General features: G+C 39.5%; 40 protein-coding genes. 37 read left to right on the forward strand and 3 right to left on the reverse strand.

The genetic code is table 11. From position 1 onward, the window contains the following. Positions 1–168 precede the first annotated feature (168 nt). A complete protein-coding gene (locus AB5123_RS08425; RefSeq protein WP_286961654.1) occupies positions 169–1,122 on the reverse strand; it encodes a GTP-binding protein in 954 nt (317 codons plus the stop codon). Positions 1,123–1,563: 441 nt separating this feature from the next. Here AB5123_RS08425 and AB5123_RS08430 point away from each other — a divergent pair, with 441 nt between their 5' ends. The 11 genes from AB5123_RS08430 (at position 1,564) to AB5123_RS08480 (ending at position 9,953) form a co-directional block, all read left to right on the forward strand. Next, positions 1,564–2,379 (forward strand): ParA family protein, encoded by an 816-nt coding sequence (locus AB5123_RS08430; RefSeq protein WP_195249568.1) that lies wholly within the window; start codon positions 1,564–1,566, stop codon positions 2,377–2,379. A gap of 12 nt (positions 2,380–2,391) precedes the next feature. Continuing rightward, positions 2,392–3,318, forward strand: a complete 927-nt coding sequence (locus AB5123_RS08435) for a ParB/RepB/Spo0J family partition protein (RefSeq protein WP_278946415.1) — start codon at positions 2,392–2,394, stop codon at positions 3,316–3,318. Between the two features lie 32 nt (positions 3,319–3,350). Beyond that, a complete protein-coding gene (locus AB5123_RS08440; protein WP_117865781.1) occupies positions 3,351–3,584 on the forward strand; it encodes a hypothetical protein in 234 nt (77 codons plus the stop codon). Continuing rightward, on the forward strand, positions 3,577–3,924 hold the full coding sequence (locus tag AB5123_RS08445) for a hypothetical protein (protein WP_278649629.1): 348 nt from the start codon (positions 3,577–3,579) through the stop codon (positions 3,922–3,924). Before AB5123_RS08440 ends, AB5123_RS08445 begins: the two co-directional genes overlap by 8 nt. A gap of 19 nt (positions 3,925–3,943) precedes the next feature. Then, positions 3,944–4,378, forward strand: coding sequence for a TnpV protein (locus tag AB5123_RS08450; protein WP_038672325.1), 435 nt, complete (start codon positions 3,944–3,946; stop codon positions 4,376–4,378). 102 nt (positions 4,379–4,480) lie between these two features. Beyond that, a complete protein-coding gene (locus AB5123_RS08455) occupies positions 4,481–5,326 on the forward strand; it encodes a PD-(D/E)XK nuclease family transposase (RefSeq protein ID WP_278339919.1) in 846 nt (281 codons plus the stop codon). A gap of 520 nt (positions 5,327–5,846) precedes the next feature. Next, positions 5,847–6,881 (forward strand): DUF4062 domain-containing protein, encoded by a 1,035-nt coding sequence (locus AB5123_RS08460; protein ID WP_329963625.1) that lies wholly within the window; start codon positions 5,847–5,849, stop codon positions 6,879–6,881. Positions 6,882–6,962: 81 nt separating this feature from the next. Beyond that, positions 6,963–7,085, forward strand: coding sequence for a hypothetical protein (locus tag AB5123_RS08465; RefSeq protein ID WP_278634926.1), 123 nt, complete (start codon positions 6,963–6,965; stop codon positions 7,083–7,085). Continuing rightward, complete coding sequence (locus AB5123_RS08470) at positions 7,082–7,483, forward strand: DUF6075 family protein (protein ID WP_368364696.1); 402 nt, start codon at positions 7,082–7,084, stop codon at positions 7,481–7,483. Before AB5123_RS08465 ends, AB5123_RS08470 begins: the two co-directional genes overlap by 4 nt. A gap of 17 nt (positions 7,484–7,500) precedes the next feature. Then, positions 7,501–8,421, forward strand: coding sequence for an exonuclease domain-containing protein (locus AB5123_RS08475; protein WP_368364697.1), 921 nt, complete (start codon positions 7,501–7,503; stop codon positions 8,419–8,421). A 647-nt stretch (positions 8,422–9,068) separates the two neighbouring features. Then, entirely contained in the window at positions 9,069–9,953 is an 885-nt protein-coding gene (locus AB5123_RS08480) for a hypothetical protein (protein WP_368364699.1), read from the forward strand. A gap of 461 nt (positions 9,954–10,414) precedes the next feature. Here the strand turns inward: AB5123_RS08480 and AB5123_RS08485 are convergent, their stop codons facing one another. Beyond that, entirely contained in the window at positions 10,415–10,474 is a 60-nt protein-coding gene (locus AB5123_RS08485; RefSeq protein WP_117865854.1) for a SipW-dependent-type signal peptide-containing protein, read from the reverse strand. Between the two features lie 682 nt (positions 10,475–11,156). On the opposite strand from AB5123_RS08485, the gene AB5123_RS08490 reads away from it, so the two are divergent. The 8 genes from AB5123_RS08490 (at position 11,157) to AB5123_RS08525 (ending at position 17,116) form a co-directional block, all read left to right on the forward strand. Beyond that, entirely contained in the window at positions 11,157–13,283 is a 2,127-nt protein-coding gene (locus tag AB5123_RS08490; protein ID WP_368364707.1) for a SpaA isopeptide-forming pilin-related protein, read from the forward strand. Between the two features lie 93 nt (positions 13,284–13,376). Next, positions 13,377–13,682, forward strand: a complete 306-nt coding sequence (locus AB5123_RS08495) for a hypothetical protein (protein ID WP_117924619.1) — start codon at positions 13,377–13,379, stop codon at positions 13,680–13,682. 43 nt (positions 13,683–13,725) lie between these two features. Then, complete coding sequence (locus tag AB5123_RS08500; protein ID WP_368364700.1) at positions 13,726–14,094, forward strand: hypothetical protein; 369 nt, start codon at positions 13,726–13,728, stop codon at positions 14,092–14,094. Between the two features lie 1,235 nt (positions 14,095–15,329). Then, positions 15,330–15,515 carry a hypothetical protein gene (locus AB5123_RS08505; RefSeq protein ID WP_038672345.1) on the forward strand — a complete coding sequence of 62 codons (186 nt, stop codon included), beginning with the start codon at positions 15,330–15,332 and terminating at the stop codon, positions 15,513–15,515. Then, positions 15,508–15,888 (forward strand): hypothetical protein, encoded by a 381-nt coding sequence (locus AB5123_RS08510; protein WP_256320658.1) that lies wholly within the window; start codon positions 15,508–15,510, stop codon positions 15,886–15,888. Before AB5123_RS08505 ends, AB5123_RS08510 begins: the two co-directional genes overlap by 8 nt. A gap of 5 nt (positions 15,889–15,893) precedes the next feature. Beyond that, positions 15,894–16,622, forward strand: coding sequence for a hypothetical protein (locus AB5123_RS08515; protein WP_329963924.1), 729 nt, complete (start codon positions 15,894–15,896; stop codon positions 16,620–16,622). A 5-nt stretch (positions 16,623–16,627) separates the two neighbouring features. Next, on the forward strand, positions 16,628–16,846 hold the full coding sequence (locus tag AB5123_RS08520; RefSeq protein ID WP_368364701.1) for a hypothetical protein: 219 nt from the start codon (positions 16,628–16,630) through the stop codon (positions 16,844–16,846). 72 nt (positions 16,847–16,918) lie between these two features. Beyond that, complete coding sequence (locus AB5123_RS08525; RefSeq protein WP_118124563.1) at positions 16,919–17,116, forward strand: hypothetical protein; 198 nt, start codon at positions 16,919–16,921, stop codon at positions 17,114–17,116. Between the two features lie 146 nt (positions 17,117–17,262). On the opposite strand, the gene AB5123_RS08530 is transcribed toward AB5123_RS08525, so the two are convergent. Continuing rightward, a complete protein-coding gene (locus tag AB5123_RS08530) occupies positions 17,263–17,787 on the reverse strand; it encodes a hypothetical protein (RefSeq protein WP_329963926.1) in 525 nt (174 codons plus the stop codon). 393 nt (positions 17,788–18,180) lie between these two features. On the opposite strand from AB5123_RS08530, the gene AB5123_RS08535 reads away from it, so the two are divergent. The 18 genes from AB5123_RS08535 to AB5123_RS08620 all read left to right on the forward strand — a co-directional run bounded on the left by AB5123_RS08535 (position 18,181) and on the right by AB5123_RS08620 (position 44,916). After that, positions 18,181–18,351 (forward strand): hypothetical protein, encoded by a 171-nt coding sequence (locus AB5123_RS08535; RefSeq protein WP_195550926.1) that lies wholly within the window; start codon positions 18,181–18,183, stop codon positions 18,349–18,351. After that, complete coding sequence (locus AB5123_RS08540; RefSeq protein WP_278649821.1) at positions 18,332–18,517, forward strand: hypothetical protein; 186 nt, start codon at positions 18,332–18,334, stop codon at positions 18,515–18,517. Before AB5123_RS08535 ends, AB5123_RS08540 begins: the two co-directional genes overlap by 20 nt. Beyond that, positions 18,510–18,893 (forward strand): hypothetical protein, encoded by a 384-nt coding sequence (locus AB5123_RS08545; protein ID WP_368364703.1) that lies wholly within the window; start codon positions 18,510–18,512, stop codon positions 18,891–18,893. Before AB5123_RS08540 ends, AB5123_RS08545 begins: the two co-directional genes overlap by 8 nt. 811 nt (positions 18,894–19,704) lie before the next feature. After that, positions 19,705–20,007: a hypothetical protein gene (locus tag AB5123_RS08550; protein ID WP_287209008.1), complete on the forward strand. Its 303-nt coding sequence runs from the start codon at positions 19,705–19,707 to the stop codon at positions 20,005–20,007. Between the two features lie 16 nt (positions 20,008–20,023). After that, a complete protein-coding gene (locus AB5123_RS08555) occupies positions 20,024–28,609 on the forward strand; it encodes an LPD25 domain-containing protein (protein ID WP_368364704.1) in 8,586 nt (2,861 codons plus the stop codon). Between the two features lie 24 nt (positions 28,610–28,633). Further along, complete coding sequence (locus tag AB5123_RS08560; RefSeq protein ID WP_302414106.1) at positions 28,634–28,945, forward strand: hypothetical protein; 312 nt, start codon at positions 28,634–28,636, stop codon at positions 28,943–28,945. Continuing rightward, a complete protein-coding gene (locus AB5123_RS08565) occupies positions 28,942–30,003 on the forward strand; it encodes a toprim domain-containing protein (RefSeq protein WP_302414107.1) in 1,062 nt (353 codons plus the stop codon). Before AB5123_RS08560 ends, AB5123_RS08565 begins: the two co-directional genes overlap by 4 nt. 3 nt (positions 30,004–30,006) lie before the next feature. Beyond that, a complete protein-coding gene (locus tag AB5123_RS08570) occupies positions 30,007–30,357 on the forward strand; it encodes a hypothetical protein (protein WP_038672360.1) in 351 nt (116 codons plus the stop codon). Between the two features lie 91 nt (positions 30,358–30,448). Continuing rightward, positions 30,449–33,013: a hypothetical protein gene (locus AB5123_RS08575; RefSeq protein WP_329963928.1), complete on the forward strand. Its 2,565-nt coding sequence runs from the start codon at positions 30,449–30,451 to the stop codon at positions 33,011–33,013. A 3-nt stretch (positions 33,014–33,016) separates the two neighbouring features. Then, the gene (locus AB5123_RS08580) at positions 33,017–33,343 is read left to right on the forward strand and encodes a hypothetical protein (RefSeq protein WP_118124570.1); all 327 of its coding nucleotides are present in this window, start codon (positions 33,017–33,019) and stop codon (positions 33,341–33,343) included. Beyond that, on the forward strand, positions 33,312–35,987 hold the full coding sequence (locus tag AB5123_RS08585; RefSeq protein WP_329963929.1) for a hypothetical protein: 2,676 nt from the start codon (positions 33,312–33,314) through the stop codon (positions 35,985–35,987). The genes AB5123_RS08580 and AB5123_RS08585 overlap by 32 nt, the downstream gene beginning before the upstream one ends. Continuing rightward, on the forward strand, positions 35,984–37,156 hold the full coding sequence (locus AB5123_RS08590) for an Ig-like domain-containing protein (RefSeq protein WP_329963930.1): 1,173 nt from the start codon (positions 35,984–35,986) through the stop codon (positions 37,154–37,156). Before AB5123_RS08585 ends, AB5123_RS08590 begins: the two co-directional genes overlap by 4 nt. A 16-nt stretch (positions 37,157–37,172) precedes the next feature. Continuing rightward, a complete protein-coding gene (locus AB5123_RS08595) occupies positions 37,173–37,475 on the forward strand; it encodes a DUF3217 domain-containing protein (protein ID WP_117934552.1) in 303 nt (100 codons plus the stop codon). A 10-nt stretch (positions 37,476–37,485) separates the two neighbouring features. Next, positions 37,486–38,052: a hypothetical protein gene (locus tag AB5123_RS08600; RefSeq protein ID WP_329963931.1), complete on the forward strand. Its 567-nt coding sequence runs from the start codon at positions 37,486–37,488 to the stop codon at positions 38,050–38,052. Positions 38,053–38,054: 2 nt separating this feature from the next. Continuing rightward, positions 38,055–38,426: a hypothetical protein gene (locus tag AB5123_RS08605; protein WP_329963932.1), complete on the forward strand. Its 372-nt coding sequence runs from the start codon at positions 38,055–38,057 to the stop codon at positions 38,424–38,426. Positions 38,427–38,773: 347 nt separating this feature from the next. Continuing rightward, entirely contained in the window at positions 38,774–39,208 is a 435-nt protein-coding gene (locus AB5123_RS08610) for a hypothetical protein (protein ID WP_038672374.1), read from the forward strand. Then, a complete protein-coding gene (gene mobL, locus AB5123_RS08615) occupies positions 39,205–42,396 on the forward strand; it encodes a relaxase MobL (protein ID WP_368364705.1) in 3,192 nt (1,063 codons plus the stop codon). The genes AB5123_RS08610 and mobL overlap by 4 nt, the downstream gene beginning before the upstream one ends. Positions 42,397–42,408: 12 nt before the next feature. Further along, positions 42,409–44,916 carry a VirD4-like conjugal transfer protein, CD1115 family gene (locus AB5123_RS08620; RefSeq protein ID WP_368364706.1) on the forward strand — a complete coding sequence of 836 codons (2,508 nt, stop codon included), beginning with the start codon at positions 42,409–42,411 and terminating at the stop codon, positions 44,914–44,916. Positions 44,917–45,077: the final 161 nt, after the last annotated feature.

Consider the following 45,077-nt stretch of genomic DNA (forward strand, 5'->3'; position numbering starts at 1 on the left):
TATACCACAAAAAAGACTGCTTTCCTACCCTTTTAAGGGTGGTTGCAGTCTTTTTTTATTGCGCGTTTTTTTACAGCGCCTTTTTTGCACAATTTTCAATATCCGCACAACATTATTGTAGGGGCTGGCGCCCTTGACAGCCTGCATTTATTTTACAATATTTTGACACTATACAGGCACAAAATAGCCGTCAATATGCTCTTTGTCAAGCCCCTCGCCAATGACGATAAACACCGCCTGACCTCGCTCTATAGGCTTAACAGTGATGTTCTTGTGGGTGGCGTTAAGCTCAAGCCACTTGCCCTCAGCGTTTTGCATAAAGCCTTTTACACGGAATATCCTTCCGCACTTGCTGTCGCTCATAAGCCTGCTCACAGCATCTTCCATAGCATTGTCAGGAAGCTTCATATTCATAAAATACAAAGAGGTATAAGCTTTATCTTGGTCGAACCACAGCTTTTCGTGGGAATCCGGCTCATAGCCACTGTTGGCTATCCTTTCCATATCCTCGTCTGTAAGCTCCGACCAATCTTTCATTATTATCTCAGGCTTAGTCATTCTGTGGCAATGGAACTTTTTCTGCACGGCTTCAAGGTGTTTTAGAGTATCCTCAAGCTCCTGCTTTGTGGCTTCCTGACATTTGCTCATGAGAACTATGCCTGCTTCCGAAAGCTGAGAAGCAAGAAGATAATCAGAAGCTTCCGACAAGTTGGTATCAAGGCAGGCATCTGCAATAGTTATAACGCTTCCTATCTCATACCAATTATCAAGAGGTTCTTCTCTGAGCACGTCAAAGAACTCGTCAGCTTCATAGATACCTGACGGCTCCACAATGACCCTGTCAAGACCACGCATACCCATAGCGATAAGCTTAGTCTTAAAACGCCGTCTGTGGCAATCCTTATCAGCCGCCGAGACCATTTCAAGGTCGCAATTCTCGTCCAAAAGCTCCTGCAAAAGAAGCATATCCACATTCACTGCACCGAAATCATTCTCCAACACGCCAATTTTACAGCCCTTACCCAAAAGATAACGGGCATATTTTTTTATAAAAGTGGTCTTCCCTGCTCCGAGAAACCCCGTCACAAGGTCTACCTTGGTTTTCTTTTTCTCTGTGTTCATAGTTAATGCCTCCTAATGGTCATATTATACCACATTGACAGTGCTTTGGCAATGACAGAAATAAAAAAACACGCCTTACACTAAGTAAAGCGTGTTTTGTACAGGGACTCGCCCTACATTGTAAAGTTGGCAACAAAAAAACGCACCCTGCAAGCTCGCAAAGTGCGTAAATACGCTGGTGCGCCAGAAGGGACTCGAACCCCCGACCTACTGGTTCGTAGCCAGTCACTCTATCCAAAAATAAAATCACAAATTTTCTTTCAGTTAAATAAAATATCATGAAAATTGCTGCTAAGACTTCTCTGGCAGCTTTTTTGATGATATTTATACATATCATCAAGCATAGACAGGGTAGCTCCCTGTGCGGCAGGACGTTCTCCCCTGCCGCTTTTTCTGTGCTTAATACGGAGAACTTAAACATTTTCAGAAAGGGTGTTTTTAATGGAGAACACAAAAACAAAGATCGTATCCGTGGCAAATCAGAAAGGCGGAGTTGCCAAAACAACATCGGCATTCAATATTGCCGCTATTCTTGCACAGCGAGAGAAAAGAGTCCTTATGATAGACCTTGACCCTCAGAGCAGTTTGTCGGTATCGTGCATGAAGTACGAATATGACCCTGACGATATCACTATCACTGAGCTTATGTCATCTATCATAAATAAGAAAACCGTTGATTTCAAGACGGCTGTACACCACAACGAGCCGAACAACATTGACTATATTCCTGCGACTATAACACTTTCAGGAATTGAAGTTGACCTGTGTAGAACACGCTGCTGTGAAATGGTGCTGAAGCGTGTCATTAGTAATTACATCGGCTGCTATGACTACATCATCATAGATTGCCCTCCGTCACTGAGCAACTTGCTCTACAATGCGCTTTCCGCCGCAGATATGGTCTTGATACCTGTGCTTGCTCAGGAAATGGCATTGAGCGGAATACCGCTTCTTCTTGACAGCATTGACGATATCCATGAGTATGCTAACCCTGACCTTGAAATACTCGGAGTATTCGCAACATGGACAGAGAAAAACAACACAATGTCAGCTGAAGTAATTGAGTCAATAAAAGCCGCATTCAATGATAAATACCTTGGCAGCATAAGCAAGTCAAAAGCAGCTCAGGACAGCAGCCGTGAGGGCATCGCCCTTTGCAACTATAAAATCAGCAGCACAAATAAATACAAGAATATGCTCGCAGACGAGTATCGTGTAATAGCTGACAAAATAGAGTGTGTCACGGTGACACACTAAGGAGGTTTCAATATGATAGATATAAAACGCTCCGCTAATCGTCCAAGAGCTAACTTCTCGAATAACTTTGAGGAGCTTCTCATGGATAAGCAAAAGGTGGTTTCACTGCCTATGTCAAAAATTGAGCCTTTCAGCTTTAATGGTGATCCACAGCCCTTTGCAATAGATGAAAATGAGATATCTGCACTTGCTGACTCTATTTCAAAGTGTGGACTTATCACACCGATAATAGTTCGCAGCATTAGCAGCAACAGCTATCAGATACTCAGCGGTCATAAAAGATACGCCGCCTGCAAAAAGCTTATGTACCTTGACATTGACGCCGTTGTTATCGAAGTCACTGATGATAACGTGGCTTTCGATATAGTCTGCCAGGCAAACATTCAGCGAAAAGAGCCACGTCCAAGCGAGCTTTCAAAAATGTTCAATACATACTTAAGTCTGAGGAAAAATGTTTCAGCAGACCTGACAGTAAATGAGATAAGCAATATGTTCGGTATATCCAGAAAAACCATTTACCGCTATGCAAATATCTCAAATCTTGATAATGGGTTAGCAGAGCTTATAGACAGCAAATCTATTCAGATAAAGTTCATTGAGCCGCTTGCAAAGCTCAGTTCTGAGCAACAGAAAGCCATAGCAGACTATTACAATTATGACGAACGGCTCAGTTCAAAAGAGCTGACATTGGTTATAGAGCAAATGACAGACAACGGAAGCAGTGATATCTATGATATCATAAAAGCTATAAGAAATCTGTCTGAAAAGAAAAAAGAGCCATACAAGAACAGCTTATACAATGAGATGTATATCAAAAAGCCGTTATGTATGCAGAACATGACCGAGAGTGAGCTTGACAAGATAATGTATGAGCTGCTTGATAAATATCTTGAAAACAATTTCAAGAGTACAAAAAAAGTTACCACAAACGAAAAATAATATGATATAATCATAGCACAGGAGGAAAAGTAATGAACATGACGTTCAAAATAGACATAGACCGCAGAAAAGTTGAAGCTATCCGCTGCTATATGCCAGACGGAAACATCGAAGAGTTGCTCAATGAGGAGATAACCAAAGCCGCAGAAAATGTTGTGAACAGGCTTTACAGCAAGACCGTGCCGAAAAAGGTTCAGGAATATCTCAGAAAATCAGCGGAGATTAAAACTGATAGCAAGAAAAAGACGGAGCAAGTCAATGAGTAGCGGTGTCATAAAAACATTTGGCAGCAATCATCAAACCGCTTTATATATGGCTAAAGACAAACGGCTGTATGAGATAGTATCAATAGACAATGATTGTGCTGTGATGGCGGCATTTAATGATACGTTTGCGGTGGCTGCGAAGCCGTTTCTTGATGAAGTAAACAATGTAATAGACTATTCGAGCATTGAATACTTTGACCGCATATCACAGGCAAAAAGCTACAGTGATAGACTTCACAAGTGCTTTGACAGCTGCTCCAAAGCAGAAGAAAACATCAAAGAACAATGTGTCACGGTGACACACTCAGATAACATCACTCAAAAACATAAAAGTTTGTAATTGAAAGAGGAGGACCATTATGAACGAAAACAGGAATTTTAACGAAGATTTTGAAATCGAGCAGGCAGGACCAGAAGATGTTGGCTGCGATCTTTTTGAGTATGAGCTTACTCCAGAGGGTACATACGTCCCGAAGATAGCATACACAAGTGACCCCGAAGAAGAAAAGCTTCTCAAAAAGCCTATCCGCAGATGGGGACGTGCATGGATGAAATGGATGGAAGCAGAATACCCAGCAGACGTTGACATTCTCGTGTGCGAATGCCGTTGGCAGATCATTCCGAGAGAAATAGATATCGAAGCTGAGGAGAGGTTTAACGAGCTTGACGAGATCTACAGAAAAGATCACCCACGTCCTACAGAGTTCAATGCTATACGCAAGTGGGAAAAGGAAAGGCTTATGACGCTCGAACATCAGGTCATGGAGGAGATCGTTTATAAGCGCAGAGAATGAAAAATTTCTCCAGTGTGTCACCGTGACACAAAAGTATATAAAAAAGATATCCACTTTATTGACATTGGCTCAAAAATCTGATAAAATAAAGGTGAAAAGAGAATGATAATAACTGATGAAAAGCTAAAAGGGTCCATTGAGGATAAAATGGCTATCGCTGACAGCTTTAACCTTATGGACGATGACTTCTTTGCCGTGGTAATGCGTGACAAAGCTGCATGTTCATATACACTAAGCAGACTTCTTGACAAAAAGCTCAATGTCATTAAAGTTGATACGCAATATGCCATAAGAAATTACAACGGACATTCGGTAGTGCTTGACGCACTTGCCGAGGACGAGGAGCATAAGCTATATAACATAGAAGTTCAGGTCAAAAACAAAGATTATCACCCCAAAAGGGTAAGATACTATCAGGCAAGTCTTGATACTCTGTTTCTTGAGAAAAATCAGAATTACAAAGAGCTGCCTGAGTTGTATCTGATATTTATTTCGGCTACTGACTGGCTGAAAGGCGGCAAATGCAAATACACGGTTCGCCGAATGGTCGATGAAACACATCAGAAAATTGACAACGGCGTACACGAATATTACTTTAATGCAGCAGTTGATGACGGCAGCTCTCTTGCCAAGCTACTGCAATATCTAAAGAACAGCAGTGCTGACAACAGCTCTTTCGGAGAGCTGTCAAAGGCAGTATACAACCACAAAAGAACAGCGAAAGGAGCGGATAGTATGTGTGAGGCTGTTGAAAACTATGGATATAGGAAAGAGGCTGAGGGCAGAGCTGAAGGCAGAGCCTACGAAATAATCGCTCTTATGTTGGAAACTGGAGCAGACGATGAAGCGATAATTGCAAGGTTGATGTCACGGCTTGAGATTTCCAAAGAAAGAGCTATAGAATACTATAACGCTTACAAGAAGCAAGAGGGTAAAGCTGAAAAGTAATTTTGTCCGTGGACAAAGCAGAACAGAATATGATTATAAGGACACTTGAATTTCAGGTGTCCTTTTTTGTTGACAAATGTCACTTTAAATGATAAAATGGGAGAATGAGGAATGATTTGGTATACTATATTTATAATCATATTTCTGTTTGGAATATTGTACATTTCAAATAACAAGAAGAACAGCAGCGAATTAGTAACATCTATTATTGATAAGTTTTGCTTACTAGCATTATATGTTATATCAACAAAACTTACTAAGCGGCTTATTCCCCAACTGACGGTTACCTTATTAATGGATATATATATTGTTCTGAGGGAAAAATACTGCAGTCCTTTATCTAAGACACAGAAAATAATTTTATTGAGTATAACCAATTTTCTTTTAATTTTTCTATGTTGGAAGTGGATTTATGAACTTACTTAAAACTACATTCGAATACAAACGTAAGGACACTTGAGTTTCAGGTGTCCTTTTTTGTTGACAAAAGTCACTTTAAATGATAAAATGGGAGGAAACAATGAATGATAAGGTGAAGAAGAAAATGAAACCAAGGATATTTATTAGTTCAACATTTTATGATCTAAAATACATAAGAGAAGAACTTATGAGATTTATAGTTAGTAAAAATTATGAGCCAATATTATTTGAAAATGGAAATATTGGCTATACACCCAATAGAGCGTTGGATATTTCCTGCTATGAAGCAATGAAAAATTCAGACATGGCTATTTTGATAATAGGTGGCAAATATGGATCTCCATCGACAACTGATAACAACGAATTTGAAGAATATGTTTCTGTCACAAGGAAAGAATTCAGATCAGCAAATGAGAGCAAAATTCCTATATACACCTTTGTTGACAGCAAAGTATTTACCGAATATGAACTATATGAGCGAAATATAAATGAGTCTGAAGCGATATTAAACATTAAGTTCAATAATGCTGATAACATTAATATCTTTAAGTTTATAAATGAAATAAAAATTTTAGGATTACCAATGTTTCAGTTTTTGACAATAAATGATATAGAACACATACTGAACGAGCAATGGGCTGATCTCATGAAAAAATATCTCACCCAGCTTCGTGAACAGAAAACGGCAGAAACGCTGCAAGATATATTGGAAAAGCTGGAGAACACTATTGGCGGAATTGATAATAAGGTCACTTTAGTAAGCAATAAATTGTATGATGGCAAACACGATGATTTCGACAATGAGCTTACAGTATTAACATTAAGCAACAGGATAAAAGCAAACATTAGAATATTTGAAAATAAAAGTTATAGCAAAGAAGAAAACATTAAAATGTTATTCGATGCATTGATATATGCTTTTTCTTTCATTTCAAAAGTCAAAGACATTTCAAGCAAAGAGTTTTCTGATATAATAGACAATTCTCTAAAACATAAGAATATACAATTCTGCAACCTGAATCATGATTTGCGTCGAAATGCCGACCTCTTTAATGCTGTTGCTAATAATACTAAGCTATATAATGATGTGTTATCTAAGTTAATGGAGAATTATGACGTTCTCGTCCGACAGTAAACCAAAAGTTAAACTTAATACAAACGTAAGGACACTTGAAATCTCAGGTGTCCTTTTTTTATAAAAAGGAGTAATTAGACCATGGAAAGAATATTTTACATTTCACTGGGTGCAAGTCTTTGTATAACAGGAATTTGGGCAATAATCAGAGAATTTATTCCTGAGAAATACAGACTTTTCAAGAAAGGCAGGAAAGAAAAATGATTTTTCAAGATGGAGAACACGAGGAACTGTTTAATAAGTTGTGCAAGAAAATGCCCTATCTTGACGGCTATCACTTGTCACTTGCTTATCTCCTCACGATGGACGCTGTTTTGCGTAATCATATTGGCGCACTATATGACGTAAAAAAAGATGTTATTATTTTCGAGGGTTTGAACAAGCCTTTTCAGACAAGCACAAGCAGAAAAACAACACGCTTGGCATTCAACCTTTGGGACGGCTCAGTGTATGACTCAGATCCTCCTGAAACATATATCAACGAGGACGGCGAGAAAGTATATATTCCGAGCGAGTATTATGCGCCTGACAATATCTTTAACTGCACCTATGCGCCATACTATATGGAAGCGCTCAAGATGAGATTCGAGATTTTTATGTAAGTAATGAAGGTAATGATATGAAAGCTAAGAACTATTGTCCTGAATTTGAAGAATACAAAACCATACGTCAGTGGGCGCTCTTAGGACAGCTACCGAAAAAGGACGCTAAAGGCGTTGAGCTTTGGGCAAATAGGAATTGTCAAGCCTCATATGTGTACTATAGCCCTGATGAGGTAGATCCTGCAACAGAAAAAGAGTTGCAGGATTTTTTTCAGCCTGAGAGGGACAGAAAAAATAAGCTGGCAAGACTTAACCGCAAGTGGCGTAAAGAAGCCGAGGAAAAGAAACGCCAAGAGGAGCAGAAAAAGATTTTTGACGAAGCGGTTGAAGCTGCCTTATTGCCTTATAGAAAATTGATATGGAGATTAACCGAGAAAACGAAAGAGCTTTATCCGAAAAAAGAGTATCCACAGGCAATTGTTATAGACACCGAAACCACAGGACTTGACCCTTTTCATGATGAGCTATTGCAGGTATCTATCATTGATGAGGAAGGAAACGTTCTTTTTGACAGCTACTTCAAGCCACTCAAGCACAAAGAATGGTCAAAAGCAGAAAGTGTTAATCATATCTCGCCTAAAATGGTAGCGGATGCACCATATATAAACGAGAAAGCCGCTGAACTATATGCGATATTATCGCAGGCACATTGGATAATCGGCTATAACGTTGATTTTGATTTGAGATTTCTCATGGGAAGCGATATCATAACAGATGAGGAGTACAATGCATTTCGTACTGAAGATGTGATGATACAATTTGCTGAAATTTACGGTGAATACAGTGTGTATCATGAGGATTATAAATGGCAGAAACTCACAACAGCGGCAGCGTACTATGATTATGATTGGAACGTGAAAGGAATTGAAGCACATAATAGCCTTGCGGATTGTTTTGCAACATTGTTTGTTTATCATAAAATACTTAGTGAAGAATAGCAGATAATTGACACATGATGAATAATATGGTAGAATGGAGTGTGTGCGATGTTACTCAATACATCTCAGTTAAAAGAGCTGTATAACAGATATGACAAGAAAAATAGTTCACTCATATCGATACCATTCTCAGCAATATCTGATGAGCCGTTAAAATTTTATAAATGGTATGCAGCTCTATTTCAAATCGAACTAAACGTCAAAGCGTTTGCTGATGTTGACAGCAAACAGATCATAATATATAAAGGATATCATCAATGCGATAAATGCTCAAAATTAAACAGCAATATTTGACATCACAAATCAATTGTGATATAATCTAGTTTGGAAAAGGTAAACTTAAACGGTAGGCGGTGTCCTCCCACACGGAATGGTCTGAATATTGTCAGCCGAAAGGCTCAGGCAAAATAGGATATTCGGGAGGTGATAGAATGGACTTAGCTTTCTTTGTCTTGACTATCGTGCTGATTGTCGCTCTCAACGAGCTGATAAAAAGCATAAAAAAATAACCGCCCTCGACCAAAAGTTGCGGTTATTTTTTACATAATCAAAAACTGAGGACAACCGTCTATACGGTTTACCTTTTCTATATATAAGTATACATCACTTTAAGATATATGTCAAGTCTAAAAAAGGAGGAAAACCATATGAAGAACACAATGAAAGCCATAGCCGCCTTGATAATCAGTGCGACAATGATAAGCATAACCGCCTGCGGCAACACAGACAACACATCATCAGCCCCTCCAAAGGCAACCACAACGGCTTCAAGCACAGAAGCTTCGGCAACTACCACAACGGAAGCCACACTGACCTCTCAGAGTGAGGAAACAGCTTCCCTTTCGGCTACCACAACGGGAACGTCTGCAAGCACAAAAAGCACAAGCAGTTCTAAATCTTCGACTGCTCCAAAGAACACCGCAAAGGCGAACAGCTCTAAGGCAAGCAACGGCGGAACAGTAAATAACGGCGGTCAGAGCTATAGCCACAGCACCGCAAACAACGGCTCAGGCAACAACAGCTACAGCAATAACAATAACAACAGCTATCAGCCTCAGCAGACGGAACGTCAGACAGAAAGACAGACAGAACGTCAGACAACGACTACAAGACAGACAACAACGGCAAAGAAAACGCAAGCTCCGAAGCCAAAGCCGACTACAACTACAACTGCTAAACCAAAGTTTAAGCTGACACAGAATGATATAGACAGAGTGGTTAAGGAACTTCAACAATATAGTAATGAAACTTGTGACTTTGACGCTATCTTCTATACAGAGCAGGAAATGTGGGATAACATAGCCACAAGAAATCTTGACAATTCATCGTGGGGTACTCCTTACACAGTATTGCCTGACACATATTCATCATGTGACGAACTATATGGTGTTGTAAAAGGCGGTATTAAAGATTTGTATGGGCGAATAGGTAATGACCAAGCTCACATAGTTGTGTATCAGCAATGGCACGGCGATGGCTCAGCAATAAACTCAGGTGGAAAGCCTGCATGGGAAATATACCTCCTTTACTGATATAAAATAAACTGAATAGAGTTTAAAAGCAATTCGATTTTCTTTCGGATTGCTTTTTTTATTGCGGAAATTCAAGTCCTATGGGCTTTTTAGATAGATAAAAAATTTTTAGGAGGAAAACAAATGAAAAAGAAAAGTCTTTTCAAACGTCTGAGCAGTGCTGCAATGGCTCTCCTGCTCAGCTTGTCGGCATTAACGCAGGGCATAACAGCCTCAGCGTTCTCCGATACCAACAAGGCAAGTCAGCAGTGGCTTAACGAATGGAGCTATGACTTCAGAGGTTCGGGTCTGCCTAACGGCTATGACATTGAAACAGGCAAGTCAAATGACACCCACTTCACAGGCTATTGGGCAAGCTCAGTGCCGTATTTCTCAACATCAGACGGCAGCTATGCTTATTGTATCAACTTTGACAAGCAGCATACAAGCGGAACAACATCTAAGCAGGAAAAACTTGAGGACTATGTGAAAAAAGCATATGTGCCTGACGCAATGAGAAGGCAAATAAAAGAGTTTACCATTTACAGCTACAAGGGCAAAACTCAGTACGGCTACTCAAAAGACACAGAGATATGTGCTTCAAGCATAATGGCTCAGGCTGTTTCGGCAAGATATTATGATGAGTCTACAACCGGACTTTCAAGCAACGAAACAAAGTTGCTAAACGCCTACAGCTATAACGGAAGTAATGCAAGCAGTCATCATAAGGAATTGGTTGACTGCTACAAAAAGATGAAAGCTGAAATGCTTTCGCACTATGATGTACCAAGCGGAACATCAAAGGCGTCTTACGGCAAGCCGCTCGACAAAGCTTCATATCCTGCAAAATATGATGTCAAGACAGGCAAGTGGACAGCAAAGCTCAAGCTTGACAGCCTTTCACAGTTCTCAGTTTCAAAGCCGAACTCAGTGACTGTTACACGTTCAGGCTCAGATATGACTATCACAGCAGACAATGAGAAAGATCTGAAAAACGTTGTTTTCACGCTCACAAAGACAAAGGGCAAGTATGTTGAACACATAGACGAGTGTTCACCTCTTATCCTTTCGGGCGGCTCAGACGTTCAGGAAATGGTGGTTTCCTGCTATGAGGACAAAGACCCTGTAAAGGCTTATCTGAAAATAACAACACCAATAGGTTCAGCTCACCTTGACAAGAGCTTCACAGACTATTTCGACAACAAGCAGACAGGCACAGCGGATATGTACAAAGCCGTTAAGTTCCAACTTGTCTGCAAAATCGGTGACAGCTACAAGTTTGTAAAGGCAACTGGAAAGGACGGAAGCTACAGCTTCACTGACCTCGCTTCACAGGCTACAGACCTTACGCCAAACAATAAGGGTGATATTGATGTAACAGGTCTGCCAGAGGGCGATTATGAGTGGAGAGAAATATCCACGGCAGACGGATATATGATTTCATCAAAGAAAGCTATCACTGTTACCGCTGACAAGACGGCTAAAACGGAGTTCGTCAACAAGGCTTCTGCTCCTGACAAGGGCAAGATAACAATTCACAAGCGTGACGCTGAAACAAGAGCTGACCTCGAAGGCGCAAAGTTTGAAGTGGCAGCAGCCGAGGATATCTACGTTGGCAATGGCTATTGTATCTATCCGAAAGGAACAGTTATCGACACCATAACCACAGGCACAGACGGCATAGCTGAAACAACAAAGGCTATCTACAAGGGCTACAGCTACACTGTAACTGAGATACAGCCACCAAAGGGCTATTCAATTTCTGACGAGCCTACACAGACTATCAAGCTTGTTGAACAGCAGGCGGAGTTCGTTGTAGATTTTGAAAACGAGCAAAACACTATTCCTTTTGAGATAACAAAGACTGACATTTCAACAGGTGAGCTTATCCCTGATTGCACCTTTGAAATTCTTAATGAAAATAAAGAACAGGTCATCACAGGAACAACGGACGAGAACGGCATTGCACATTTTCAACTCGCCATAGGCAAATATTTCTATCGTGAGATTTCAGCACCTGATATCTATGAAATTGACGATACTCCTTATCCGTTCGAAATAACAGAAAACGATGATATCGTCAAGGCTGAAATGACAAACAAGAAGAAAAGTGGCTCTATCAAGGTCACAAAGACAACAACAGGAAATCTCAATATCGAGGGCATTAAGTTCTTTGCAACAGGCATTTCAGACACTAACAAGGACTTGAAGTTTGAAGCGACAACAAATGAAAATGGCGTAGCAATGTTTGATAAGCTTGTTATCGGCAAGTATGTCATCACAGAGGACGGCTCTACAGTGCCTGCGGCTTACCTCACTGCTGATGAGCAGGAAGTAACAGTTGAATACAACGAAACAGCAGAGGTTTCTTTCGAAAACGAGGAAAAGACAGGCTCTATCAAGGTTCAGAAAAGGACTGAGGGTCAGAAGAATGTTGAGGGTATCACATTCTATCTGAAGGGTACATCAGACAGCGGCAGAGAGATAAACATTCCTGCGACTACCGATAAAGACGGCGTAGCAGTTTTTGAGAACGTACCGATAGGTACATACAGTATCATCGAGGACGAAGAAACAGTGCCATACGGCTATCTCGTTGCCGATGAAAAAGAGGTCACTGTTATCTACTCAGAAACTGTTGACGCAGAAATAATCAACAACGAGCAGACAGGTACTATCAAGGTACACAAGAGAACAGAGGGTGATCTGAATATTTCAGGTATAACCTTCTATCTGAAGGGAACATCAGACAGCGGACGTGAGATAAACATTCCTGCAACTACCGATAAAGACGGCGTAGCTGTCTTTGAAAACGTACCGGTAGGCACATACATGGTTATCGAAGACGAAAAAACAGTTCCATACGGCTATCTTGTTGCTGCCGAAAAAGAGGTCACAATAACATATGCTGAAACTGTTGATACTGATATACTCAACGAGGAGCAGACAGGAACAATACAGATTCATAAGAAAACCGCCGATATGTCTAACGTTGAGGGTATCAGATTTATTCTTTCGGGCATTTCCGATACAGGTCGAGAGATAAACATTCCTGCGATCACCGACAAGGACGGACTTGCGAAGTTTGAGGGCGTTCCAGTTGGTACATACACTATCACAGAGGACGGCTCTACAGTGCCATACGGCTATTTGGTGGCTGACTCCAAACAGGTGACAGTGGCATATGCACAGACTGTTGACACAGATATGGTAAATGAGAAAGCTCCTGATACGCCGAACACAGGCGTAACGGACAATGACACAGACGGTAGAACAGCACTGTGCAGCGTGGCTATCATTCTCGCAGGAGCTGCGGTCCTGATGTTCAGCCGAAAGAAAAAGGAAAGATAATTGATGCTGTCTGAAAAAGATAGCTAAAGGGGATCAATTTATCTATACATGAAGAAAGCCCCTGCAACTGGGCAGGGGCTGGGAGGTAGTAATATGAATAATGAAAATGAACTCCATGATGTAACTTTTAAAATCAGGTATCCTAGCAAAAAGGAAAAAATTTTATATGCGGTAAAGTCCATTTTAATAGATGAGTTGAATATTCTTGTTCAAAGTATTATCACAGCTGCAACATTATGCTTTCTTGCTGAAAACGGATGGTCTATATCTCAAAAAAACAATGTATTAATAGTACTTCTATTCGTTGTATTTTTCATTTCACAAATATTGATGTGTTTAAGAGTTTTAACAGGAAAATACACCTTAAAAGAAATTATAATTAGAGAAGTAAAAGAATGAGCATATTTAAAAGATTGGAAAATCACTATAAAGTAAGAGCTACTTGACATATCATGCGGCTAATGAGCATGAACAGCTGCTGTTATTTTATCCAAATTATAAAAGCACAAAGATATACATCATACATAAAAGTGATGATTCTAAGTGTTTTGAACTTGGTTGCCTTGAAAAAGGTGATGATGAAAAGTTAGGTGTTCCGTTCTATGACGTTTGTGATAACAACTTTGATAAAATGATAGCAAAAATGAAAGGTGTAGATAAGGTAGCTGAGGACTACAGGTTTACAATCTTTTATGACCCTGACTCAGATACTTATTGGATAGACAATTCATTGCAGTTGTTTTTTGAAAATCAAGAAGCTGTCATCGCCACATATTTGAAAGATAATGGGTATGAATTAATTGAAGTATAGCATATTTATTTACAAATTGCAAGCAGTTAAAATAGAAAAAAGCCCCTGCAACTGGGCAGGGGCTGGGGAGGTAAAGACTATGAGTATTTCTGATTTAGTTCTCGACTATACAATGTCATTTGCGTCATGGTGGGTGATTTGGGAATTATGGACTGGTGATCCTCTATATGCTTGGCGAAGGCAAATTAAATTCATGAAAAATATAAAGAGTAATATCCAAAATAGGATAAAACATTTTAGATAAAAAGGATGACACTACAGGTAATACTGCAGATATACAAAGATGTTTTATGTCACTTTTATGCACAAACTTCAAAAAATATATTGAACTAATGTATATTAGCAAGAGAGAAATTATGTAGTATGCATAAATAAATACAATTAATAAATTTTGTTTAAGAAAACCATACAATGATCTATCGGTAGTCATAGTGCTTAATGCATTTACAAATCTTGCATTTATGTATTCAAAGCTTTCACAGTTTATTATTAGATCTGCATCTTTAAATGGATTATAGCAACAGGCTACACCTACAACATTGGCTACTATAGTCAAAAGAGCATATATCAATATCTTATACCATTTTTCGACATATAACCTATGTCCGTTTTCGTAAATAATGTTATAATCAACGCAGCAGCAACTCAGAGCAATAATAATTTGAAATACTATTGCGGCTACTCTGATATAATAATTGTAATTATAAAATAGGACGAGTATTGGTCTAATAAATGTGAAAATAAGAACTATCAATATTAGATACGCAAGTGAACGATATTGCTTTTTGTTCCTAATTAAATCTATAAAACACACACTACTTGTAACAAAACTTATGATAAACATAACATTTTTTATCATAAAATACACCTCGAGGTAAATGAAATGAAAATATTATACTATCTTTGGGCTGCATTTAATATATATAATTTTATCCATTTGATAATTTACAAACACAAGCATAAAAAATAGCTACATTAGAATTATATCACAAAATATGCTAAGTTGCAATAATAGGCACATACACCTAACACAGGTGTAACAGACAGCGACACAGACGGCAGAACAGCACTTGGCAGCATTGCGATAATTCTCGCAGGCACTGCATTTTTTATGTTCAGCAGAAAAAAAGAAAGATAATTGATGCTGTCTGAAAAAAGACAGCTAAAGGGGATCAATTTATCTATACATGAAAAAAGCCCCTGCAACAGGGCAGGGGCTGGGGAGGTAATGCTTGATGAAGATCAGGATCAATAGGTCTTGCAGAAAACGCCGTCAAGATCGCTACAACGGTATGGGACGCTGCCTTTGTATTGAGCCAAAGCGTTTATGCAATGAAAGCAAAAAGCTGATAGTTGTTGACCCTATGTCTAATGTCATAGTCGTGACAAAGGAAAAAGATTATGGAGCTAAAAATGAATGAGTATAGATACTTTATAGCAGACGATAACAAAACAGGAACTCTGATTTGCAGTAATGAAATAAAGGGCGAAGATATGCTGCTTCTTGTCGGATACGTTATCTACTTTTATAATGCAGCGTCCGTTGATGATATCGTAGACAAACTTGTAACCATGTATGGCTTTAGTGTCAGGAAAGAACATATTACAGCTTTTGACCTCAACACTAATCCTGATACACCTTATACATACTATGACCTTATCGATGAGGGCGGCTATTGTGAAAGTGATGGATATATGTACTCCGATATTGACAGAATAAAGAAACATTTTTCAGGAGAAAAATCGCAGAAGATGTTACGCACTATCGGTCGATTTAATGCTAAGAAAGGATGAGATTCTTGTCAAATTATAAGCAATTAAGGTTTACCATTTCAAGAAATGGTGACAAGGCAAAAACTGTTCTCAAAACTTCATACGATATTGTAAGTTTACCATACTTGCTAACATATGTTATGGGACTCTTTTTTGAGGAATATGCGAACGAAGGCGTTGGCTTTAGCACAAGTGAGCTTACTAATATGCTTTTGACTATGTACCCAAAAGATTTTGCGGTATCAGCGGAACAGGCGGAACTTGTTCTTGATGATTTAGAAATATGGGAAAGAAACTGCAGTTCATATGATATCATAAGAACAATAGGCGTTTTTAAGCCAAGAAAATTAAATTACTTTGAACAGCTATTTTGTGAATTAAAGAAACACTTCAAGCAGAATGGGTTTCATGCCGTGTATGCCGAAACAAATGAAGAAAGCCTGATTATTTTTTACAGACCCCAAAGTAATCAAAGAGTATTCGGAATACGAAGAAACTGTTATTCAAAAAATGGCAATAGCATAGAAATTGGTCTTTTAATAAATGAAAACACATTTTTGTGGTTTAAGACAGCAGCTATCGTTTCCTATAAAAAAAATTTAAAATCGATATTCAATGATGTGATACAGGAAATAAATAAAATCACTATTGATGAAAAAGCATTGCCACAAGATATTTTTCTTAATCCTTATGTGGCGTGTTTGGAGTATCTAAGCAAATATGGGTATTCAATAAAAACTATAGAATGGGAGTAAAAGCAATGAAAAAACTCAAAAAACATTTCTTCTCAAAGCTTGCAAAACTACGTAAAAGGAATAGTGATAGACCACAGATGTATAACTTGAAGGGAATATCTTCTGACGGAAAAGTTGTGGAGTTCCCGTATATTTCTGCTGATAAATGTGGAGTAATCAATATAAAAGGACTTCCTGTTGGAACATATAAGTTCACCGAAGTTATAAATGACACACAGCAATAATAATCGCAAACACGAGCGTGTGAAGAAATTCATACGCTCTTTTATTATATAAAAATTATGGAGAATATTCAAATGAAAAAGCTAATCAAGCGTAATTTCTACAACATCACTTTTATTATCGCAAATGCAGTCAACTCGATAATTGTTGTCAATAACAAAGCAGATTGGTCAATTCCGTCAGAGTATATTAAGGCAAGAATACTACCGATTATGATACTTCCTGCACTTATGGGATTGATCTTTATATTAGCTGAAAAGAGAAAAGAATAAGGAGCTTTTGGAACGGCTGCTGTGATGTTCAGCCGAAAGCGAAAAGAAAGGTAATTGATACTGTCTGAAAAGGCAGTAAAAAAGGGATCAATTTATCATACATAAAGAAAGCGCCTGCAACGGGGCAGGCGCTGGGAGGTAGAGTGCTAGCAATCCTTGTATATATAATATTCGTAAACTTTCTCTACAATAAAAGGTGTATATGAAATCAAAAAGAAAATCAGTTGATACCACAAAATTTGAGCAATCACATACTCCAAAGCATAGTCAATACTTGTGTGGATTGACATAATAACAGTTAATAAATAAAGAACTGCAACATAAGGTAATATCATATTTTCTATATCATATGTGTTCTTTATAAGACTTTTATGTTTGTACAGCAAATTTTTGTCTGTAACATTTGATTGATGTATATCTATTGTGAAAAGCAGAGAATACAAGCTTTCAAGAAAAATGCCAAGACAAATCAAAACAACAATTATGGCATAGTTATATTGTATACAGATTTTTATAATGTCATACGAATTGTCATTACTAAACAAAAATTTATCAAGGTTCAGCTTGAAATCTCTATCAATTAAGCAAAGCTGCAACGCTAAAGATATGACAATAATATATATACCATTCTTTTTAGGAACACCGAAAATACTTTTTATTAAATCAATCATCTTTATCACCACCTTTCACTTATAAAGTATAAATGTTATAGACAAATCGGTCAAGAGGTATTTATGAAACACAACTATGAATTTGTAAATTTCAAGCTATTAATGCTTTCGCTGTTTGTATTTGCAGGCATTATCACTGGTATCAGGGTAGTGTTTGAAACAAACTTGGAAATGCAAATTAAAATATTCATTTCTTGGTTCTTTGTTAAAGCACTGATAATACTTGCAAATATAAAGTACATAAAAAAATGCTTTCATAAGCTGTCCGTAAATGGTGATAGCTGTTTCAGCCAAATTGAGATGTTACGCAATACATATATAATAGGGTGTGCTGTTACTGCTATAGTGTTATTAGTCTTTTGCAAAATATAAGAAAACGAGGAGGTATAAAATATGATAAAACTAAGAATACAGGGTTTACCCGATGAGGTCGAGAAGTTTTCCGAACAGCTGAAAAAGGACGGCTATCACTTTTTGATGGAGAGTGATGACTATCCTAACAGAAATTCGGAGTATGTAAGAAGATATGTGGAGGTAATGCTTGATGAAGATCAGGATCAATAGGGCTTGCAGAAAACGCCGTCAAGACCGCCGCAGTGGTATGGGACGCTGCCTTTGTATTGAGCCAAAGCGTTTATGCAATGAAAGCAAAAAGCTGATAGTTGTTGACCCTATGTCTAATGTCATAGTCGTGACAAAGGAAAAAGATTATGGAGCTAAAAATGAATGAATATAGATACTTTATAGCAGACGATAATAAAACAGGAACTCTGATTTGCAGTAATGAAATAAAAGGCGAAGATATGCTGCTTCTTGTAGGATACGTTATCTACTTTTACAATGCAGCGTCCGTTGATGATATCGTAGACAAGCTTGTAACCATGTATGGCTTTAGTGTCAGGAAGGAACATATTACAGCTTTTGACCTCAACACTAATCCTGATACACCTTATACATACTATGACCTTATTGATGAGGGCTGCTATTGTGAAAGTGATGGATATATGTACACCGATATTGACAGAATAAAGAAACATTTTTCAGGAGAAAAATCACAGAAGATGTTACGCACTATCAGTCGATTTTCCAAAAGAACATTTTCCTAGAATCTGTTAGTATACAGTTGTAATATATTTTATCGTCAGAAACAAGTTTGTTTGACACACTATGATTAGTTGAATAGTAATAAATGTTTAAGAAAAACACAATCAAATTTTATTCTTTATGAATTTCTTAAACACAAACAAATAGATCACTAAAACAGATGGAAATATTAAAAATAATAGCTGATATTCCCAAAAATGCGAAAGCAGGTAATGAACTATATATTGGTAATTCTTATGAAATGACACAATCATCACGAGAAAACATAACATTTTAATTGCATTAACTAGACGGTATCTAGTAACCTTTTTGTACGGTTTTAAATCAAAACACACAATGGATTTGTCATATATAGTCATATCAATATTATGTTTACGTGATATTGAAATAATTATATCACTAACGTGCAAGAAAAACCACCAGCAGAATAATAGCCATGTAATCAAGTATACAAGAACTGTCAAGCCCATAAGAATTGGATATACCCTTGCGTCCTTAAAAATTACCGGATCAAGCATTGATTTTAAATCATTGTCAAATGAACACATTAATAATGCTAACAATACAAAAATCGATAATTTATAATTGTTGTAAATATTATTTATGATATCTTTTATAACGTCCATTATAAATACGCCTCCTTTCATCTATAAAGTATAAATATTATAAATTGAAAGGTCAATACAATATTTTTTACAAAGTTATAAACTTACACATACATAAGTGTGTCACAGTGACACACAACTTAAAATTGCAAACACGAGCGTGTGAAGAAATTCATACGCTCTTTTTATATACGAAAGGAGAAACACCATGAATACTGAAACGCCAAAGAAAAGCAAATTTGATATTTTGGAAGAGATAATGATAAACTTTCAAAATGATTACGAAGCAGATAATGCTCAGACCCATTGGGTGAAAACCTACAAAGAGCAGAAAGAGCGATTAATTCAGCTTCAAGAGGAAGAATATGAACTGCAAGCGAATGTAATTGATGACGCTCACGATCTGGGTTTTGTTGAAGGAGTAAGATATGCTCTCAACATCATGGATATGACAGACGCAGGAAAGAATAAGGAGCTTTTGGAACGGCTCTTAAATATTCTTGAAAAATAAAAGAGGGGGAACTTAAATGGATAAGCACGATAAGTATGAAGTTGTAAAACAAGCCTGGTTTGAAATCAATGAGCATCTCAGAAACAATAAGCAGGATTACATTGAGTATCTCAAATTTTCCTCAAAAATGTATAAGCAGCCGTATTCAGACGCTGTGTTAGTATTCCAGCAGGATAGGAATGCAACAAAGATCGCTGAGTATAAGAAATGGGGACGACTGGGGCGATATGTAAGACGTGGTTCTCACGGCGTTGCTGTTTTTGGCAAAAATCACACTTGCAGATATTTATATGACGTCACTCAGACAGGCGGCAAAGAGTTGCCTGAGATGTGGACACTTACTGACCGCAATACAACTGAGCTACTCAATACGCTTAATAACCGATACAATATAAACGCAGGATCGGTCAAAGAATGTATCGAAGCAATGACAGCAAACAGTATTAATTCTGCGCCTATTGCTGAGTCAGTACAAAATGCAATATCTCAAATGGGACTTGACACAAAACAGGCTGAGGTATACCGCCATTCACTGGATTCTGTGGTGCAGTTCGTTGTTTCTCAAAGATGTAATCTTTCAGGTAAAATAAATCTGCACGCCGATGTTGATGTAAGCGCTCTTGACCTTATCAAAAATGCAAGAGATATGATTCTTTTCAGCAGAGCTGTTCAGCACGCTGCCAAAGACACGCTGTTTGAAATTGAAAAAGAAGTTATCGCAATTGACCACAAAAACGAAGCTCTTGACAATGCCAAAACCGCAAAGCAAGAAAGCACATCGGATAGGGTTGATGATATACTCCAAGACCTTATAAAGCTTAAGTTTTCGCAAGAACAGATACTTGCATTAAAACAGGCTGTGGTGGCAGCTGCACAAAATGGTGAACATAACATACGGCATTGGGTAAGCGTCCGATATTCGCCCGACGAACTGCGGCATATATCATCTTTATTGTCTGATTATTATGCTCAGAGTGTCATTGAGCAAACACTCGATCCAAAGGGCATACTCAATGATTACTATACATATGTAAATGAGCTCAATGGTCGGCTGAAGCTGTCAGATATGTTCTCTCACCATGATTATAGTGATGAACAAAAAGCCATGCTGCAGCAGGGTTTTTCTGAGGGAATTTCTATTACTGTTCTTAACGAGGTCGATGAACGGCTAACTGTAGACGAGATAAAAACATTCTTTGAGATGTTTCATCAGGCAGTTGACGGACAGATAGATCCACATGATGTTCAGATATATCTTGATAAGGCTGTAATAGAGCATTCAAAGAAGAACGTTCAAGCGGTTGAAGCTCAGGATAACTCTGTTGACACAAATTCAATTGGAATTGTCAAGGGTGAAAAATCATTTGCTGAACAGGTCGATGATGTACTTGCAGGAAACGCGAACCGATACAATGACTTGAAAGTATGTGATACACCTCAAATATTGCTTGACGTTGGCTGTGAGCAACTTCCAATGTTTTATACGAAACGGCATTTGCATGACGCTCTCAAGCCGAAAGGAAATACAGGTGAAAGCATACATTACCACGGATTGAACGCAGAACAAATCAAAAAAATGCCCATGTTACTTGAAAATCCCGTGATTATATATGATTCCCTTTCGAGAAATGATAGCATAATAATCGTAACATCTGAACTTGACAACGAAAAAATGCCTATCATTGCTGCTATAAAGCCAAATGGCAAAGCTAAATATGATTTAGAATTGGTCGAATCCAACTTTGTAATGAGTTTTCATGGCAGAAACAATTTTGAAAATCAAATTAATCGTGCCGTAGAACAAAACAAAGTTCTTTATTACAACAAAGAAAAAAGCCAAGAACTGTTCAGTGTGCTTGGGCTACAATTGTCCAAGGGCTTAAACATTCTTGACTCTAATATTATTATACACCAAAGTCGCAATATTGTCAAGGGTACGCAGCAGGAAAATATTGAATACAAGAATAATTCTGTTACTCAACAGGACAAAAAAATAGAACCATCAAGAATTATAGGTTTGGCTGAAAACCAGCTACGCCCTGCTGTTCCTAATAGCTCTACAAGCAGTATAACAGACTCCTCTGGAGTTGTCAAGAGTGAAAAAACATTTGCTGAACAGATAAATGATGTTTTAAATGGCGTATTCCCAAAATACTCAAATCTAAAGGTTTGTGATACACCACAAATTCTTGTGGATATCGGCTGTGATCGGCTTCCTATGTTGTATACGCAAAGGCATTTAAAAGACGCTCTACATGAAAAATCCCCGAACAATGCACATTGGCACGGCTTAACACTGGAACAGATATGTAATATCCCACATCTTTTAGAAAGCCCTGCCATAATAATGGACTCACTTTCTCCAAACAAAAGTGCTGATAAAAGTATAGTAATTTGTTTAAATAACGTTGATAATGATAATGCACCGATAATCGTAAGTGTTAAACCAAATGGGCAAGGCATTTATGAAATGGAAAATGTATCATCAAACTTTATCACAAGTATTTATGGAAAAGAAAATGGGTTTGCAAACTATGTTGAACGTGCTGCAAAATCAAATAATATTCTGTTTTGGGACAAAGAAAAAAGCCAAGCACTGTTCTCGTGTCAAAGGCTCCAATTGCCTGAGGCGATAAACAATCTTGACTCTAATATTATTATACACCAAAGTCGCAATATTGTCAAGAGTAAGCAACAAGAAAATAGTGCCGATATAAGTTCAAATGATGTTAAATCATTCACTACTTTATCCGAGCCTACGATAACCTGTGAATGGAGCGAAAGCAACTACTTTGAGGACGGCAAGACCTACAGTGTTGCAGAATTTGACTCGCTCATGGAACAGGCTGACAGTGAAATGGTGGCAGGAGCAAAGGCTGCAATAGAGAAGTACGGTTCAGCAAAAGCATGGTATGAAGCAGACGCTGATGACGAATTCTCACAGTTTATGGGCTATGATAAGGTCAAGTTTACTATCAATATGCCTGACGGACAAACGATCACTGAACGCCAGGACGCAGGTGACGGATACGGCGGCGTTATTGATTTTCTGAAAAGATACTCAATTTACAGCTCGATCATACCTGAGCTTGAAGCTGCAAAAGCCGCACATATGGCAGACCTGGTCAATGAAGTGCCTACACCTACAAATGAAACACAGCCTGAAATAGACAAGCTTTTGGGCAGGCTTAAGCTTGATTGTGATTACTATCTGAAAACAGGTGCAGAAAAGCACTTGTGGGCAGAAACAGTTGAAAAACAGATAGCTAAGATCAATGAGCTGTATGAGAAAATGCCTGAAAACGCCTACTTCACCAGAGAACAGATTGATGATTATGAAAAGAAAATGCTGGCAATCAAAAATGGCGAGGTCGAAAAACCTATACCATATGAAACGCCTACAATTGCTAATAATGTTCTGTCTGAAGAAAAAAAGACAACACCGCCTGTTTCTGAAAGCGTTCCTATATCTGTTACATCTGATGAACAGATTTCACTCTTTGAAACACCCCCTGCTTCTGAAACCGTCACTATACCTGATAAAGATGTCAAAACCGAAAAGGTAGAAAAGCCAAAGAAAAATGTCAAGGCAAGCACATACCACTTTGACCCTGACAATGTTGTTGTGGGCGGAGCTGCTGCTCGATGTGACGCAAATATAGCTGCTATTGAAACATTGCTGAAAATAGAGAGTGAAAAGCGGCTTGCGACACCTGAAGAACAGAAGATAATGGCTAGATACTCAGGTTGGGGCGGAACTGCTCAAGCTTTTGTTGCAGATAATGAGAATGTTTCTGCTGACAGTTGGGGAGCAAGGCAGACTCGCTTAAGAGAGCTTCTGACCGCTGATGAGTATGGTGCTGCAAGATCATCAACACTGACAAGCTTCTATACGCCGCCAGAAGTCATAGACAGCGTATATCTTGCTTTGGAAAGATTTCAATTTGAGGGTGGAAACATCCTAGAGCCTAGCATGGGCGTTGGAAACTTTTTTGCAAAAATGCCTGATGAAATGAGGGCAGATTCAAAACTTTACGGAGTTGAGCTTGACAGCATTTCAGGACGAATAGCCAAGCAGCTCTACCCTGAGGATAATATCCAGATAAAAGGTTTTGAAAAAACAACATTCAAGAATAACAGCTTTGATGTGGTCATAGGTAATATACCTTTTGGAGATTATGGCATTGCAGACAAATCCTATGACAAATACCACTTCAAAATTCATGACTATTTCGCCGCAAAAGCAGTAGATAAGGTAAAACCTGGAGGAATTGTTGCCATTGTGACTTCAAAATTCACAATGGACAAGAAAAATGATAAAGCAAGAAAGTATCTTGCCGAACGCTGTGACCTTTTAGGCGCAGTAAGACTTCCCTCTGGAACGTTTAAAGACGCAGACAGTGTTACAACAGATATTATCTTTCTGAAAAAAAGAACAACAATGACATCTGTTATACCAGACTGGGTACACGTTTCAGAAACAGCCAACGGCATTCCTTGCAATCAATATTTTGTGGATAACCCTGATATGGTACTTGGTACTATGGCGTGGGACGAGCGTATGCGAGGAAAATATGGTGCAGACAGCAAGGTAACGACCTGCTATGCAAACAGTGACACTCCCCTTGCACAGCAGCTCATAAATGCCATTTCAAAAATAGACGGCGTTATTGATACTGTGGAAACTGAGCTTGACAATGGGACAGCTGAGATACTCCCTGCTGATCCAACTGTCAGGAACTTCACTCATACCATTGTTGACGGAGATCTTTATTTCCGTGAAAATGAAGTAATGGTCAAGGTCACAGAAACAGGCAAATCGCTTGAACGCATGAAAGGGCTTCATACTCTAAGGCAAGCAACTATGGAGCTTATCAATGCCCAGGCTGACGGCTGCACTGATGAACAGCTTGCAGAGCTTCAGAAGAAGCTCAACAGCACATATGACAATTTCAGAACAAAGTTCGGAAACATTACGGACAGCGCCAATTCACGCTGCTTTTCTAATGATGATGACTACAATACTTTAGCAGCACTTGAAGTTGTCAACGTGGAAAATAAGACAGTTGAAAAGGCTGCAATATTCACAAAGAGAACGATACTTCCAGATATTCCAGTTTCAAAAGTTGATACAGCACTAGAAGCACTTCAAGTGTCAATGGACAGATTGGGCAAGGTCGATATTATCTATATGTCACAGCTCACAGACACTACGCCTGAAAAGGTTATTGCTGACCTTGGTAATGAAATATTCAGAGATCCTGCCAAAGTTAAAGACAATGACCCATATTCAGGCTATACGGAGTCATCTGAATATCTGTCAGGCAATATTCGTGATAAGCTGAGAATAGCCAGAGATCATGCGGAACATATCGACAGCAGCTACAACAAAAACGTAGAAGCACTGATGAAAGTTGTGCCAAAAGACCTTGAAGCCAGCGAGATATCCGTAAGGATCGGCGCTAACTGGATCGATGTTGCAGATTATAATAAGTTTCTAAATGAGTATGCACACGCAAACACCTATTACTACCCTGTCACAAGAACAAAGCTTGGAGAATACAAAATAGAGGGTAAAACATCTGATCGCTCAGTTGCTGCCACTGAAACATTCGGAACATCAAGAATGAACAGCTATCAGATATTTGAAAATCTTCTTAATCAGCGTGATATTTTAGTTCGTGACAGACGAGAGGAGGGCGATAAGGTATGGTACGAGATAAACACTAAAGAAACACAGATTGCAAAAGAGAAAGCTCGACTAATGAAAGAAGCGTTCAGAACTTGGCTGTGGGAAGATATGGGCAGGCGTGAAAAATACGTTGCAAAGTACAACTATCTGTTCAATTCCATAAGGGGCAGAGAGTATGACGGCTCACATCAAACCTTTCCAGGCATGAACACATCAATAACGCTGCGGAAGCACCAATCAAACGCCATAATGCGTGCAAAGCTTGGTGGAAACACGCTATTTGCACATGAAGTTGGTGCAGGAAAAAGCTTTGAAATGGTTGCAACTGTAATGGAGAAGAAACGTCTTGGTCTTATAAACAAAGCCTGCGTAGTTGTACCAAAGCACCTTACGCTGCAAATGGCGAGTGAGTGGCTGCGGCTATATCCAAATGCAAAACTGCTTGTGGCAAAACCTGAAGACTTTACCAAAGCCAATAGAAAGCGTTTTATTGCAAGATGTGTTACAGGTGACTATGACGCCGTGATAATGTCATTTACTCAGTTTGAAAGAATACCTATGTCGGACGAATATAAAGAGCAGTTCATGCAAAAAGAACTTCACGATATCATGAGTGCGATATCCGAAGCAGGGAGAAAGGATAAATCATCAGTAAAAGCCCTTGAACGTCAGAAGAAAAACATAGAGGAAAGGCTTGAAAAGCTGCTTTCTTCTCCAAAAGACTCATCATTGTGTTTTGAAAAGCTCGGCTTTGACTATCTAGTGTGCGATGAAGCACATAACTATAAGAACTGCTTTGTTTCTACAAAAATGTCAAATGTGGCAGGCGTACAAACAACAGCAGCACAAAAATCAGAGGATATGCTGATGAAAACTCAGTATCTCAACAACAAGTACGGCTGCAACAATATACTTTTTGCCACAGGTACACCTATAAGCAATTCCATGGTGGAATTTTACGTTATGCAGCGTTATCTCAGACCAGATCTTCTCGAAAAAGCAGGATTGCAGAACTTTGACGATTGGGCAAGCACATTTGGTGAAGTTGTATCGCAATTAGAGATAAAGCCTGCAGGAAACGGCTTTCAAATGAAAAATCGTTTCAGCAAATTCGTAAACATACCTGAGCTTATGCAGATGTATAAGGAATTCGCTGATATTCAAACAGCGGATATGCTGAAACTTCCTGTGCCAAAGCTTGAAACAGGCAAGCCGATAGTAGTGACCTCAAAGCCAGACGAACGTCAAAAAGCATACATGAAAGAGCTTGCCACACGTTCTGAAACGATACACAGCGGTACTGTCGACCCACGGCAGGACAATATGCTGAAAATAACTCATGAAGCACGCTTGCTCGGTCTTGACACTAGATGTATTTTCAAAGACGCTCAGCCTGCACCAGACAGCAAAGTGATGAAGCTTATCGATAACCTCGAAAAGAACTACAAAAACACTATGACAGAAAAAGGCGTTCAAATAGTATTCTGTGATATCGCTATCAACGAGGACGAAACACACTTCTCTGTGTATAAAGCTATAAAACAGGCACTTATGGAGCGTGGAATACCAGAGAAAGAGATCTGCTTTGCAGGCGACGCAAAGACAGACAAGGCTAGGGACGAAATGTTCAAAAGCCTGCGCAAAGGCGAAAAACGTTTTATCATCGCAAGCACTTCAAAGCTTGGAACTGGCGCAAATATTCAGGATAGGATCTGCGCAATTCATCACCTTGATATACCGTGGAAACCATCAGACCTTACCCAGCAGGACGGACGTGGAATACGTCAAGGCAATATGTTTGCTGAGGTAGCAATATATCATTACCTCACTGAAGAAACATTTGACGCATACATGATGGGCATTATAACAAACAAGGCGAAATTCATAAATCAGATCTTGACCTCAAAAAGCCCTGCAAGAGTTTCAGAAGATGTTGACGAAATGGTACTTACATACTCCGAAATGCAGGCTATAGCAAGCGGTAATCCTATGATAAAAGAGAAAATACAGCTTGACAATGATGTTGCAATGCTGAAAACCCTTGAAGCAGAACACAAAAAATCAATTTACAAAATGCAGGAGTTGGCAGAGAAAACTTTGCCGAAGCAGATAACACATTACTCTGAACTTCTCGCAAAATCCAAGAGTGATATGTCTAAATATCAGGAACAGCAGGCGCTGAACAAGGAGTTTGAAATGACAATAGGCGGCGTCAGATACGATAAGAGAGAAAATGCAGGAGAACAAATTGCCGTGGCAATGGCAAAATGTACTGCCACAGGTGAGCCTATAGAGCTTGGAACGTATCGTGGCTTTAAAGTCACAATAGAACGAAATCCGTCAGCAAATACATTTTTTGAGCTTGATACGCCTTGTATCGCTGTTCTCCACGGAGAGCTTACTTATTCATGTGACGTTGCCACAGATAATGGCGTGGGAAATGTCAGAAGAATTGAAAATCTTGCAGGAATACAGATAAATCAGAAGCTGTGTTCTCTTGAAGAACAGCTTGAAAAAGCAAACAAGGATCTTTCAGAAGCTCAGCAAAATATGCTCAAACCATTTGAGCATGGTCAAGAATTAGCCGAAAAGACAAAACGTCTTGAATATGTCAATGCACAGCTCAGTGGAAATTCGCAGAATAAAAACCACACTCCTGAAAGTGCTATAGAATTTAGGTTTCACAACAATAAATATCAGGCATTGATCGGCACTAATGAAAAATCAGAATGGTGTGATGTAGTATCAAAGGGTGGCAAGCTCATCGCTTCATCAGATACAAAGATCTATAATCTGTCTGAAAAAGAAAGCGATCAATTCCGCAGCTATGTGTTTAATGGCGGCAAAACTGACACAAGCAAGAATAATTCCTTACTGGAAAAGCTTAAGCCAAAGGCGCTTAAATTATAAAACATTGAGAGGAGGTGAGGATATATGATAGACAGAAGATACGAATCAGGCGAAAGCTTTGTCATGTACTCTAAAGAGGAGCTTGAAGCCGCACAGCGAACAGATATGGTCACATTTCTCGAAAGCCACGAGGGTTTCAACTTTAAATCGTCAGGCGGTTGGTATATAGGGATAGAGCATGACAGTCTTAAGATCAATCCAGACCGCTATACCTGGCACTGGTATTCAAGAGATCTGTTTGGAAAAGGTGCTATCGACTGGCTCTGCAAAGTTGACGGATATGGTTTCAAAGATGCTGTAGCACGACTCATAATGAGAGGAGGTGAGGGTATATGATAGACAGACGATATAACTCAGGCAAACAGTTCGTTATGTATTCAAAAGAAGAGATCGAAGCAGCAAGGCACACCGATATGGTAAGATTTCTTGAGCAGCACAAAGGCTTTTCCTTTAAGACCTCAGGCGGCTGGCTTATATGCAACGAACATGACAGTCTTAAAATCAACCCCGACCGCTATACATGGCACTGGTATTCAAGAGATCTGTTTGGAAAAGGTGCTATCGACTGGCTCTGCAAAGTTGACGGATATGGTTTCAGAGATGCTGTATCACGACTCATAGGGGATAGCTGCAGTATACGAGCCTCACCCGATTTAAAAGCCAATGAGCAGCATTATCCGAAAAAAGTTAAGAAGCCAAAAGCTGAGCTTACACCGCCTCAGCCTATGCAGGGCAAATGCCGTGAGCTTTACGCCTACCTCAACATCACAAGAAAGCTGCCTGCCGATATAATTTCATACTGCGTCAGCAATAAGCTTATTTATCTTGATGTAAAAAAGCGAGCTATATTCTGCGGCTACGATAAGACAGGAAAAATGCGATTTGCCGAGGCGAAAATCACAAATACCTTTAACAAATACTATCCGCAGAATATTGAAGGCAGCACTAAGGATTATAGTTTTTATGTTTCCGCAGTGCCCGGCTCTTATGGATATGACCCTGCAAAGATATATGTGTTTGAGGCTCCCATTGACCTGTTGTCACACGGCGCTTTAATGCAGCTTTCAATGAGAAAACAATGCTCAGCTATCGGTCAAGGGGACAAATACCGTCCTGACTGCTGGCTTGGCGTAAACAGAGTATCCCTTTCAGGCTGTTCTGACATAGCACTTAAGCAAAGACTATCTGATGATCCTCGTATCACACAGATAGTCTTTTGTCTTGATAATGACGAAACAGGACAGCAAGCAACGGAAAAGCTTATGAACAAATATTCACAGCAGTATACCGTTTCAGTCAGCATACCGCCTTACGGCAAAGACTGGAACGATACACTCAAGGCTGTGGTGTCAGCACATTCAAAACTAACAGATAAAACAAAAACGGAGGAATGAATTATGAAACTGAAAGAAAAAATCAAAGAAAAGAGCATAAAGCTTAGTGCTCGTATATTCGGAATTATGACAGCTTGTCTGTCATCAGCCATTGCAGCCTTTGCCGATGTTGAAACAGACGCAACCTCAGGTGTATGGGCTTCGGTCGCCACCTGGATCACCAAAAACAAAAATGGGCTTTCCATTGCAGCCAAAGCACTGCTTGGACTGTGTCTGGTCGGCGTTGTTATATGCCTCGGTGCAAGCGGCAAAAACGGCATATCCTCAGTCAAGGGATGGCTTATCGCTATCGGCGTGGCTGCTGCCCTGCTCGTTTTCGGTGACGCTTTCCTTGACTCAATATATGTAGCTTGATCTGCACGGACACATAATTGTGTGTGTCCGTAAAAGCGTTATTTTTAACGTTTTTACGGGCATACACAGATAGACAGAAAGGAGTATTATTTTGAAGTACATGAAAAGCAAAAAGGTATGGTATCAGCTTATATTCATCACCGCCATTGTTATGAGCGGCTGCGGCAGTATACAGGCTTGTGCAGCAGAACTGGGATATACAGGGTGTTCCTCAGAGATTTTGAAAATGGTAACAATAAAGAATCATTTTCGTGATCTGTTGATAAATATAGAATTTAACATACTGAGTTTTCTTTGTGATGTGATAGATTACTTTGATAAGGCTGTCAAAACATTACTCAAACTCAATTTCTTCGACTACCTATCAGATGAGTTTAGCCTAAGTCAAATGCAAACGATTATTCTGTCTATTATGAGCCTTGCACTCGTTTTTGGAGCGTGTGCTCTCGTGATATTCAGAAATAAGATCAAAGTGTCTGATTTTTTGATGAGTATTTTGGTCTCAACTATACTGCTTGTAGCATTTCCGGCGTTCATATCTTCTTGCAACTCACTTCGCAGCAAGGGTATAACAACAGCGCAGAACATAAAGATCAATGATCAATCTGAACAGACAACGGTCGACAAAGACGGCACAGTCACTGTCGGAACATTGGGCAAGGATCTTCTGGCGTCGGGAATATATGACGTTGAAAACAGCGTTGATAATAAGAAGATGATGACTTACCTCGATACTGTGGGCAGTTCAGGAAATGTAAAGGACATTCAGATAACAGGTGGAATTGAGCCTGACTATAGCAAGTCTTGGACTACCCGTTATCTTACAGATATACATGACGTATATCCTAAGCAGAAAAAGTACAATAGTCTAACCACAGAGAATATGATGTCCCTTTTAGGACTTGAAAATGAATATAATGTTCTAAAGAATGCAAATGGAGAGCTTATACTCAGTGCAGATTATGGTGCAAATATGCAGGTATACTGTTCTGTATACAGCACATCAGGCTCAATATACGGAAGCGTTCTGTCTGAAAAAGATTATGAAACATTTTTGTCAGCTTCTATTGGTGACGCTTGTCCTTATGGTGCTACACTTGGAGATCTGCATTATCCAGACGGCAGCAGGATAACAAATGTCATTAACTATAATACATATCTTCGTGACCTTATAGCAAACCACCCTGCTGTAGCTGCCGCAGGCAAAACGCAGGAGGTAGGAGCAAACGCACATACTGTTGAGGAAGCACTTGACATTATCAAAGATGATGTTATAAGGGAGCTTAACATAGCGGCAAATACAAATACCGCCAAAGATGCAGAACCAGTAAATGCAGAATATCAATCTTTTCCTCTTTTTGACGAGGAAGATTATGATGATCTTAATTCGGTAGAGCAGATCATACGCAGAAATATAACCAGCGGCTACACGGTTGACTGTTTATATTATTATCATATCGACTTCTGGTCAACCTTTGTGCTTATGCTTGCAGTGGCTATCTGCCTTATTTTCAGCGGAATAAAAATAGCAACTACGCTATTTGAAATAATGTTTGCACAGCTCATTACACCCTTTATCATAGCAACAGACCTTAACGGCTCAGGCAGAGCTAAAAAAGCTATCCAGAATATGCTGCTTTCAAACATAATTCTTATGATAGTTGTAATTCTTTTAAGAATATACATAGCCGTTATATGGGGCATAAAAGGTTCGGAATACGGCAGCAATTTTGCGGTAATGCTCATAGTTATAATAGCAGGCGCAAAGTTTGTTATAGACGGTCCAGAGGTGTTGACAAAGCTGTTTGGCATTGACGCAGGAGTTAAATCAGGTGCAGCCACAATGATGGCAATAAATCAATCAATGCAAATGGGCAGTTATGCCACAATGGGACTTGCTCGTGCAGGCAGCACAGTTATCCACGGTGCTGGAAGTGTTGCAAAGCATACCGCAAGCAGTGCTGTTGGTGCAGCCAAAGGCTTTGCAGGAGGAATTTACGGTGGCGTACAAGGAGGCTCAACTGTACCCGGAAAGATAGGAAAAGCCATAGGCGGTGCGTCGGCAGGTACTGTTGCAGGAGCGGTCGGAGGTGCTTTCGGACACACTGACGCAGGAGCAAAGGCAGCTTATGCAGCAACAAATCCAAGCTCAATAAAAGATACATTCTCAAATGCAAAAGACAACATTGCCAATAACGTAAAAGAGTCTGTAGGAGAGGGCTTTTCATCAGGCGGCGCAGGCAGCGCTTCAAAGGGTGCTGACGGAAAGGACGGCTTAAATGGCACTAACGGCATGAATGGAGCTAAAGGCGACAGAGGTGCGCAAGGCGCAGCAGGCAAAGACGGCACAAATGGAACTGACGCAAGAGCCGATAACAACAATGGAAACAGCAACAATAACAGCAATAATAACGGCACATCTCAGCCTGCCCGTGGCAGTGGCTTTGACGCCCCAACACCATCAGGTGAAAATAGCAACAATGCCGCAAGCAAGAGCGGCAGCGGTTTTAATATTCCAAATCCTGCAAGCAGCAATAACGCCAGTGCAGGAAACGGCGGCAGCAGCTCTGACGCTCCAAAACCGACAAACAGCAGCAACAGCAGTGAGCCGAATAATAACAGCGGCAGCGGCTTCAATAAGGAAGGAGAAAACTAAGCTATGGGAGTAGTACCGAAAAAAACTAAAACGGAGCAGCGTATATTTAGACACATAAACCTTACCAAAATAGTTGGCTTTATAGTTACTCTTTTGGTAGCCTCGCAGTTATCGGGAATGTTGGTCAGCTCTAAGCTTGGCATTCCTTTTATCATATTCTGTGGCGCAGTGTTTATTATTATGAGCGGCAAAAGCCCCTCTGACCCCTGCAAATGCTTTGCAGAGGCTTGGCTTGAGTGGCTCAGCTATCTTATGACAAATAAAACGCTGCATAAGCACAAGGAAGGAGAACAAAATAATGAAAAAGAAGTCATCGACATTGAAAAGTAAAATCGAAACTTCCAAAGGCTTTGCGAGAGAAAAAAAGACCAAAAAGCTGAAAGATGATCCGTCAAGCATAATGTCACGTCTGTCATTTGAAAGCATACATAACGGAATAGTCGAGCTGAAAGTAAAAGGCAAGCCGCTCAAAATGGGCGTGCTTGCGGTATCGGGAATGGATATATTTGACCTTAATGACTATGACCGCAACACTGTTTTCAATAATTTTGCGAAAGCAACATTATCCATAGGCACAGGTCACAAGTATGTTTTCACATCAAAAACGCCATATCTTGCTAACCAAAAAGCTTTTATAAAATACAAAAGTCAGCAAAGCATAAACAGATATTCCGAATATCTGCTCAACGAACAGTACGAGCTGTTTGACAGCTTTGAGAGCAGCCATTTTGACAGGATGGCGTATCTTTTCATATACTCCGATGACGAGAAGAAAATCTATAACGGTGCACAACGTTTTATCAGCCATATGCGAGATATAGACGTATCGTGGTGTTCCGATGATGAAATAATCGTCACGCTTAACAAGATTATCTGTCTGAATACAGAAAATCAGCAGCTATCTGAAAAAGGCAGCCTGAATGAGATCATTTTACCTGAGAAGATAACTTTTCGACCTAATTACTACAAAGTAAATGATGTATATGCACAGACGATAGTTGTTTATGATTATGCAGCGGAAATCGATGACCTCAAGCTGGCTCAAATGGTAATACAATCTGATGATACCATAGTATGGGATATAAGCATATCTGAAAAGGATAAAGTCATAGATGAGATAAGTGCATCCCTGCGTGAGTTAGAGTCACGAGGAGGAATTATTCAAGATGCTGCCGATAAGATAGATACAAATACCGAGTATCAAAAGCTTGAGATCATTTATCAGAACATAAAAAACGGCAATGAGCAGATATATTATGTTACGCTCAGGTACATTCTGAAAGACGCCTCACTTAGCTCCTTGAGCAAGCGTTCAAAAGAGCTAATCCATGAGCTGCAGCTCAGTGGTCTGTCTGCGTATATACCGACAAATACCACACAGCATGAGTTTCTTTCTGTTATCGATGATAAAAGCAACACTATTCAGACACCGTTTCCTGTTTTTGATACACTGTCAAGGCAGTTTCCTTTCTATTATCAGTCACATATCGATGATACAGGACTTTTCTTTGGATTCACGGAAACAGGCGGTTTGAATATTCTAAACACGTTTAAAAGGACAAAGACCCGTAACTCATTCGATCTGCTTGCGTTTGGTCTGAAGGGCGGCGGAAAATCAGTTACTTTCAAATCAATGCTTGAGGATCAGCTGCTTTTGGGCAATAAAGTAATGGTACTTGATATCGAAAGTGAATATCAGCCTATGGCTAAAGTTTACGGCGGACAGACAATAAAAATCAACAGCAGCTCAAAAATAAATCCCCTTCAAATATGCAAGGTAGTCGATGCAAGAGTTGATGATGAAATCTCACCTGAGGACGAGGCAAGAGAGAATTTTGCCACAGAGATGTCACGAATACGCACATTTATGTCTATGTATATACCTGAAATAGATATGTATACTATGGAAATCTTCATGGATCTTGTGACAGAATGTCTATCTGACAAGGGCATTTTCCCCGAAACAGATATAACACTTTTTGAGCCTGATAAGTTTCCCTGCTTTACCGATGTGAACAACAAAGTCACTGAAAAGCTGTCACAAACGGATTCACTGCCTAAAAGAAAATATGACGCATACTGTAATATACAAGTATACATAAAGCAGCTTTGTGGCAAGGGTGCATACGCCGGTATGTTTGACGGAGTAACGAACATTGATGTAAAAAGCAACGATCTTATCATCTTCGATGTTAAGAGCATCAGTGAAATGGCTGACAATGTTTATAACGCACAGTTGTTCAACATACTCACTATAATGTGGGCTACCATATGCAAAAACATAGGATATAATCAAAACGTTATCAATCCATGGGATATGCGAAACGTTGTGTGCCTTATTGATGAAGCACACCGTTTCATTTCCGTAAAATACCCTCAGGTAACGGAGTTTATAGAAAAACTATGTCGCCGTACACGAAAATATTTTGCAGGGCTATGGTTCGCAACGCAGTCGATACTTGACTTTATCCCAGACGGAAATCTTGCGGCAGCTGGCTCAATCAAGGTTATTTTCTCACTTGTCCAGTACAAAATGATACTCAAACAATCGCCGGAAAGCATTGAAATTCTTCATCAAGCCTTTCCTCGTTTTTCATATGCAGAGCTCAGAGAAAGCACAGCATTTGAACCGGGACAAATGCTTTTGTCGTTGGACTCGGACAGAGATAAGCTCCATTGCAGAAGAATAGTCGGAGCAAGACAGCTATTGTATATGGGCAATGCTCAGGACAGGATCGAGATCATACACAACTGCTTTTCTCATTATTATAATGAGCACACTAAGCAGGAATACGGTCTTATGCTGAGAAAAATGGACGCTGATTATTTCAGAAAATGCTTTCTTGCAGAAACATATTCTTACCTAAAAATCGAACAGCACATAAGCCAATATATCGACACTGTGATCATTCAAATGGTTGATAATCTTATAAAAGAACTTCTTCAGGCAGCTGGAACGGAGGCGACAAGATGAAAGTAGTAAGTCCAAAAGCGAGCAGTAAAATATATATGATATTCACTATTGTTACTGCTGTTCTGGCTGTTTTGTTTCTCACATCCAACAGTTGGATAACCTCACTTACATACAAAAGCAAAAGCAACGGCTATAACAAAACAATGTCACTTAACGGCTATAATATCAAGGTGACAGACGCAGCGTATTACGACAATGTATGCGAATTTGTCATAAAGTGCCGCCTTTCAGGGTCTGACACTGGAGCTACATATCCTGAGGTTACGGCTGTAAATTTTGACGACGACCTTACAGATCATAAGTTCACAGCAGGCAATAAGTATGACGATTATTCAAGAAAGATCACAGTAAAAAATCCGCCGTCGAATTTCAAAATAATGCGTGTGGTTATTAAAACTTCTATGCCTGACACAAAATATGATGACGCATATGACGAGTTTGGTGAGAAGATACCGGCGCACACCGAAAAAGGGAAAACTATCACACTTAGAGTAACTATAGACAGAAAAGATATGCAGACCCACGCCGTGAAAATAGTTCCGGGGTACTCTGAGGAAAGCTCAAATGCGAACACAACAAGCAGTTTATACAACTCTGAAACATCTAAAATCACGAGCCAACAAGCTGTAGCAGTGACAACACAAGCTACAGCACCAACCACACATGATCTGAGTGAAAAGGCTGCCGAAGCATCTCAAACGAGCAGGACTACCACGGAGAAACGACAGCCTGCAACAGCAGAAATGAACACGCAGCCTGCCGAAACAAGGGATTGCAATGAGCCTGCATATGCGCCGCCGCAGACCACCGGCACGACACATAAAGAGCCTGCATATGCACCACCGCAAACCACAGCAGCAACACATAATGAGCCTGCACAAGCTGAAACCACCACAACACAGGCAAGGGTATATTCCATAAAACTCACAACAGAATTTGAGTACAATGACGTTCAGATCAAGATAGGCGAGCACACTCAGCTTCGTGCAGAAGTCAAACCCGATAACGCCGTAAATAAAAACGTAAAATGGGAAAGCAACCGTCCAGACATAGCAACAGTCGACAGTAATGGAAGGGTCACAGCAGTTGCAAAAGGCAAAGCTATCATATCCGCAGTAACAGAAGATAAGGGCTTGCAGGCAAGCTGTATGGTGACCGTCAAGGAATAGAAAAGAGGTAATAAAAATGCTATTTAACAACTCGTCAAATAAAATAAGAATCATAGGATTCTTGGTTTCAGAAGTAAAAATCATCAATGCCTATGCAATAGAATTTCTTATAGCCGTACCGAGAAAAGTCAAAAAAGGAGAGCAAGGATTTAATGATGTTTTCACTGTATATGCCAACGAGGCAAGCACGATCTCCTTTGCAAAAAATCATTTGCACAAAGGCTGTGTAGTAGTTGTAAAAGGAGAACTGAGGACCTTTACGGACAAATCAGTGAAGATATGCAGCAGTGATATAACCATTTCGTCACAGAACAAGTGAGGTGAAAACGTTGGAGAATATTCTTTTTGAATACCCGGTACGAGAAGATAACGGTTCATTAGATGAAGAATTTCAGGTATTAAAAAAGCAGCTAACAAAGCTTAAATATGCCGTGATGATATCATCTTTTTGTGCATTGGCGATGTATTTTTTATCTGCATTTTTTGCAAAAGCAGAACTGATTTTTTATTTTCTGACAGCACTTTTTGTGTGTATCGCAATGATAACAGGCAAAATTTTTGTGCGGTATCCTAAGCATCTTTTGCACATAAAAGCTACAGAAAATGAACTGCAGCTTGCTTACTATAAAGACAAAAAAAGCACACACACCTTTACATATAGTGAAATAGAAGAAATACATTTTGCAGATAAAAGTTATACGGCTGTCTGTATTAAACGTGAGGGCAGAAAGCCGATATTGTTCGAGCTGAATAAGGATACACCTGAGCAGGGCTTTTTCCTTTTTACTATTCAGAAAATACTGCCTGCTGTTTGCAAAACAAACAGCAAAGAGATAGTAAAAAAATATGGTGATGAAGATGATTATTACAACAGAATTTACGAGGGGAATAATTAAAAATGGATATAAAAATAAGAAATATCTCTCCACAGGTCATAAGCGAGATAGACAAAATAGCCAAACAAGAGGGTGTTTCGCAAAACACCCTTTATAATAAAATCATTTCTGACTATGTCAAATGCAATGACGATTTTGTTATAAACATACTTCCTGCTATCGTTCGCTCGCTTGTAAACAGCGAGCTTGAACGCTTATCTGAGGGAGCAAAAACAACGATAAATAATGTGTATATTGCAGCACAAAAAATGATGAGTACAACAGAAAAAATCGAAAATCTGCTTACAGAAACGCTTAAAAATTCTGAAGAAAACTCAATTACAAATGATGAAATTTTGCGGATACTCGAAATTTCAGACAAAGATAATTCATAAACAGGGCGGTTTTGTTTACACAATAGAAATATATACAAATTGTTACAGCAGTAAAAGTATATACTTTAGATATACTTTTACATAATAAGGGATATTTAATATATCCAAAAGATATATCAAGCAAAAAAGCGGATATAAAAAGGATATATAATTGAAATGTCTACCAAAAAACGTATATCAAAAAGATATACTTATAAGTTGCATGGGGGTCATGGCAGCACACTTTAAACCTCGGTTTTACCGAGGTTTACAAACGGCGTGGGGGTCACGCCTTTATGCTCTTGAGCAACCGATTTTAACTTAGAGTAATAGAAATTAAATTCAAAATCAGAAAAGGACTGATAAAAATGCCTGTAAAAAAATTAATTACACTTACAGAGGAAAATTTTCAAAAACTGCAAGAGATACAACGCTTGCGAGGAATTACAACAACGAGCGGCTGCGTGACGGCATTGATAAATGACGCATACAATAGTGACCACGATAAAACCGCCGATGATACACAGCTGAGAGAGATCGCAGCAAGTGTAGATAAGCTGCTGATGATCGCACGAGAAAGCGAGAGTATGATATATCAGGAGCGTGACGGAATCAACACACTCCTGCATTTTTACGAGGTGCAGGAATACCAATCGGCAGACAAGCGACTGACAGACAGCAAGCCCCACGATGTGCTTAATAAGTCTGCTGAAAATTATCAGCAACTTGTGCACCGGCGATCACTCGACAAAGGTGTTTCGGCACTGCAGGATCAAGGCAATGAGGAGAATGACACTGAATGACCCCAAATATATTTCATAAATGCAAATTCGTGTACAGCTGGCGTATAAGCGGTGACGGCGGCACTGTGCTGTTTGACTTTCTCAGTTATATGCTGCGTCCAGAGGCGTTCGAGCCCAGCAAGCACGCTGATGAAATGGAATATGTATATTCGGAGTTCATACCAAACGAAAAGAGTCAGGCGAAGGATATAAAAAAAGAACGATCCTATGGAGCGTTTACAAGCACTAAAGATAATTTGACCGCCGCTGATCTGGATAAGATACGGCAGCAGGAACGAGCAAGCCGTTCAGAGGGCTGCCCTAAGTATGCAGGTGTTATATCATTTGATAATGCATATCTGCGAGAAAATGGTTTCATTGTAGGGAATCAGCTAGACAGACAAGCACTTGTGGATGCTGCACGAAAAGGCATTAACGCTATGATAGATAAGACACAAAAGCTTGATGCAAGCAACTGTTACTGGGTAGGTGCGATCCATGTAAACACAGGCAACGTACACATACACTATCAGCTTGTGGAATATCACCGGCTTGAAGACAGACGCATTACATACAAGAACAGAGGTCAGGACGATTTTGAGCAGGCAGCATTAGACGAACTAAAAAGAGTAATGACACACTGCATTGACAAGAGCATAGCAGCACAAGAGCTTACAAGATTTCAAAGAGATGTACTTGCTCCGAGCATCAAAAGTGAATTTGCAGGAAGTATTCAAAAAATAAATGCACTTATCGACAAGCTTCCTGATGACCTAAAAAACAGCGGCAATCAGTGGCGGTATGCAAAACAAAGTAAACCCATAAAAAACGAAATTCAAAGCTGCATACGGTCTGTAATATCTGAAAATACCACATTGAGTATTATGTTCGACACATATCTCCATAAGCTTGACGAAATACAAGCAACGTTGTTTCGCAAAAGGTACGGACAAAATTCAAGGTGGGCAAATTATAAAGAAAACGAGCTTAATGGCAAAAACGGAGACGGCAAAGACGGATTTTATTCACGTGTCGGCAATTCGTTTCTGAACATCTGCCGAGAATACTATATGATAAAGGACAAGAACATACAGATCGACAACAACATCCCAGAGCCGAAAACGTATCTGTCTGAAAAAGAAAGCGAAGGCTTTTCTGAGAAAAATGAGCCTGACTACAACAACGGTATTTCCTCGCAGAAATCAAAAGTGTATCTGTCTGAAAATAAAAAAGATGATTTAGAGGATGCTATGCCTTATGACTCTTTAGAAAACTCTGATATCCCTGATGATTTGGAAATGTACCTATCTTCAAGAAATTATGATGAGTTGTATGAACCAAATGCTCCTGACTACAGCACGGATATTTTTCCGCAAGAGCCTGAAGCGTATCTGTCTGAAAATGATAAAAGCGATCAGGCAGTGGAACGTCTACGCATAGATTGGAGCAAGAACTATAAGCTTGCCCTCGACTATATGTACGGAAATGAACAGAACAAATCAGCAGTCATAAAGAAAGACCCCGAAAAAGCTTTTGAAATACTCTCAATAGAAAGCAAAAGCGGAAATATTATCGCAACATATGACATAGGCAAGCTTTATGACAGCCAAATGCTAAAATCCAATGACGGCGATACATTAAGTCAGCAATATTACAGCAAAGCCTTTGAAGATTTTCACAAGCTGCTGTCCATAGTAAGCATGAGTGATGACAAACGTGATAATTGGACAAAATCCTATCTCAACTATCGTATAGGTAAAATGTACGAATATGGGCTTGGCGTTACTCAAGACTATAACTCAGCCATAGAGCATTATAAGCTGTCTGAAAACAAATATGCTTATTTTGCTCTCGGAAACATATACAAATACGGCTCTGGTGTTGAAACAGACTATGCCAAAGCATTTGATTATTATATGCGCTCACTAAGCAGCAAAGGCGGAATGCCGTTCGCAAGTTATGCCGTAGGACAAGCTTATGAACTGGGACAAGGAGTAGAAAAAGACCTATCAAGTGCGCATAATTTTTACGCTGAAGCTTTAAAAGGTTTAGAGAAAGTATTCACGAAAAACCATGACGATAATATCAGCTACAAGATAGGTATGATGTATCTGAATGGCAAAGGAACGGATATAGACCTTGAATATGCTGAAAAATATCTGCTGCTCTCGGCGGACTCCAATAACTATAAAGCACAATATATGCTCGGTAAGCTCTATCAGAGCGACAGCAAAAAAGATCTTCAAAAGGCTGAAAAAGTCCTGATAAATGGTGCTGAAAACGCACAGGATAAAACAGGATTGTGTGAATATAGTCTTGGCAAGCTGTATCTTTCACAAGAGAGATATGACAAGGCGGCATCATACTTAGAACGTTCAGCAGCAAAAGATAATTACTATGCAGCATACACTCTCGGAAAACTCTATCAGGAGCAATTCAATGACAATGCTCTTGCAGAAAAGCACCTCATGCACGCTGCTGAGCATAAGGATGATGTTATGGGAATAGCAGCGTACCGTCTTGGTAAATTGTATCTTTCATTTCAGGAAAAAAGAAAAGCATTGCAGTATTTCATCAAAGCCGCAGACAAGGATAATACATACGGAATGTATGCTGCAGGGAAAATTCTTCTTGAAAGCAGAAAATCAACAGAAGTTTCAAAAGGAATACGCTACCTTTCATCAGCCGCCGATAAGGACTTTGAGCCTGCAATATACACTATGGGCAAATACTATAGCTCATTCAATAATACAAAAGCTAAAGAATACCTTAAGCGTTCTGCGTTTGAATACAACGATCCAAATGCACAGTATATTCTTGGAAAAGTGTATCTGTCTGAAAATAAAAACGAAATGGCTGAAAAGTGCTTCCGTCAGTGCGCTTTAAACGGCAACAATAGTGGACAGCTCGCTTATGGTTTAATGCTGCTTCGTGACGGTCAAAAGAAAGCAGCATATCAATGGCTGAGAAAGTCAGCACGCTCAGGCAATGACATTGCTAAAAAGATAATAAGCGGTAAAAAAGCGGATATACCATTTGAGTTCAGACTTGCAGGCTGTATGCAGGCGCAGAGGACACTTCTTCATAAATCATCAAGTATGCTGCGCAACGCCCTTAAATCTGAAGAAGCAAAAACCGCACGTCTTATGAGAGAATTTGAGATCGAGCAGGAAATGGCGAAAGCAAAAGAACAATATCATAGCATATAAAGGGGAACTAATATGGATCTTGAAAAACTTAAGCGCATAAAAAATCTTATCATCGCAAAAATTCTTTTTGTATTTGGCTGGATCTATGATCTTGCTATGCGTATTTTAAATGCGGTGAATAAAACACCTATTGAAAAAGACAAAGACCGCCGAAATGTCAGAATAAAACAATTTGCAATAGCTACATCGATACTATATGTGATCTTTAACAGCATTTTCATCTATGTTATAAAGTCATTGAGAAGTATAAGCACCGTCAATGGCAGTGCAGATTATTCAAAAACGCACTTTATGCCGTGGAATATCATTGTTCCACCCGGATTTATGATGTTCATTTTTGAGTTGATTCTTTCTCTTATAGTTGGTCTGGGAATAACGGTAAAGCTGCATACACTCTACCGAATGAAAAATGACAGCAAGAACGTTAAGGGTGACAACAAGTTTATGGAGGACAACGAACTGTTAGATCATTTTCTGGCAGTGCCTATGGATAACATCACTTCAGCCGAAAAGGCAGGAATGCTCATAGGAGAAAGCAACGGCGTCTACTACATCGAACCGGGCACATACAACACAATGACCGTAGGTGCACCACGTTCCGGCAAGGGTGAATGCTATGTGCTGCCAAGCCTGAGGCTTATGGCGAATGCAAAAGAAAAGCCCTCTGTTATCGTTAATGATATGAAAGGCGAGCTGCTTGAACTGACATATAAGGAATTTGCCAGAAACGGCTACAAGATAGTTACTCTTAACCTTATCGATACTGACCGATCTGATTGTTGGAATCCTCTACAACTTATCATTGACGAATATCTCGCTGCAAAACGAAACGGAAGCAACGATCTTTCACAAACCTCTAAGCTTGTCAGCTCATTTGCCCACTGTCTTACAGATGATGTACAAAGCGAAGCAATATGGACAGACTCTGCAAGGTCACTTTTAAGCGCCTTGATATACTATTTTCTTGATAAAGGCTATGAAAAAGGTGATATGTCAAACGTTAATATGTACAGCATAACAACATTCTTTACTGAATTTGGCGTATACAATACGGTGATCGAGGACGAAAGTGGTAACAAAAAAGAAGTCAACGCACTTGATGAACTTTTCAACGCACTGCCTGTGGGCTGTCTTGCAAGAACATCCTATTCAACGTCAAAGTTCTCCCAGGGTGATACACGTTCTTCAATATACACTGTTCTCTCCGCAGACCTTGAGATATTCATGACGGATATGGGTGTTCAAAAGCTGACATCTAAAAATGAAATAAACTTTGCTGACCTTACCAATGAAGATCAGCCTTGCATTATATATATGCTCGTTCCTTATGAGGAAAAATCACGATACGTTATCGCCTCGATGTTCGCAGATCAGTCATTTTTGTACCTCGCAAAACAGGCAAGAAAGTATCAGGGCGGAAAGCTGCCAAGGAAAATAGAGTATATGTATGACGAATTTGGACAAATGACTAAGCTGCCTGACCTCAGCAGTAAGATGAATGCCTCACCCGGAGCTAACATTCTTTTCAATCTATTTCTTCAGGACTACGGACAGCTTAAGAAATATGAAAAAGAAGAAGAAGGCATCAAAGGCGGCTGTAACATTCAGATATACATATTATCTCTTAATGGTAATACAAACAAAGCATTTTCTGAAATGATAGGAAATGAAACAGTAAACTATTTGACCTTCAGCGGAAGCCTGTATGGATTTTTAGATCACCAAGGTGAACGAGTTGACAGCAAGGCGCTGCTCGATACAACACAGCTCTCAAAGCTGCCGTTCGGCACTGCTATTGTCAAAAAAATGCGATGTGAACCAATAAAGACCAATATTACACCATATCATCTGCTACCTAACAAAATGCCACGCATACCTATAGACGAGCTGCCGATAAAATCTCGCAACATTGACCTTTCCGCAGCAATGTATCCATATGACGAGCTTTGGGACAGTCTGGGCGTAATAGGTTATCAATACAGATTAGACAGCCTCAAAAAGACCGCTGAACGTGCTATGAATGACTACTATATGCAGCTAGGCAAGATAGACCAAATAAAGTCAGACGGCAGCACTGTGTCCGAAAGTATGTATAAGGCTGCACTTGAACTTGAGAAAAATGCCGGTGCGGCTCAACGGCAAGTCATAGAATATCAGCAACAGGTACAAAAGCTCAATGAGTTTCGTGCAAACGAGGCACGAAAGATCTTTGCAGAGGCATATGGAACAAGCGGCTCAAACGAAGAAGATGATTACACCGATCAGGACGAGCTCTATTTCCCAGGAGAATACCCGGACGATGGTCCGTATGTCGATATCACCGCCCTGCTATATAAGATCAACGGACTTGTAGGAAGCGAGCTTGGAGGATTTCTTTCAGATCAGAACTATGCCGCTGCAAGGGGCTACATAAAGAAAATACAGAAACGTCCTGATATACGCAGCAATTTTGTTGTCGATGAATGGGCGGCACTGGAACAATACATTAACAATGAGGAATTGAAAAATGCGAATACCTAACAGCTTTGTTACACGTTTTACACAGGCATCAGACTTGAAACTTGCCTGTGTATTCTATAGTCTTATCCACAAGAATACAAAAAGAAATTGTAGGTTTGTCAATCATATTGGACACTATTATTAAGAAATTCGATAGGCGAAAACCATTTGAGGGGACGCAT

The organism is Ruminococcus sp. RTP21204st1_B2_RTP21204_210225 (genome assembly GCF_040914135.1).
Classification (GTDB): domain Bacteria; phylum Bacillota; class Clostridia; order Oscillospirales; family Ruminococcaceae; genus Hominimerdicola; species Hominimerdicola aceti.

What these genes read in the sequence shown, in the direction of transcription:
- AB5123_RS08440 (WP_117865781.1), top strand. Translation starts at nt 3,351, where the DNA reads ATGAACATGACGTTCAAAATAGACATAGACCGCAGAAAAGTTGAAGCT.
- AB5123_RS08480 (WP_368364699.1), top strand. Translation starts at nt 9,069, where the DNA reads ATGAAGAACACAATGAAAGCCATAGCCGCCTTGATAATCAGTGCGACA.
- AB5123_RS08475 (WP_368364697.1), top strand. Translation starts at nt 7,501, where the DNA reads ATGAAAGCTAAGAACTATTGTCCTGAATTTGAAGAATACAAAACCATA.
- AB5123_RS08550 (WP_287209008.1), top strand. Translation starts at nt 19,705, where the DNA reads ATGAATACTGAAACGCCAAAGAAAAGCAAATTTGATATTTTGGAAGAG.
- AB5123_RS08560 (WP_302414106.1), top strand. Translation starts at nt 28,634, where the DNA reads ATGATAGACAGAAGATACGAATCAGGCGAAAGCTTTGTCATGTACTCT.
- AB5123_RS08555 (WP_368364704.1), top strand. Translation starts at nt 20,024, where the DNA reads ATGGATAAGCACGATAAGTATGAAGTTGTAAAACAAGCCTGGTTTGAA.
- AB5123_RS08620 (WP_368364706.1), top strand. Translation starts at nt 42,409, where the DNA reads ATGGATCTTGAAAAACTTAAGCGCATAAAAAATCTTATCATCGCAAAA.
- AB5123_RS08490 (WP_368364707.1), top strand. Translation starts at nt 11,157, where the DNA reads ATGTACAAAGCCGTTAAGTTCCAACTTGTCTGCAAAATCGGTGACAGC.
- AB5123_RS08510 (WP_256320658.1), top strand. Translation starts at nt 15,508, where the DNA reads ATGAATGAGTATAGATACTTTATAGCAGACGATAACAAAACAGGAACT.
- AB5123_RS08450 (WP_038672325.1), top strand. Translation starts at nt 3,944, where the DNA reads ATGAACGAAAACAGGAATTTTAACGAAGATTTTGAAATCGAGCAGGCA.
- AB5123_RS08465 (WP_278634926.1), top strand. Translation starts at nt 6,963, where the DNA reads ATGGAAAGAATATTTTACATTTCACTGGGTGCAAGTCTTTGTATAACA.
- AB5123_RS08455 (WP_278339919.1), top strand. Translation starts at nt 4,481, where the DNA reads ATGATAATAACTGATGAAAAGCTAAAAGGGTCCATTGAGGATAAAATG.
- AB5123_RS08525 (WP_118124563.1), top strand. Translation starts at nt 16,919, where the DNA reads ATGAAAAAGCTAATCAAGCGTAATTTCTACAACATCACTTTTATTATC.
- AB5123_RS08540 (WP_278649821.1), top strand. Translation starts at nt 18,332, where the DNA reads ATGAAGATCAGGATCAATAGGGCTTGCAGAAAACGCCGTCAAGACCGC.
- AB5123_RS08605 (WP_329963932.1), top strand. Translation starts at nt 38,055, where the DNA reads ATGGATATAAAAATAAGAAATATCTCTCCACAGGTCATAAGCGAGATA.
- AB5123_RS08445 (WP_278649629.1), top strand. Translation starts at nt 3,577, where the DNA reads ATGAGTAGCGGTGTCATAAAAACATTTGGCAGCAATCATCAAACCGCT.
- AB5123_RS08595 (WP_117934552.1), top strand. Translation starts at nt 37,173, where the DNA reads ATGCTATTTAACAACTCGTCAAATAAAATAAGAATCATAGGATTCTTG.
- AB5123_RS08570 (WP_038672360.1), top strand. Translation starts at nt 30,007, where the DNA reads ATGAAACTGAAAGAAAAAATCAAAGAAAAGAGCATAAAGCTTAGTGCT.
- AB5123_RS08580 (WP_118124570.1), top strand. Translation starts at nt 33,017, where the DNA reads ATGGGAGTAGTACCGAAAAAAACTAAAACGGAGCAGCGTATATTTAGA.
- AB5123_RS08590 (WP_329963930.1), top strand. Translation starts at nt 35,984, where the DNA reads ATGAAAGTAGTAAGTCCAAAAGCGAGCAGTAAAATATATATGATATTC.
- AB5123_RS08460 (WP_329963625.1), top strand. Translation starts at nt 5,847, where the DNA reads ATGAATGATAAGGTGAAGAAGAAAATGAAACCAAGGATATTTATTAGT.
- AB5123_RS08505 (WP_038672345.1), top strand. Translation starts at nt 15,330, where the DNA reads ATGAAGATCAGGATCAATAGGTCTTGCAGAAAACGCCGTCAAGATCGC.
- AB5123_RS08565 (WP_302414107.1), top strand. Translation starts at nt 28,942, where the DNA reads ATGATAGACAGACGATATAACTCAGGCAAACAGTTCGTTATGTATTCA.
- AB5123_RS08545 (WP_368364703.1), top strand. Translation starts at nt 18,510, where the DNA reads ATGAATGAATATAGATACTTTATAGCAGACGATAATAAAACAGGAACT.
- AB5123_RS08430 (WP_195249568.1), top strand. Translation starts at nt 1,564, where the DNA reads ATGGAGAACACAAAAACAAAGATCGTATCCGTGGCAAATCAGAAAGGC.
- AB5123_RS08495 (WP_117924619.1), top strand. Translation starts at nt 13,377, where the DNA reads ATGAATAATGAAAATGAACTCCATGATGTAACTTTTAAAATCAGGTAT.
- AB5123_RS08425 (WP_286961654.1), bottom strand. Translation starts at nt 1,122, where the DNA reads ATGAACACAGAGAAAAAGAAAACCAAGGTAGACCTTGTGACGGGGTTT.
- AB5123_RS08470 (WP_368364696.1), top strand. Translation starts at nt 7,082, where the DNA reads ATGATTTTTCAAGATGGAGAACACGAGGAACTGTTTAATAAGTTGTGC.
- AB5123_RS08610 (WP_038672374.1), top strand. Translation starts at nt 38,774, where the DNA reads ATGCCTGTAAAAAAATTAATTACACTTACAGAGGAAAATTTTCAAAAA.
- AB5123_RS08535 (WP_195550926.1), top strand. Translation starts at nt 18,181, where the DNA reads ATGATAAAACTAAGAATACAGGGTTTACCCGATGAGGTCGAGAAGTTT.
- mobL (WP_368364705.1), top strand. Translation starts at nt 39,205, where the DNA reads ATGACCCCAAATATATTTCATAAATGCAAATTCGTGTACAGCTGGCGT.
- AB5123_RS08585 (WP_329963929.1), top strand. Translation starts at nt 33,312, where the DNA reads ATGAAAAAGAAGTCATCGACATTGAAAAGTAAAATCGAAACTTCCAAA.
- AB5123_RS08530 (WP_329963926.1), bottom strand. Translation starts at nt 17,787, where the DNA reads ATGATTGATTTAATAAAAAGTATTTTCGGTGTTCCTAAAAAGAATGGT.
- AB5123_RS08435 (WP_278946415.1), top strand. Translation starts at nt 2,392, where the DNA reads ATGATAGATATAAAACGCTCCGCTAATCGTCCAAGAGCTAACTTCTCG.
- AB5123_RS08520 (WP_368364701.1), top strand. Translation starts at nt 16,628, where the DNA reads ATGAAAAAACTCAAAAAACATTTCTTCTCAAAGCTTGCAAAACTACGT.